This window comes from Paenibacillus sp. EKM206P, assembly GCF_011066155.1.
GTDB lineage: Bacteria > Bacillota > Bacilli > Paenibacillales > Paenibacillaceae > Paenibacillus > Paenibacillus polymyxa_D.
On the sequence record NZ_JAAMNQ010000008.1, the window covers coordinates 115,344 to 173,014 of the forward strand.

The following is a 57,671-nucleotide window of genomic DNA, read 5'->3' on the forward strand; positions in this document are numbered from 1 at the left end:
ACAGCTCCAACTCAACTGCAACCCCAAAATGATCCGATACAACTGGTCCTGTTTTTCCGTTCAGTACAACGGTTGAGGATTGTACCTGTGCAGCCTTGTTGGAGAAGATAAAGTCAATGCGGAGCGGCTCCGCATTACTTTCCCAGCCAGCAATAGCTTTAATCACCGTGTGGCCATCATCACGTACTGCTGCAATCGGATAGGTGTCCGACCAGCCGGATTGCAGTACATAGTCATACCCTTCTCCGCGCACTTCAGCCGCGTTGTTGAAATCACCCATCATAAACACAAGCGTCGAAGCAAAAGAATTTAGCACTTTGGTTGTACGATCCCATAGTCCACGGAAGGATTCTTCATCATTCCACCAGTTAAAATGTCCACTTACAAACCAAGCCTGCACTCCGTCCACCTCAGTTTGAATACCGACAATTTTACGTGAGCGGTAGTTGTCATAATCCTGTAGCGAGGAAATATATTCGTTCACCGTAGCTGTAATCGGTGTTTTCGACAGAATCGCCAACCCCTCGTCGTATTTGGCAAAACCAACATGCGCGGGAGCCCACGTCCAATGATAGCTATCAGACAATAGCCCGTTCAGCACATAAGCATAGTTATCACGCTTAATGACAACTTCAGGATCTGCGCTATGGTAAGTGCCCAAATCGTCCGCTGACAAAGGAGCCTCTTCCATAGACTGGTTCACTTCCTGTAAAGCAATGACATCAAACTGCTGTTCATCAATAAAAGCAGCCAGTTGCTTTAGCTTATCGTGCTGGTTTTCTTCCATCCAAGCATGTGCATTTAAGGTTAACAACTTCAAAGTAATCACCTGTTGAGTATGTCTTGTATATCTGATTTAAGCACATCAGCCTTCGGTCCGTAAACCGCCTGCACCCCATTATCTACTTTTATCAAGCCCAAGGCACCCAGCGCTTTCCACGTCTTTTCATCCCCAACGGCATCTGTATCCTTCACCGTCACACGCAGACGGGTCATGCAAGCGTCCACCTCGACAATGTTCTGCTCACCCCCAAGTGTCTTGATGATATCCGTAGCCAGTTGATTTTGAGTGGAAGTAGCTGCCACACCCTCTGTCTTCGTACTCCCTGCCTCGGAAGTCCCTTGAGGCTCCTCATCCGTATAGTTCCCCAGTCTTCCCGGCGTAGCCATTTGGAATTTACCGATCATAAAATAAGCGATAAAGTAGGTTGCTACCGCAAACACCACGCAAGTCAGCACGAAGTTAATAATATCCTGCACCAACCCCGCATTTATAGACAACGGCATTCGGGTCAGCAGTTCAATCATACCAAATGAATGTAAACGCAAATGTATGATGTCGGCCATTCCGAACGCAATACCGGTAAGAATAGCATAAACCACATACAGCACAGGCGCCACGAACATAAACATGAATTCCAGTGGCTCCGTTACCCCTGTTAAAAAGACAGCTGCGGCTGCCGAAAAGATCATCGACTTGTACTTGCCGCGTTTGTCTTTGTCTACACGGCGATACATAGCCACCGCTAGTCCCATAAGGATACCTGCCCCACCAATCATTTGTCCTACCTTGAAGCGGGCAGGCGTCACGCCTTCCAACAAGCTATTGTAGGCTGTCGGATCGGTACCACGAAGCGCACTCAGGTCACTTGCCCAAGCCAGCCACAGCGGGTCTTGCCCGGCAACGACACTTCCTGCCCCGGAACCTGTAAGCGTTGTGTAAACGCCTCCAAGTTGAGTATAGTTAATAGGGACGGTCAGCATATGATGAAGTCCAAAAGGAATCAGCAGTCTTTCCAGTGTACCATAGACAAATGGTGCTACAAAAGGAGCCGATTCTCCCGAAGTCGCCAACCAAATGCCGAACTGATTAATCCCCCCCTGGACAAATGGCCAGATGGCAGACATGATCAAACTTACGATGACAGACCATAAAATCACGACAAAAGGAACAAAACGTTTACCGTTAAAAAAGGCTAAAGCGTCCGGCAGCTTGCGGTAATTATAGTACTTGTTAAATACCACCGCCCCGACGAATCCGGAGATGATACCGACAAACACGCCCATGTTGAGTGCAGGTGCTCCTAAGACAGAGGTGAAATAACCACTGACCGGAATCGATGCACCGAAGAGTGTATGGGTGGTTGCTCCCTCCTGGGTTAACATCTTCGATGATACGCCCAAAATCGTCCCTGTTGAAATATTGATGAGAACAAAGGCAATTAAAGCCGCAAAAGCCCCGCCCGCCCGTTCCTTAGCCCAGGAACCACCTATCGCTACCGCAAATAGGATGTGTAAGTTATTGATAATACCCCAACCCAAATTCTCCATGACCCCGCCGACGGTCAACCAGAAATGAATATCGCCAGCCAACATCGCCACTACTTTACCAAGCGAAATCATAATCCCGGCCGCCGGCATAACAGCAACAACCACAAGCAGTGCCTTCCCAAGCTTTTGCCAAAAATCAAATGATAGAAGTTTTTTCATGCTCGTTCAGTCTCCATCCCTTATAGTATGTATAGCATGGGTAGTACTCAAAAAATATTATGCAATCGGTTGCACAATTATTATAATGATATCGCTTTCTATTAGCAATACCCTAATTGTAAATATCTTGGTTAATAATGATAGAAACACTCGAAAAAACCGCGAATTTGTTGATTTTCGAGCAATATCGTATGATAGAACATAATATTTCCTGCTTGAGATAGCAAAAGGAGACGAAGACGATGGCAGTAACCATCAAAGATGTCGCAAAACGTGCTAATGTTGCTACCTCCACCGTATCCCGCGTCATTCAAGACAGCCCCAAAATCAGCGAAGCTACCAAGTTACGTGTCCGTAAAGAAATGAAGGCGCTTGGCTATGAACCCAACTATTCAGCTCAGAGTCTGGCTAACCGAGTCACACAGTCGATAGGCATTATTATGCCTGAATCGGATGTGGCGATCTTTCAAAATCCTTTCTTTCCGGAAAGTCTTCGCGGGATCAGCGAATGGGTGAACGAGCACAACTATACACTGTCGATTGTCACAGGCAAAACGAATGATGAATTGCTATCCCGCGTAAAGCTGATGACCCGGACCGGACGCGTTGACGGCTACATTGTCCTGTACTCCAAGCAAAAGGATAGCATCGTGGAGTATCTTCACAAAGAAAAAATTCCCTATACCGTAATCGGCAAACCTCAACAGTTTGTCAGCGAAACCACCCATGTAGACAACGACAACTACCAGGCTGCCAAGGATGTGGTCACTTATTTGACTGGGCTGAATCATCAGCGCATTGCTTATGTTGGCGGTGATCAGGAACACATCGTGAATCTTGAAAGACTCCGAGGCTACCAAGATGCGCTACGAGAGGTTGGCTTGCCTCTACCGAAAGAATACGTGGTCAGAGAACCCTTTAATCTGGAGGACATGCGCGCGTTATTGCAGGCTACCCCGCCGCCTACTGCGATGATCGTTAGCGACGACCTTGTAGCCATGGCCGTACAGAAAATGCTTGCCCAGTTAGGCGTGTCCATGCCAGAGCAGTTATCCATGGTGAGCTTCAATAATCTAATGCTGGCTGAGCTGATGAATCCTCCTCTTACATCCGTGGATATTGATATCTTTACTCTGGGTTATCAGGCTGCCAAAAGCCTGATTGAAAAAATTGAGGATCCCAAGGAACTGACCAAACACATCATTGTGCCCCACCGAATCGTGGAGCGCAAATCCAGCCAGGTACTATGAATCTCTAAGAAATGGACAAGAACTGATTTTGTGGATATCCATAAAATCAGTTTTTTTGCGTTGACAGGGCAAACGGTTGCACTATATACTGAACTCGCTCATATATTGGTCTCGTTAAAACAACGATCTCATTTTCCGAGAGGGGTACGCACTCATGGTTTACAACCGATTATTTGACGTAGATAGTTGGAAGCTGACAACACACGCTCTACATAGCACACACATGCGATTACAGGAAAGCTTAACGTCCATAGGCAACGGTTATATGGGCATGCGCGGCAATTTCGAAGAAACGTATTCAGGGGATCATCATCAGGGAACTTATATCTCCGGTGTATGGTTCCCCGACAAAACAAAGGTCGGCTGGTGGAAAAACGGCTATCCTGAGTATTTTGGTAAGGTCATCAATGCCATGAACTTCATCGGCATCAATCTGATCGTAAACCAAGAGGAAGTAGACTTATTTACGGCACACATCAGCGATTTCGTGCAGGAGTTGGACATGAAACAGGGGATCCTGCGACGCACCTGCACCGTGAACGATCAGGTTCGTATCACTACGGAGCGTTTTCTGAGCATCACCACTCGTGAGCTATGCCTGATTGATTACCAAGCAACGAATATAAGTGAGCAACCTCTAACTATAGAGCTTGTCCCCTATTTGGACGGCAATACGAAGAATGAAGACACGAACTATGATGAGGTTTTTTGGCTGGAGGAGGCCCGAGAGGTTCAGGAACAATTCATTAGCCTGTCCACAACAACTATAGATAATCCCTTCGGTATTCCGCGCTTTACCGTAAACGCTACCATGGGTATTGTGACCGAGGGACAGGATCAGCAGACGACGGAAGAGGGCTTTTTGTATGCTGCTCGCCACTATCAATACAGCGTCGCTCCGGGCGACAGTATCCAGCTGCAAAAATTTGTGGCTGTTACAACTTCACGGGATATGGAAAAGGACGCACTGATTCCACAAGCTGAACGCATCGCCGTAGAAGCTGTGAACAAAGGCTACACTTCTCTTAAACAGGAGCATGTCGCAGCTTGGGCCCGACGTTGGGACAAAGCAGATGTAGAAATAGAGGGCGATACGGAGGCCCAACAGGGAATACGCTTTAACATTTTCCAGCTGTTCTCTACGTACTACGGTGAAGATGCCCGTCTGAACATTGGTCCCAAGGGTTTTACAGGTGAAAAATATGGCGGTGCCACCTATTGGGACACAGAAGCATATGCCGTACCTATGTACCTGGCGCTCGCAGACCCGGATGTAACCCGAAATCTGCTGTTGTATCGCTATCAACAACTTGAAGGTGCCAAGCATAACGCGACCCAGCAAGGACTTCGGGGTGCACTGTACCCTATGGTCACTTTTACGGGTGTGGAATGCCATAACGAATGGGAAATTACCTTCGAGGAAATTCATCGTAACGGTGCCATTGCCTATGCCATTTACAATTACACCAACTATACGGGTGACTTGACCTATCTGCATGACTACGGCGTAGATGTACTGGTCGAAATTAGCCGCTTCTGGGCCGACCGGGTTCATTTTTCCAAAAGTCAGCAGCAGTATATGATCCACGGGGTTACCGGGCCAAACGAGTACGAAAATAACGTCAATAACAACTGGTATACCAACACGCTGGCTGCATGGGTTTTGAAATATACATTATCGGTCTTGCCTCAAATTTCGACTGAGAAAGCGCAGCGCCTGGCAGTTACGGCTGATGAGCTTGCACATTGGCAGGATATCGTCACTCACATGTATTATCCCTATGATGAGGAGCGGGAAGTCTTCGTACAACACGATACCTTTATGGATAAGGATTTGCAGCCTGTATCCGCCCTTGATCCCAGCAACCTTCCACTAAACCAGAAATGGTCATGGGATAAAATCCTGCGTTCATGCTTCATTAAGCAGGCAGATGTGCTGCAAGGACTGTATTTCTTTGGAGACCAGTTCACACTGGAGGAAAAAGCGCGCAATTTTGCATTTTACGAGCCCATGACTGTTCATGAATCCAGTCTGTCTCCTTCTATACACGCCGTGCTGGCCGCCGAACTCAAAATGGAGGAAAAGGCAGTCGAGATGTATAAGCGGACGGCCCGTCTGGATCTGGATAACTATAATAACGATACCGAAGACGGCCTTCATATCACTTCCATGACGGGAAGCTGGCTGGCGATTGTACAGGGATTTGCCGGGATGAGAACCTATAATGAAACATTAAGCTTCTCCCCCTTCTTGCCTCAAGACTGGACCAAATATACGTTTAAAATCAACTATCGCGGTCGCTTGCTAAGTATTCTCGTACAGGAAAATGAAGTGAACATAACCCTGTTGGACGGAGAACCGCTGACGCTGGAGCTGTATGGACAGCCAACGCACATTACCAGTGGGCAGACGTTAATGACAAACAGCATTTCATAAATCGGGCAGACAGGGGGGAAAGCAAATGAAGGCAGTCATTTTCGACTTGGACGGAGTCATTACAGATACCGCCGAATATCATTTTCAGGCATGGGCCAGCTTGGCGGCAGCGCTCAGCATCCCTTTTGATCGGGAATTCAATGAACAGTTAAAAGGAATCAGCCGTACGGAATCGCTCGACAAAATACTGGCGCGCGGTAACCTGTCCGATACGTTTTCAGAAGAAGGCAAGCAAGAACTAGCCACACGGAAAAATACGGAGTATCAGCGGCTCATCTCAGCTGTAACTCCCTCGGACATTCTTCCAGGCATTAAAGCGCTTCTGACAGAACTTCGTGAAGCCCGAATCGGCATCGCTCTGGCCTCTGCAAGTAAAAATGCAGCGTTTATCCTGGAGCGACTGGAGCTAGCGTACTATTTTGACAGTGTGGTGGATGTTACCGCCATTCGGCATGGCAAACCTGACCCGGAAATTTTCCTCACCGGAGCTGCAAATCTGGGCGTTCAGCCTGCCGATTGTATCGGTATAGAGGACGCACAGGCTGGCATACAGGCGATCAAGGGCGCCGGGATGTTTGCGGTCGGTGTAGGGACACCTTCGCAAATGCAAGGTGCGGATATCGTGGTAGCCACGACTGCCGAGCTTTCTCTGAGCATGTTGGAGGCACATTTCTACGAGTTCAAAAAGTGACCTCCACTCGGAGTAGTTTATATGGCGTTATCACGGGGATAAAGCACCCTCGCCTCATATGTATGACCAACGACGGACACCACTGGTGTTCGTTTTTGTTTACATATACTCAAAAAAACTCCCTCTGTCTCTCGCGTCTTCAGCTCCTCTATCGTTGAACACATTAGATTACCATTCCATGAATATTTATTACCATTTTACACATATTACATGCATAACTTTTGAAGGAGGAGGAGTCATGGCAAGATCACTCGAGGCGAAATTGGACCATCTACAAAAGACCCTGGGTCATCTTCCTGATGTCGTCTTCAAGAAAATGAATGTGGGTCAAACGGGAATTCATGTAATTATGATCTATCTCTCTGGTATTGCGGATACGAGCATCATTAACGAACAAATCGTCAAGCCGCTCATTTTGACTGGAATCCGTGAAAATCACTCCCAAGTTAATCCGCAAAAACTGAAGGAAGAACTGGTACAGCAGACGGCTTTTACGATCGATATGAAAGAAGGAACAGACCTTGAGGCGTGCGTAATTGAAGTATTATCGGGAAATACTTGTCTGCTGATCGAAGGAACCGATGAAGCCTTCTTTGCTGCTACAGGCAAGTTTCCTCAGCGAAGTGTCAAGGAACCAAGCACCGAGATTTTGGTGAGGGGACCGAGGGAAGGTTTCATCGAAGATTTGGAAAGCAACCTGGCAATGGTAAGGCGGCATATCAAAGATATCAGTTTTAAAATAGATAAAATAACTATAGGAAGAAGATCTTCCCGAAAATTAGCGATCTTGTACATATCGGATATCGCAAATCCGGAGCTGGTTCAGGAAGTGAAGCGAAGAGTCGAAACGATTGATGTGGACGATGCTTCCGATACCGGGATTATTGAACAATGGATCGAGGAACATTCGTGGTCTCCGTTCCCTCAGGTTCAAGCCTCTGAACGCTCGGATAAAGCTATAGCTGCTTTAATGTCTGGAAGAGTTGTCATTATGCTTGATGGCACGCCTTTTGTTTTGATCGCTCCCATGACCTTCTGGATGCTGGCCCAATCCCCAGAGGATTATTACGAGCGATTTCCTTTAGGAACATTCTTTCGTATACTTCGTTTAATAGCTCTGTTCATTGCAACATTCCTGCCTTCGCTGTACGTTGCACTTATTTCTTTCCATCCTGGATTAATCCCGCCTGAGCTGGTGATGTCTATCGTTGCCTCAAGGGATGGAATTCCTTTTCCCGTTTTTGTGGAAGCTCTAATTATGGAAGTGGCATTGGAAATATTGCGCGAGGCCAGCCTGCGGCTACCCAAAGGGATAGGACAGGTCATCGGTATTGTAGGCGGTCTTGTTATTGGACAAGCAGCTGTTGAGGCAGCGGTCGTAAGTGCTTTCCTGATTATTATCGTGGGTCTCACCGCAATTGCATCCTTTGCGAGCCCGCAGTACAGCGGAAGTATTGGAATTCGCCTTCTTCGTTTCCCCATTATGATGATTGCAGGGATTTATGGGCTGTATGGCGTGATTTTAGCCTTTATTTGTTTAGGTGTGCACATGGTCCAGATCAAAAGTTTTGGAGTTTCTTACATGTCACCTCTAGCCCCAATTCGGCTAAGAGATCAACAAGATACTTTAATTCGGGCTCCTTTTAAATACCTCAAAAAGCGTCCTATGATGCTAAAGACACAGGACGAAACACAATCTAACAAGAAAAGGAAGTAAGCCTATGATCGCTTTCATCTATCTGTCTCGTCGAATCCTATGGTTGCAAAAATGCGTTGCCGTATGGATCGCATGTGCTCTCCTCACCGGTTGTTGGGACAGCAGAGAAATCGATAACTTGAGTATCATCCAGGGCGTCGCCATTGATACGGATCAGGAGGATATGCTGGAACTTACCTACCAGCATTTAATAGCGCAGAAATCCAAAAAAAATATGTATAGCAACGTAACAACCTTTAACAAAAATTCCATTCAGACTGCTTCCAGGGAACAGGCAAAGCTAGTGTCCCGTGCTCCCTTATATAGTTTTATTCGCTTAATTTTGATTAGTGACCAAGCTTTACAAAAAACAAGAATCGACCAATTGTTAGATACGTTTACCCGTTCCTATAAACCGAGTCGAAAATCACTTGTTATGATCGTAAAGGGCAGTGCGAAAGAAGCGCTCAATAAGATCGGCAAACATAAAGAGATACCTTCCATTGACCTTGAAGCATTGGCTAAAAATAGCGATTTCAACTCCAAAATACCTCATAAAATAACATTAGGAGAAATTTCCACCCATATTTCACAAGGAGCTGACTTCGTCATTCAATGCCTAGAAACCAATGAGGGCAACCACTTCTCAGGCGCAGCCTTGGTCAGTGGCAAAACGAAGAAATTGGCTAATTGGCTAGATGAAGAGGAAGTCATCGGGATCAACTGGATGCTGGGAAAAACGCGGGGTTCAATTATTAAAACAGAGGACCCGAAGTCGGAACAATCCATGGTCTTTGAAGTTGAGGATGCCCACAGCAAACTTATCCCCCACCTCAACGGACAGGATCTTTCCTTTACGGTTCGTATTAAAACAAACATCAAATTAAATGAAAACTTGGATATTTATACTGATTTCTTGAAGGAACCGTTCATTCGAACCGCTAAAGAAGCGACGCAAGAAGAAATCAAACAGACCATATCCCAATCGTTAAACACGCTTCAAAAAAAAATGAGATCAGATGTAGTCGGTTTCGGCACAAAGGTAAAAGTGAACTATCCCGCTTACTGGGATCGGGTAAAGGAAAATTGGCAAGATACATTCAGTCAAATACCGATCGACGTTCAGGCTGAAGTACAGATTGACCGAACAGGTGCTTATACAAAAGGAGAGGGAGCGTAATGTCCAACATACCTTCCATGAAACAGGAAAAAATCTCTACCCTTCAAGCCTTACTTACAGTCACTTCGACCGTGTATGCTGTGGGAATTGTCAGTTTACCAAGAACCATCGCGGAGAAGACTCAAACGCCCGACGTGTGGCAGGGACTCTTGCTGGCAAGTCTGCTTGGGGTAGGCGTCGTTTTTATCAACGTTAAATTGTGCCAGAGATTTCCAGGGAAGACGTTCTATGAGCTCAATCCTGTGATCGCAGGTAAATTTATCGGCCTGCTCATCAATATTGCATTTATTGTACACTGCACGATGATCTGCTCTCTTGTATGCAGAATGATGGCGGAATTCCTCAAAGGCCTTGCATTGGAAAGAACGCCATTAAGCATGATTCTCTTGCCGTTTCTTCTGCTTATTGGGTATTTGACCTGGGGCGGTCTCCATGCAATGGTTCGATTGGTCGAGCTTTTTTTTCCTTTAACCCTTATTGTTTTTTTATTGTTGATCATCCTCAATATCAATCATTTTAATCTTGATAATTTGCGCCCTGTTTTCCATAAAGGATGGCATCCGATCTTCGAATCTCTTAAGGTTATACCTTTCTCGACAATAGGTTTTGAATCCCTCCTTATATTAACTAATGTGATGGTCAATCCACAAAAAGCATGGAAGGCAGGGTGGATTGGCTACTCGATTGCAATGGGTTTGTATCTCTTGATGGTAACGATGGTCGTTGGCTGTATGTCGGTTGAGGAAGTTTCCCGATTGCAATGGCCGGTCGTTTCTTTTGCACAGCAAATTGAATTCCCCGGCTCGTTCCTGGAACGGTTTGAAATATTATTTATCATTTTGTGGACGATCAAAATTTTTATGACCGCCGCAAATTATTATTTCTATATGGTAGCCGGAATCAGCCAACTCACCCAAAAGTGGAACAGGTTTATCTGCTTTCTCCCGTTAATTTTAATATTTTCCCTGAGCATGTATCCCCAAAGCTTTATTGAGATAGGAAATTTCGATACAATATCGGGTTATTTTGGAATTATTATGGGCGCAGCAGTACCCTTGGTGCTTCTTATTATCTCCATGGTCTTCCACCGAAAAGGCAATCCGGATGGCAAACAGTAAGGGGATCCCCCCCAAATTTGCTGATAATTCAGGCCCCCTTACGTTATAACGTAAGGGACTTTTTACTTTCCCCAACATGTTATTCTTTTGAAACTTCCCATCTGCTCCCTCCACCTCAATTTACGTGCGCGAACTGTTATAATAGAAGAGTTAAGCAGTCATCGGATTAACTATTTTCTCTTAGGAGACTAATGCATATGAAACCAACCTATCTTATGGATGATATACAGTGGCAACAGCTTATTCAAAACGTGGCTGACCATTTTAATGATGTGACGATCAAACGAGGTTTCCAATATTTTAAGCAAGGAAAGGTAAAAGAATTCGTTATGCCTGATGCCGACCATATCGCAGCTGTCGTGGATGGAAGCGAGCTATACGAGGTGGATCTCCACTTGAGCGCTTTTGCTGCCAGCAGATGTACATGCCCTGTCCACACCAACTGCAAGCATATGATCGCCGTACTACTGAATTACGCGAATGAACAGGAACGTTCTGTACATGCTTTAGTGAACGCTCATTCGGCGGGATTCACTCGATTGGCGACAAAAGCTGACACGCGTAATACACCTCCTTCCCGGTCGAATCTTTCACCGGATCACAAGGAAACAACAAGAAACGCCCTCAGTAAAACTGCAAGTAAAATACCGGACATGCCCATTTCAGAGTGGCATGATCTGTTCGATCAGTGTATCGCCCTTAATCGTGTGAACACACAAAACTCCCAATTTGTCCAAAGCGCTTTAGCCTCGATCCATGCTGTGAAGCCACCGCTTTCACCTGGCATGCAACAGCTATACGGACTGCTTGCTCATCTGCGTGTGCTGGAAAAGCTGGTACCTCAGTCTTCCATGCCAGGCTATTCCTCTCATACCTATATGGGGTATTACACGCAAATTGCTGCCGATGAGCTTAAAGAAGCGATCGAGCGTGATTTTGAGAGTCCACTGGAGCTGACCGATGAACCGATGCAAGAAGCCCGTATGGCAGAAACCTTAGCCTATTTACGCCGAAAAATGCTGACAGAATCGCGTAACGGTACTTATTTTTCAGACGCGTATTATCAGTTTTGGCTGTACTGGGTGCATCCCGCAAGACAGGACTCCAGCATATATACGGAGGAATTACAGCATTTGCAGGCGGCTGAGGAGGATCTCGGCACTACTTTAGCAAGGCTTCCGTGGATGTTGGCTCGCAGCTGGATGCATATTTTCCAATCGCAGGATAATGAAGCCTGGGTACTTCTTCAGGAAGCGGAACGAGCTTTTCCACTAAAAATCTCTTCCAACCAATTGATTTTGTTCTTACAGGCGTTGCGTAAAGCTGAGAATTGGGCACGCCTCAAGGACGGACTGCGGCATATCGGTCCCCTGCTTCACAGTCATCGGGATGACCATTTACAGGATTATATGCATAATTGGGATCTGGTTTTGCAGCACCTTCCAGAAGCGGAGCAGGACATGTGGGACACGCTGGTGGGTATGCTTCCATTTGCCGGGGGAATGTATGAAGAGGCACTGCTTGCTCACGAGAAATGGCGGTCATGGATCGACTATCAGCTAAGCATACGCAGTGAACCATTGAGTTTTCGAGTGAGCGTGTTACAGCCCATTGAAAAGAACGCGCCTGAGTTACTACTCCCCTTTTACCATCAGGCGGTAGAACGCTATGTGCTAGAAAAAAACAGATCCAGCTATAAAGCAGCAGTCAAGCTGTTAAAGCGGCTGTTCAAGCTGTACAAGAAAATGAAGCAAGAATCACGCTGGGAGCTGTTCTTCACGACCTTCACCAGCCGTCATAGCCGCCTGCGGGCGCTACAGGAGGAATTGCGGAAAGGGAAATTGTTATCATGAGTCAATATACCGAAACGATTACCGTGCATATCCAATTAACTACCTATGGAGACGCGCTGATCTATGGCGATTCCTCCATGAACTATAGCATTTCCGGTCAAATTCTGAAGCAGCGTTTGTTTGCTTGGCATGAGGCTTCGTTTTATGGCACCGAGCTGGAGATTCAACATGTTCAAGACACGGATATTATCCTGCTGCCTTCGGAGCAGGTGATTCCTTTTCTGGCAGAGCGCGAGCTTCTAAAGCATATCGAATGGATCTGGGACGAGGCCCATGCCCCATGGCTTCAGCTGATCCCTTCGCTTGCTCACTGTATTGAAGCGAAAGCCTATGTACCCAGCTTCACGGCGTTCCAGGCGGGGAAGCTGCAATGGGAATGGGATGCGGAAGCACTGGAAAACATCCAGCCGGCAGAGCTTGCTTTGCTCGATCGCTTGGAGAAGGACGAGCAGGATGGGCTGATAGCGGCGTTCTCGGCTGCCGTATTTCAACGCTGGTACGGCACCGAAGCGGAAGCCGCCGATTTGCGAAGAGAATATCCGATTCTCTTCGCCTCCAACCGCCCAGCCGCGGCGGGTCTAGACGCGCGGGCCTGGCTCATCGCCATCGGCTGGAAAGCCGATACCGCGCCCTTTCGGCCGCTTCTGCAACTGCTGGAGCCAGAGCTGGAGGACGACGAGCCGTCCTGGCAGCTCAAGCTTGTGTTGCAGGACAAGCAAGACCCGGCGTTGCTGGTGTCTGTACAGCTCGCCGATGATGGGTACGCATCCGGCTCATGGCCCGATGCCTGGACAGCACATGTCCGTGAGCGCTCAGCCGGGTGGCTAGAAGGCTTGACCTCGATTTTGCCTGCCGGGCAGCGTGCCGGAAGCCGCGATGACGTGCTGAATCGCCCGCTCTCCGACGAAGCGGCGTGGCAATTCCTGACGACCGACAGCCAGCGTCTGCTGGAAAGCGGTTGGCAAGTGCTGCTCCCGGCTTGGTGGGAGGCAGCTACCCGCAAGAAGCCGAAGCTGCGGGCCAAGGTACGCCCGGGCGAAGGGGCGGGAGAGCGCACGAAGGGCAGCTCGCTGTTCGGACTGGACTCGATTGTCCAGTTCGATTGGCGCGTTGCCATCGGTGATGCCGATCTGAGCGAGTCGGAATTCGCCGAGCTGGTCGCTCGCAACGAGCGCTTGGTGCGCTTCCGCGGGCAATGGATCGCGCTCGACCCTGCGCTGCTGGCGCAGATCCGCCGGGCCATGGCCGGGATCGACAGCGCCCAGGGATTGTCCTTTCAGGACATCCTGCAGCTGCACCTGCTCGGCAACGCCGACGATCCTGAAGGCGACGCCTCGGGTGAGCAGCCGGAGGATGCGGCACGCTTCCGGCTGGAAGTCGAGCTGAATGCCCATCTGCTGAAGCTGATTAGCCAGCTCGGACGGCAGTCGGAATGGCCTGCATTGGACGTGCCGGACGGGCTGCAAGCCGAGCTGCGGACGTATCAGAGGGACGGGTACGCATGGCTTGCCTTTTTACGGCGTTTTGGACTGGGTGCCTGTCTGGCCGATGACATGGGACTTGGTAAAACGGTGCAGTTTATTACTTATTTACTGCACTTACAGGAAATTGCCGCTGAGACGGGTGTCCGCTCCAGTTCGCTGCTGATTTGCCCGACGTCGGTGCTGGGCAACTGGCAGAAAGAGCTCAGCCGCTTCGCTCCTTCATTAAGGGTCATGCTGCACTATGGAAGCAAGCGGGAGCAGGGAGACTTGTTCCGCGAAAAAGTCGAGCAGGCCGATGTCATCCTGACCTCCTTCGCTACGGCAACCCTGGATCAAGAGCTACTACAAAGCATGACCTGGGATTCGGTCTGCCTGGATGAAGCGCAAAACATTAAAAATGCGCAAACCAAGCAATCCGCAGCCGTGCGCAGCTTTCCTGCACGTCACCGGATTGCGTTGACCGGGACACCTATTGAAAATCGGTTGTCCGAGCTATGGTCCATTTATGACTTTATCAATCCAGGTTATCTGGGCAGCTCACGCGCCTTTAGCAATCGTTTTATGAATGCTATTGAGAAGGAACATAACGAGCAGCGCACGTTAGATTTGCAAAAGCTGGTTCAGCCTTTCATGCTGCGGCGCAAGAAGAAGGACCCTGCTATACAGCTTGATTTGCCTGACAAGAATGAGATGAAAACCTACATTCATCTGACCTCTGAGCAGGGCGCGCTCTATGACCAGATTGTCAAAGAGTTGATGGAACGGATGCAGAAGCTGGAAGGGATTGAACGGAAAGGAGCCATTTTATCCGCCCTTACCCAGTTGAAGCAGCTTTGCGACCACCCAGCCCTCTTAACCAAGGAGGCTCTCCCGGATGCAGCGGCTTCCGGTTATAGTCCGTCCGATCTTGAGACGGTCATTAGCCGTTCATCCAAGCTAGAGCGCATTCTGGCTATGGTCAAGGAACTGCGGGAGGAGGGTGAGCGCTGCCTTATTTTTACACAGTATATTGGTATGGGGCAGATGCTCCAGCGGGTACTCGCTCAGGAGCTGCAGGAGCCTGTGCTCTATCTGAACGGTAGCACGTCCAAAACGGCGCGTGACCGAATGATTGATCAATTCCAATCTCACACCCTCCCCCCTGCCGAGCAGCCATCCGTGTTTATTTTGTCGCTCAAAGCCGGGGGAGTGGGCCTAAATCTGACGGCCGCCAACCACGTCTTTCACTTTGATCGCTGGTGGAATCCGGCTGTTGAAAATCAGGCCACAGACCGAGCCTATCGGATGGGACAAACGAAGGATGTACAGGTGCACAAATTTATCTCGCTGGGCACGCTCGAGGAACGCATTGATGAAATGCTGGAGAGCAAGCAGCAGCTTAGCGACCAAATCATAACCAGTACCGAAGGCTGGATTACTGAGCTGTCTACAGACGCGTTAAAAGACCTCTTTACGCTACGACGCGAGTGGGCATAATGATGTCCCAAGTTCAATATATACCTATTTTTAAGAAGCAGTAGTTTATAGCACGGTCCAAAACTCCTTTGTGTGCATTTACTATCACATCACAACAAAGGAGTTGATTTGAAGTGGCCATTCGTCCTCCACAAACGCTGAAATCTACGGGCAGAAAGGTTCCTGTTACGAGATATCGCAATGTGAGTCCAACACAAACCCTTCGTAGATTTACAGTTATCTGGGCTAACAATGATGGTGTACCCTTTAACACGTCTGGATTTTTTGCAACACTCCGGCGTTTAGATGGAACCTTTGTCCAAGCTGCAGGCTTCGACCGCTTTGGTACTGCCCGATTCAGCAGAGTCCGCACGCCTACGAACCAGCCTTATATTCTGCGCACTTTTAGAGATGATGGAGTATTATACCGCGTTAGATCCGTACCTGCTGGCGTATCCTCATTTGTCGTTATTGGTTAAGTTCGTACCGAACGCAGCCTAGACGTGTTTAACCAAAAAAGCAGCCAGAAACAGAGCATATCTGTCCTGGTTGCTTTTTTATATGGCCTACCTATTCGGAATCTTCTTCTACTATTGCATTTTTTGTAACGGACGTATTGTACACCGTTTTGAGCCAGTTTTCACTCGACCAGTTCAGCTTGCCTGCACCCGCACCATCCTTGGCCTGCAATTGAGCAACCAGGTTAGCAGGGTCTTCGGCTGTATAGCTGTATGGCAACGTTGTGAACCCATTCCAAGAGAAGCTCTTGGCCTTCGCAGGATAAGGGGCTAACGGGCTATTCGCCTCGTCACTGCCTCCTCTGAATACGGTACCGTTATCCGAAAGGATAACGTCCTCGGCTTTGATTTTACCTGTGTAATCGGCTTTGTTAGGATCTTTTTGATTATTACGCACTGGAGAAAACACATCAATTAAATAAGACTTTTCTAGCAATACCGCGCCGTTTTCTGTTGAAATTGCACCATTACCCACGACATCAAAATGGTATCCCTTTGCGGCAATTGCTTTAGCCATGTCAGAAGTAATTCTTTTTTTGGCTCTGGCCAATCCGACATCGTCCATAACGATGTTATATGCATGAGCATTACCACCACGCAGACGAGGCATGCGATCCTGAATATCCAGGTAGTAATTATGATGCAGCGTCACTTCCAGATCTGCATTGTCGGAAGCCATTTCCGTAGCACCGATCAAATGCGCTTTCTTTTGTCCGGCAGCAATATCAATGATATCTTCTTTACTCATGCCTACTGCGCTGCTTCTCAGATAAGCGTACATAGGATAGGAAGACTTGTCTGCTTCCATCGCGTTGACTTGTTGGGTTACCCAGCTGTTGGAGCTGCGGTCATCTCCTTTGAACAAAGACCAGGAAATCGTAACTCCGTTACTACCTTTTTTCACATCTATCAGACCATCATAGGCTTTGTTAAATGTGCAATGGTCGATCCATACTTTGGAACTTGTACCTTCGATGGTAACATAATCCCAGTCATTCTTATCATAGTTCCCTTTGGTTGCTTCATCCCACTCCCAAAGTTCATCAAATTCGAGGTTACGGAAAATCAAATTAGAGCTTCTTTTGATGACAAAACCGGCATGTTTGATTTTCGCACCATTGGCAGAGAAAATCGTAACCCCATTCATATTTTCGATATAGACTTTGCTCACACCTGTCTTTTTCAGAACAGGATGCGTCTGTACAGGATTGTTGGCACTAAAAGGCATTACTTTGGCAGCACTAGGAATTTCATTCCAACCGAGATCAAGATCGTTCATAATCTCAATCACTTTAACTTTGCTGCCTTTCTTCAGTGCTTCGTTGAGATCTACAGCGTTGTAAACCTTTTTGTAGTTGGCATCTGTATCTGCAATGTTGCCACCACCTGTATTCCCATACGAAAAGCCAGTCAAATTATAGTTATTTTTAGAGGTTACATCAGTGTCCACTCCAGGAGTCGGTTTTTCTGTACCTGGTGTTGGATTCACAGGCGGTGTTCCTGGATCTACCTCAGAAGAAGCACCGGATACAATCACATTATCGAATTCGGCAGCTGCTTTGGAGGTCACCAAACCAATGGCTCCAGCAGTGAGGCTGGTGTCTGTTGCGGACAGCTCCAGTTGATCATTGACATACATTTTGATTTCCGAACCGGATAGTTCCAGCTTAACTCTGTACCATGTATTCGTGTCCAGTTTGTATTTTTTATTGGTAGCCAGTGTCTTCATAGAGCCTTTGACTTTTTTTCGAATCTCAAGCGCTCCGTCATTCTTGCTGTACAACGATGCTGCGTAGAAGTTGTTGGAATCTGTGTATCTACCTGCAACGTAGACTCGATTGGAGCCATTAAAATCATTTACATATACATCTGCTTGCACGCTATAGTTCGTCCATGAGGCATTACCCTTAACGGAATGGCTTTCGCTTCGACTAGATTGCTGGTATGTAGAGCCATTCCCATCCTTGACCACAGACCAGTTCCCCGAATCCGCGGTCCAGCCTTGAGCTTTTCCTTGTTCGAAATCATCACTTATCTGTAAATTCCCATCCGCATGTGCATGACCTAGCAACGGTAATGATAAAGACAGTACCAACGTACTGCTTAACATTACACTTGCACATTTTCTTAGCAAACTCGATTTCATATAACAATCCCCTTCTTGGTTAGATTCATGAATACTAAAGCAAAGGTTGCACCGTTCATCGGACATGACCTGCCCCAACGGTATATAACGTACTGATGAAGAGAATAATATCCCAACACCAATGAGGGCCCTCAAGCGCTATACTCCAATAATTATAGGCATTTAAATATATATTAAAATATGTCTAATTACTTATCTTTTGTCTTAATCTTTCAATTAATTTTGCATCCTGTTTCGTGAACACGCCAAATTCTGTTTCATAAAATCACAAAAAACGATATTTTTTTATTTTTGAATAAGACATACAGTTGTCATATTGGGAATGGTACATATAAAGGGGTGAGTATCATCCATATCATTTAAAGGAGCGATGAGATGTCCAGCTACGACTACGCTTCCAAATCGGAGTTAAAGGAAGCCATTCATGCCTCCTACTTACGATTTGACGGTGAGTTTCAGGAGATCGACGAGAGCCAAAAAGATATTCGTATCCCTGAAGTAGATAAAACACCCGCAGAGATGATTGCCTACCAGCTCGGATGGCTTCATCTTGTCATGACATGGGACAGAGACGAACGGGAAGGAAAAACCGTCATCATGCCCGCCCCCAATTATAAATGGAACAGACTAGGCGAACTATATCAATCATTTTACAAGACTTACTCCCACCAATCTTTACGCGAATTACGCGATATGTTCAAGTTGACTGAGCAAAAGTGGCTGGATTGGATCGACACACTTAGCCACGAAGAGCTCTTCACTCAAGGCGTTCACAATTGGACGGGTACGAATCCAAACTGGCCCATGGCAAGATGGATTCACATCAACTCGGTGGCACCGTTTAAAACATTCAGAGCCAAGATACGGAAATGGAAGAAATACAAAGTTCAATAGTGATGAAAAAAAGTGTGCATTGTGCTACAATACTTGAGTTGTATCGGGATACATTTAGGGAAGGGTAAGTGAAACGCCATGCTTATTATTGGTATTGCCGGCGGTACAGGTTCCGGTAAATCGACGGTAGCACGCGCCGTCGTTGAGCGTCTGGGATCTAATAAAGTGACTTTCATATCTCAGGATAACTATTATAAAGACCATTCACATCTGAGTTATGATGAACGTGCTTTGGTCAATTATGATCATCCGTTTGCCTTTGACAACGAATTGCTTATTGAGCATCTCCAATGTCTGAAAAAAGGACAAGCGACACAAGCGCCCGTGTATGATTTTACGGTTCATGCCCGCTCCACGGACGAGACGGTAGAGCTTCTGCCAAATCATATCGTTATGTTGGAGGGTCTGCACGTACTGTCAGACGAAAAGCTCCGCAGTCTGCTTGACATCAAAGTATTTGTGGATACGGACCCTGATGTGCGTATTCTCCGTCGGGTTCTTCGCGATATTGAGGAACGCGGCCGCACCATCCATTCGATCCACGATCACTATCTGACTACGGTTAAGCCGATGCATGAGGCATTTATTGAGCCTTCCAAGAAATACGCTGACCTGATCCTTCCTGAGGGAGGACACAATGAGGTTGGCATTCAACTGCTGTCTATTTTGACTGAAAAATATTTGGCAGGAGATCGGACTTGGGGTACTGTATAAGGTAATCCCGGTTGTTTAAGGCTGTCGAGGTTTTCTCGGCTGCCTTTTTTGTGTTTTATATGCCATTCGGACTATTTTTTTTTGGAATCCCCGTGTGGTTTATGTTAGCATGTAAAGGTTAAATGCTTTAGATTCAAGCTAAGTTGGAAGCGTTATCAAATATGTGCCTCAGATGATATGACGTCCACGTGATGGAGGTCTTTTTTGAATCAGGATTTTTGCAAAATCCTCGAATAGGTATAATTACGGAGAGTGCTGCCATGAATGAGCTATGCAACATTTTGATTGTGGATGATGAGATATTGGTACGGCAAGGAATTAAACACCATTTATCGTGGGAACAGTATGGATTTCGAATTGTAGGTGAAGCTTCTAACGGGAAAGAAGCATTGGAGCTGATTGAAACCTTGCGCCCTCATATTGTCATTACAGATATCGTAATGCCGATCATGGATGGCGAGGAGCTGACGCGCATAGTCAGACAGAACTATCCAGATATCGAAGTCATTGTACTTAGCAGTTACGGTGAATTTAATTACGTGCGATCCACCTTTCAGCAAGGGGTTGCTGACTATATTTTAAAGCCCAAGCTGGACACGGATGAGCTGCTCCAAGTGCTCCAGAGAACCGCTCGCAAAATTCCATCCATTCAATATCAGGCGGATGCTGGGAATAGTCAAATTACGATAGATCATGTGATCGAAAAGCTGATCTCCGGGTATAGCATGGACTATGACGCCGAGCTGCTGAAGCAAGCATTCCCTTATGCCCGTTTTGCGCTCATAGGTATAGAACAGTCGGTACAGCAGGATAAAGGGCGCTCCATCTCTGCCTCGGACCTATTTTCCAAGCTTACAGATCGAGTATCCTCTGCCTGTGAGCGCATCGTACTGCGACAACTGCCGTCTGATGCCTATGCGGCTGTGTTTTTAGCCAATCTTGATCCACGGGAAGTAGACGCCTGGATGGCTGCGGTTAGGGAAGTTGCTCAGGAGACAAAGCGAGTCGATCCACAGACAGGCTGGGCAGTTAGCCATTTATTTGATGAGTTCAATCAGATTAGTGTCGTCTATCAGGATGAACTGCCAAAACTGCTGAGTTACCGCTTTTATTTCCCAGGAACAGCGCTGCTCATAGAAGACGAACTTCCTCAGCCTGTACAGGTGAACAGCTCGTTCAACTTAAAACAGTTTACAGAAGAGATGAAGCGTGAGCATTTTGATACAGCTTTTCAGGATTTGAGATCCTATGTAGCCGCCATGTCCGGTAACTATACCTCTACCGCTTTTGAATTCAAATCGCTTCTCGGAAATATCGTGTTCAACATTACGATTTTGCTCGGGAACCAGGGGTATGATATGAAGGAGTTGGATGCGGCGAAATATTCCTATTTCAAAACAATTAATGATGCCCCTCATGTACATGAAGCCGTGCGCCTTCTGGAGACTTTTTTGGAGGAAGCGAACAGACAGATCATGGCTAAAACGCAGCAAGGAAGCAGCGCAAGCATGAAAAAACTGCTGGAGTATATTGAGGAGCATCATGCTGAAACGCTCAATTTGACGACACTTGGGCAATATTTCCACTTTAACCCTTCCTACTTGTCCAGTTATTTTACGGCACACCATACAGAAGGTTTTAGCGAGTATCTGAACAAAATTCGGGTTGAAAAAGCAGCAGAGTTACTACGGTCGGGGACGATGCCCATTTCGGATATTAGCAGCACGGTAGGCTATTCGGACCCCAGCTATTTTACCAAAGTGTTCAAAAAAGTGAAGGGTTGCTCGCCCAGTCAGTACCGCCGGGAGCATCTCTATTAGAGAGTAAGCCACATCTGCCAGCAGAAAAGAGATTGAATATGAAAAGATATATCCATAAGATCAAATATCAAGGTCTGTTCTTCAAAATCTTTATTGTTATGGTGGTCAGCATCACTGCGGTGTCCTTGCTGACCTCTTTGGTGACGATTCGAATGTCTGAACGACTTTTTGCGGAGACATTCAGTATTACAAATGCCAAGGTACTCAGCCAGATTCAATCCAGCTTTGAATCCTTCAATGATTCCATCGTGAATGCCGTAACCCATGCTTCGGAAAATGGAACGGTCAAGAACTATCTGACTGGCGGTCAATCTGACTCGATTAACTCGGCGAGGACTTACTTCGGAATGGCACAGCAAATGAAGCAAATTAAATCGAACGTCGATGCCTATGATGTTGGTGTCGCTGTAACTGGTCTGAACGGTCGGAGCTTTTACTCTGACTCATCCTATTGGCCTGTAACTGCGGAAGAGCTTAAAAGCAGTGCGATTACAGCCCAAAGTGTAGCACGACCGGCACAGCTTATGTATCAATTGGATACTGAATTATTTCAGCAACAAATGAATACCACCGCGCAAAAGCCAACACCCTATATCATCGCCTCCAAACCATTTATGGAGCGGACCAGTGGCACCCTGTACGGCATGATCTACATCGCTATCCGAGAGCCTGAATTTCGCCGTTTCTACAACAATTTCACGAGCAACGGCAATGATGTGCTTATTTTGGACAAGTCGGGATTAATTGTATCAAGCAACCGCCAGGACCTGATCGGACAACGCTCCAGTGAGCTGCTAGGCTATGCCACAAAAATCAATGAACAGGGATTGAACTACATTAATGCGGATGTGATGAATAAGGAGAGTATCCTCCTTTCCAACTATATCCCTTCATTTGATTTTTATCTGGTGAACATGATCGACAGACAAGCCGCGATTGGGCAAATTATTGACGTTAAATCCGTTGTCTGGATCTGCATTGCCATCGTACTGATTGCTTTGGTGATCGTTTTTCTGATATCCCGTCGACTAATTCGTTCCCTGACTCGACTGGTGAAGCAAATGTCGACCATACGTGAGAAAAATTTTGATAATTATATCCCGGTAACAGGCAGCTATGAGGTTAGACAATTAAGTCATGCTTACAACTACATGTTGGATGAACTAAATGACTATATCCGTAAGCTTTTAGAGACGCAAAAAGGCCAACGAAACGCAGAGCTTGCTGCACTACAACGGCAGATCAATCCGCATTTTCTGTACAATACACTGGCTTCGATCAAAATGCTGGTACTCAAAGGAAACAAGGAAACAGCCGCCGAAACGATCAATGCGCTCATTTCCTTACTGCAAAATACAATCAGCAATGTGAGTGAAACAATCACCATCGAGCAGGAAATGGCCAACATGCAAAATTATGTGTTCATTAACCATGTGCGCTACGGGCAACGGGTACAAGTGAATTATTTTGTATCACCCGATTGTCTGGAGTACCATGTGCCCAAGCTCATCATTCAGCCTTTTATCGAAAACTCCTTTTTCCATGCGTTTAATGAAAAAAATGTAGGCCACATCTATATATTGGTGTCCAAAACGGAGGATACATTGATCTGTGAGGTGGTCGATGATGGAGACGGTATGGATTTGGACGGGCATACAGCGCAAGACGGACTACCAAATCCCAAGAGCAAGCGCCAACTGTTCACAGGCATCGGCATCCAGAATGTGCACAACCGCATTACCCTTTTATATGGAGAAGAATACGGCGTGACCATCTCCAGTAAAAAAGGCGAGGGCACCAAAGTAAGAATGACGTTGCCACTGATCGTGAGATCAAACGACTCCAAATAGATGTACACGAAGCGCCACTACGCGGTCGGATGGTGCTTCCCATCGCTGTTGTACCCAGATTTCTTTAGTCAAGTTATAAAGGTTGAAATCCGGGTACAAAGGCGACCGCTACGCTTGTACAGCACCATTCCGCCCACTCCGTTCTTGTTCCACCTTCTTTGTCTTTAGTTCATGATCATAAAAAAATACCTAAATCAAAAGAAAATACTAATGTAAGCGGTACCTTTTTTCATAAATCATAATAATAAGACCAATCCGTATAAAGATATTCCTAACACCGACAAAGTATGGATGGTACACTAGATTTACAAACAAGGTAACCGCTTTCATTCAAGAGATTTAGAACTAGCAAGCAACATATAAAAAAAGAGTAGGGGTTGAACAAAATGAAAAAAATGACTTTCCTTCTGCTGATTGCAAGCTTGATCTTGCTATCCGCATGCTCCAGCAATTCCGAGAAAGCAGCTACTACAACAGATTCAGGCAAAAAAGAAATCACCGTCTGGGCTTGGGACCCGAACTTTAATATCGCAGCCCTGAAGCTGGCAAAAGATCGCTACGTTGCGAAACATCCAGATGTAACCGTAAACATTGTTGAATATGCTCAAAACGATATCGTACAAAAAATGAATGCCGGCCTTAACTCCGGATCTACCAAAGGATTGCCGAACGTGGTTCTGATCGAGGATTATCGGGCACAGAACTTCCTGCAAGCCTATCCTGATTCTTTCCATGATATGAGCAGCACGATCAAAGCATCCGACTTCGCTGATTATAAAATCGGACCGACTAGCTACAATGGCAAGCAGTACGGTGTTCCATTTGACTCCGGTGTTATGGGACTGTATGTAAGAACAGATTATCTGGAACAAGCTGGCTACAAAGTAGCGGACCTGACCAATATTGATTGGGACAAATTTATTGAAATTGGTAAAGCCGTAAAACAAAAAACAGGCAAAGAAATGCTGACTCAAGATCCGAATGACCTCGGTCTGATCCGCGGTATGATCCAAACTGCAGGTTCATGGTACCTGAAAGAAGACGGTAAAACACCAAACCTGGCTGGTAATCCAGCTCTGAAAGAAGCGCTCTTGACGTACAAATCCTTGTTCGACGCCAACATTGTTAAAATGAATGCCGACTGGAGTCAGTTCTTGGCTGCATTCAACAGCGGTGCAGTTGCTTCCGTACCTACAGGTAACTGGATTACACCTTCGATCAAAGCTGAAGCTTCACAATCCGGTAAATGGGCCGTTGTTCCTTTCCCTAAGCTGAAAAATATACCTGAATCCGTGAATGCTTCCAGCCTCGGCGGCAGCTCCTGGTATGTCCTCAACTCGGACGGTCAAGATACCGCTGCTGATTTCTTGAAAGAGACATTCGGAACAGATCCAGAGCTGTATCAAGATATGCTGAGCAAAATTGGAATTGTCGGTTCATTGAACGCAGCTTCCAGCGGTAAAGCTTATGACGTGGAGGATCCGTACTTCGGAGGCGACAAAGTATATAAGAAATTTGCAGAATGGACTAAACAAGTTCCAAAAGTCAATTATGGTCTGCACACGTATGCCATTGAGGATATCATGACCGTTGAAATTCAAAACTATCTGAACGGAAAAGATGTAGACGCAGTTCTGAAAGATGCTCAAGGACAAGCGGAAGCACAGCTTAAATAAGACAGTCCATCTAGCCAAGGCTAAATAATAAAACGAAAAGCACTTAAAACCTTGGGCTTGCGAGTTCAAGGTTTTATTGCTGCACAGGGAGTTGACATGGTATGAAGACAGCCGCGCCCAAAATAACTACAACACGTCTCAAAGCAGGTATGACAGGATGGTTGTTCATATCCATCGCAGTGATCATGATCGCCGCTTTTTATTTCTATCCGATGATTCAGGCGCTTATCTTGTCCTTTAAGACAGGTACAGGGTCTAATCTGAGCTTTAACGGCATTGATAACTACAAGCGACTCTTCACCGATAAAATGTTTATAACCGCCGTGAAGAATACGTTTATCTATTTAATTTTCCAGGTGCCTTTGATGGTCATTCTGGCTCTGTTCATTTCGGTATTGTTGAATGATAAAAACCTGAAATTCAAGGGCTTTTTCCGCACCGCTATCTTCTTGCCGTGTATCACATCCCTTGTAGCCTATTCCGTTGTCTTCAAGTACCTGTTCTCGTCCGACGGTCTGGTAAACTCCTTATTGCTGAATCTGCACGTGATTGGCACGCCCATCCAATGGATTACAGATCCTTTCTGGGCCAAGGTTACGATTATTATCGCGATCACATGGCGCTGGACTGGTTATAATATGATCTTTTACCTGTCCGGTCTTCAGAACATTGACAGTTCCATCTACGAAGCGGCCCGTATTGACGGAGCTTCCCCGATCCGACAGTTCTTCAGCATTACGGTTCCACTGCTTAAGCCGATTATCCTGTTCACTTCGATTACATCAACGATTGGTACACTCCAACTCTTCGATGAAATTATGAATATTACCAAAGGTGGGCCAGGGAACGCGACATCTTCAATTTCGCAATATATTTACAATCTGTCCTTCAAGTATTCATCCGACTTTGGTTATGCGGCGACCGTATCTTATTCCATCGTCATTATGATCATTATCTTGTCGATTATCCAGTTCAAAGTGGCAGGTGAGAAAAAATGATGAAAACAAAAAGAGCATTTACGTACGCCTTTCTGATCCTTGTGTCGTTCGTTTCGATTTTCCCGTTCCTGTGGATGCTATCCAGCGCCACGAACCTGTCGGTCGATGTGACCAAGGGCAAGCTGCTGCCTGGCTCCCATCTGATGGATAACATGCACAATTTGCTTGAAAAAGTGGACATCGTTACCGCACTCAGTAACTCTGCAAAAGTCTCCATCTCAACTACGCTGCTGGCTATGCTAATCGCGTCATTGGCTGGTTATGGCTTTGAAATTTACAGAAGTAAAGCGAAAGACGTTGTCTTCAATATCCTGCTGATGTCTATGATGATTCCGTTTGCGGCGATCATGATCCCGCTCTACCGGATGTTCGGCAGCATTTCTAATGTCATACCGTGGATCGGTATTGATACGCTCTCTTCTGTCGTCATTCCGACCGTAACTACGGCGTTCCTGATCTTCTTTTTCCGTCAAAGCACCAAGATGTTTCCCAAAGATCTACTGGAGGCAGGTCGTATGGATGGATTGTCCGAGCTGGGTCTGTTCTTCCGGGTATACATGCCTACAATGAAAACAACCTATGCCGCTGCCGCGATCATCACATTCATGTCCAGTTGGAACAACTACCTCTGGCCTCTGATTGTGCTGCAAACGCCGGAAAATCAAACGATTCCGCTGTTGATCTCGAACCTCGGCTCCAGCTATGCACCGGATTACGGTGTCATCATGATCGCCATTGTCCTGTCCACACTTCCGACTGCACTGGTATTTTTCCTGATGCAGAAACACTTTGTAGCGGGCATGGTGGGTTCGGTAAAATAACAGATTTCTGTGTCCGTTCTTCATTTCAATTTTAAAAATAAGGAGTGTTCGCCTTGACCATCCAACCCCCTAGTCTGGACTGGCTGACCGACGTAACCAAATTTGCTGTACATCGGCTGCCCGCCTATTCCGATCACAAATATTACGCTACGCTTCAGGAAGCGGAGCAGCAAGCTGATATGGCTTGGCGTCATAGCCTGAATGGGAGCTGGAAGTTTAACTATGCAACAAATCCAGCCAGCCGTCCGGTAGAGTTCTATACTCCTGGCTTTGAGTACGGCGGCTGGAGTGATATTCAGGTGCCGGGTCACATTCAGACGCAAGGCTTTGGCCAAATGCAGTACGTGAATACGATGTATCCGTGGGACGGACATTCGGACGTTCGCCCACCCCATATTCCGGAGGATCACAACCCGGTCGGGAGCTATATCAAAAGCTTCGTTTTGCCGGAAAATATGGCTTCCGACGCGCAGCCTGTGTTCATTTCTTTCCAAGGCGTCGAGTCGGCTTTCTATGTATGGTTGAACGGACAATTTGTCGGTTATAGCGAGGACAGCTTCACGCCGTCTGACTTTGAACTGACACCGTTCTTGCAAGCTGGCGAAAACAAGCTGGCGGTAGAGGTATATCAAAGAAGTACAGGGGCATGGCTGGAGGATCAAGACTTTTGGCGTTTTTCCGGTATTTTCAGAGACGTATATCTCTATACCATCCCTACGGTTCACGTACGTGACCTGCATGCCAAGGCAGATCTGGATGCTTCCTACACACAGGGCCTTCTGGAGCTGAAATTGACCTTGGAAAAACCAGCAACTGCCTATGCAACTGTCGATGTGAAAAATGCTGTCGGCCATGTTGTAGCTTCTTTGAAAGCTGACTTTACGGATGGCACCGCTTCGCTATCAGCCACCTTGGAGCAAGTGCAGCGCTGGAGCGCGGAGAAACCCTATTTGTACACGTTGTTCATTCAAATTTATGATGCCAGTGGATCGCTCGTGGAAGTTATTCCACAAAAAATCGGCTTCCGTAAATTTGAGTTGATCAACAAGGTCATGCATTTGAACGGCAAACGTATCGTCTTTAAAGGTGTGAACCGCCATGAATTTAACGCTCGCACCGGACGTGCGATTTCCCGTGAAGATATGCTGTGGGATATTCGGACGCTCAAGCAGAACAATATGAATGCTGTCCGCACCTCTCATTATCCAAACCAGACTCTGTGGTATGAGCTATGCGATGAGTACGGAGTCTATGTAATTGATGAAATGAACTTGGAAACACACGGTTCCTGGCAAAAACTCGGTGCCGTCGAGCCATCGTGGAATATTCCTGCCAATCTGCCTGAGTGGCAAGATATCGTCATGGATCGCGCCATTTCCATGCTGGAACGGGACAAAAACCACGCGTCCATTCTGATCTGGTCCTGCGGCAATGAGTCGTATGCAGGCGAAGTGCTGCGCAATGTAGCTAACTATTTCCGAACCACCGATCCGAGCCGTCTAGTGCATTACGAAGGCGTGTTTCATAACCGTACGTACGATGATACTAGCGATATGGAGAGCCGGATGTACGCCAAGCCTGCAGATATCGAGCAATACTTAAACGATAATCCACAAAAGCCGTATATCAGTTGCGAATATATGCATGCGATGGGCAATTCCGTAGGCGGCATGCACAAGTATACCGAGCTGGAAAACAAATACGAGCTATATCAGGGCGGTTTTATTTGGGATTATATTGATCAGGCTGTTATGAAAAAAGATCGCTATGGACGCGAGTACCTCGCGATCGGCGGCGACTTTGACGACCGTGCTACAGACTATGGCTTCTGTACGGACGGAATTGTCTATGCAGATCGGAAGGTTTCGCCGAAGATGCAGGAGGTCAAATTCCTGTATCAAAATCTGAAGCTCACCCCGGATCGCAGCGGTGTAACCATTCGCAATGAAAACCTGTTCGAAGGAACGGGGGACTACGAGCTTGTATACAGCCTGCTGCATGAGGGCCAAGAGATCGCACGTAATGCCATTCATGTGGATGTGGCGGCTCAGACCGAAGCGTATATTCCACTGACGTTCCCAAGCACAGACGAGAAGCCCGGTGAGTACGTCATTCACACCGCTCTGGTTTTGAAGGAAGCGACGCTCTGGGCTGAGGCTGGACACGAAGTGGCCTTCGGACAGCATATTTTCATCGTGGAAGATCCAAATCCGCTGCAGCTCCCTACGGTCGGTGCCTTACGAGTGGTGCATGGCGATGTAAATATTGGCGTTCACGGTGCAGATTTCAGTATCATGTTCTCCAAAGGAGCAGGTAGCCTGACTTCACTTCGCTACGCCGGACGTGAGATGATCGCTACACCTCCTGCTCCATTGTTCTGGCGGGCGACCACAGACAATGATCGGGGAACCGCACTGGGCTTTGAAGCCGGTGGCTGGTTCGCTGCAAGTCTGACACGTAAATGCGTGGGCATCGAGGTCACGGAAGAGCAGACAGACCGTGTAACTGTTGCATTCCGCTACACGCTGAGCATTCATACGGACGCACAGGTAACGGTAGCCTACACCGTCTTGGCAGATGGCAGTCTGAACGTAAAATCGACTTATGAAGGCGTCTCAGGACTGCCTAACCTGCCGATCTTTGCCCTTTCGTTCAAGGTTCCGGCAGACTACCGCCATCTGGACTGGTACGCGATGGGACCGGAAGAGAATTACATCGACCGTGCCTTTGGCGCGAGACTAGGCGTATTCCGCAACGAAGCTGCGGATAACGTATCCGGGTATGTCGTGCCGCAGGAATCCGGCAATCGTACAGGCGTGCGCCGTGTCGATATTACCGACGATTCCCAGCGAGGCATTCGCATTACTGCACCTGCCACCGCGCCTGTGGAATGTAATATTTCGCCGTATACAGCGTTTGAGCTGGAAAGTGCCTACCATCTATATGAGCTACCCAACGTGTACTATACCGTTGTCACCGTAGCTGGCAAGCAAATGGGCGTAGGCGGCGACGATAGCTGGGGAGCCCCGGTACATGAAGAATACCAAATTACAGCCGATCAAATGCTGGAATTCGAGTTCACCGTGCAGCGGATATAAATAAACTCCCCGTATAGGCAAGTATATATAACAAAAGCCCTTCCGCTGCTTCCCTGATGGAAAGCCAGAAGGGCCTTTGCATTTTATCATTCCAATCATACTGTCAGCAGAAAATAAAGTCCTAGGTTTTCGTTGTTTCATTGAATCAACGTTTCCCGTTAGTTCATGGATTAATATACAACTAAAATCCAAACTCTGTTACTCTTTCAAGCCACTCACGCATAAGTGACTCAAATAATAGAACCTGTTCAATCTGAAGATTATGCCCTGCTCGATCTAAAACGGCGAAGGTTGCTCTAGGATAATTATCTAAAATTCTAAAAGCATCTATGTAACCAACGACTGCATCTTGTCGCCCAAGAGTAAATACTGTTGGTTTATCAAAAACTAATTTATCTATATTGGTGGAAAACCCATAGTTTTTTTGAATCTTGCTAAGAAAATCGTAGTCAGCGATCTTACAACCTGCCACTATCTCTTCAGAATACCTTTTCCAATTATATTCATTGAGAACGACTTGATTTGCGCTAAAATCACTTATTTGCTCTTCACTTAAGGTGCCCATAAACTCGCGATCACAATGAACAACAAAATGCTCGGGCAGTATTCTTCTTTTGTGTTCAGGAATAATTAATGGACAAATCAGAGCAGCTCCACCAATACGATCTTTATGTCTATTAATTATTCCCCTTGTAATATATCCACCGTACGATTCGCCTGCTATGAGATAATCCTCGTTTGGGACAAGAGTTTCAATAAAATTTATAACTGCTTCTAGCATATCATCTGAATTACATATTTGATCGTAATCCTTTGTTTGTCCCATTCCAGGCAGGTCAAGATAGATACGACGCCAATCGGAATTACCTTCAAATATCGGTTCCATGCACCCACTCATTAACCGATGGTCTGGTGTAAAACCATGAATCATTATAATCGGTTTGCCTGTACCAATTTCCTCGTAATATATATTGGCATTCTTGACTTTACAATATGGCATACAGACCCTCCAAAATTGAGTTATTTATAAAATTCTTACACCAAAGAAGAATCTACATTGTTTTATCAAAAAAAACAGATCTCCGGTTCGTTTTGATTATATACTCATATATAACACATGTAAAGAACGCTTGTTCCCTTTTCTTATTTCTAGAGTTAAACTAACCTGCCCGTAAGCTGAATGAAACACCGTCCGTTTAATACTTTATTTTCCCAGTCTAGAACTTTAGCTAGCTCGTAGCTAGATTGACATATGTTCGCGTGAAGTCAAGGTTTTGCAAGTCTCTTTGATCTATAAAAAATTCCAAATACCCTGCGTCCCACCAGCACATACCAACCTCGTCCAAAGAAGAGACCGAGAGCAGAACATGCCAATTTTCCGAAGCCTGATCGTGCTTTTCCCGATTCGTTTGATATTCTTGTAGCTGAGGCAGCACTTCGGATCGTAAATGCTCCGCATAATCCGTACTTCCCCTATGCGTAGCTTGCTCGATTTCCTTATGAATCTGACTCTCACTCTTATGCCAGTTAAACAGAAGACCCTCAAGCCCGTTTCGGCGTAGATAAGCATCCCGCCGGGTGTTCCCTGCAAAAGATTGATGCTGCCCCCACACCGTGTCACTTTGTTCACATACAAGCTCATACAGCTCTTCGTACTGATCTACAAGAATATCTCCTAGCTCACCCTCCGACCGAAGGGTAATAATCGGCTGAAAGGAAATCGCATAGGCGGTGAAATCTCGTTGCTCTGCCGAAACCTCTACGCACCCAGCGGGCGGTAATGTTTTCTGCAAAGCGCTGCTGTCACCGTTATAGTAAAAGATTTTATGGTCAATATCATAGGCGGGCTCATCCAGCCCAAGAAAAAAGTATAGTATGCCCTGATGAGGCAATCCCTCAAATGGTGAAAAAGGCAGCTCACTCAAATTAATTTGAGCAATAAACGTATAATATTCCCCGTCTAAATTACAAGGCCACTCTATCGTGGGTGGCAGATCTGGATAGCCGGCGATCCGACTATTTCCAATGTGTTCGTAGTTTTCCTCATGCTCCACATGAAATTGTATAGCAGCTTGTGCTTCCTGATGAATCTCTTCTTTTAAATCTTCATCCAGTGAATACCCTTCCAGTATTCGAGTCAGTTCATCCTTTAATGGTGGTTGTAGCATCTCGCTCGCCCCTTTTTCATCAAGTAATAACATAGCCTGCAACCATTTAAACCCTTCCCTCAGATTACCATATTAAGTGACTCCGTCAATTGACCAAATACTGCACCAGTTGCCTCCTATGGACGGTGGCACCCAACTTTTAGTAGAAATGCGCTAGACATTGTTCATAAATGTTTTGTGATAGGCATTCCGGTATTGGGAAGGAGTCATGTGGGCTCTCTTTTTGAACAAACGCATAAAATACTTCTCATCGGTATAGCCTGCCTCTTCGGCAACCTGCTTAATGCTCATATCTGTACGGGAAATCAACTCTTTGGCTTTGTTGATACGAATACTGTGAATGAACTCCAAGGGGCGCATACCTGTGTTTTGCTTGAACAAACGAGAGATATAATCCTTGTTATAATTGAATTTTCGAGCTAAATCCGTCACGGTCAGCGGCTCTTCGGCATGAATTCGGGTCCACTCAATAATTTTGTTAAAACTCACATTCCCCTGTGAATGAGCAGGATTGGAAAGCAAGCGGCTAAGCGCCAGTTCTGATATCTCGATCAGCAGCGAGGTGAACAAATAATTGGCACTGTGATACGTAAGATAATGTGAGTTGGCTACATGCAAAATCTGATTGACGATAATATGAATCCGATCCCCGTTGTCTGCCTGTACACTTTGCGGTAAATAGATATCACGCATCACACCGTGACGCTGCAAAAGCCCATCCAAAGCACTTGTTTCCTGCTTCATTTCCTCATTAGATAGTACATTCGGGATCATGGGAACATCGAAATGAAACCAATAAAATTTCACGCCCGGCAACGATTCCCGGTATCCTTTATGCGTACGACCGGGGTAAAGCAATAGAATATCTCCCTCGCCTACTTCAAAGTCATCCCGTTCCTCTCGTATATATACCGTCTCTTGGACACCCAGGATCAGCTCAAAATTATCAATGGAGCGACTCATATGCTTCCAAGGCACCTCGGAAACAAACTCGCCTGCCGAGATCAGTTGGATCGGAGCATCTACATTTACTTTTAGATAGGTCATGTTATCGCCTCTTTAGATTCATGTTCGGATTTGTCCACCCATTGTATGGTTAAGCTACTGACATACCGCGATTCCAATGCTAATGTAGTGGAGAAATATACACTTTCATCTTAGCTAAGGAGCGATGATTTTGAAAGCTAAAGCTTTTGACTTGCATAAAGTAAGAATTGATTCCGGCCCACTTTTACATGCGATGGAATTGAATACGGCCTACCTGCTGAGTTTGGAACCCGATCGTTTATTATCGCGCTTTCGTGAATATGCGGGACTGGAGCCCAAAGCGGCTCACTATGAAGGCTGGGAAGCGCGTGGCATCAGCGGACATACACTCGGTCACTACCTGTCCGGCTGTGCACTGATGTTTGCCTCCACAGGCGACGAAAGACTGTTGGAACGCGTGAACTATGTAGTCGACGAACTGGAGATATGCCAAAACAGTCATGGAAACGGATACATTTCCGGCATTCCACGTGGGAAAGAGATTTTTGAGGAAGTAAAAGCCGGAGATATCCGCTCCCAGGGCTTTGATCTGAACGGTGGCTGGGTGCCGCTATATACCATGCACAAACTTTTTGCGGGCTTGCGTGATGCCCATCTGCTGGCGCATCATCCCAAGGCCCTGTCTATAGAAATCAAACTCGGCAACTGGCTGGAGGATGTACTTCAAGGACTGGACGATGATCAGGTGCAGCAGGTGCTGCATTGCGAGTTTGGCGGTATGAATGAGGTTCTAACGGATCTGGCGGAACATTCGGGAGAAGAACGCTTTTTGAGTCTGGCGGAACGCTTTTATCACGGAGAGGTGTTAAATGATCTCGCAGATAGCCAAGATACGTTGGCAGGGCGACATGCCAATACGCAAATCCCCAAAATCATTGGCGCTGCACGGCAATTTGAAATGACGGGGAAACCGCAATATGCGGACCTATCTCGCTTTTTCTGGGATCGGGTGGTTCACAAGCATTCCTACGTGATCGGCGGCAATAGTTATAATGAACATTTTGGTGAACCTGGGAAGCTGAATGACCGTTTGGGCGAAGGTACCTGTGAAACTTGTAACACCTACAATATGCTGAAATTAACAAGACATATGTTCGAGTGGGACGCCTATGCAGCCTATGCCGACTACTATGAACGAGCGATGTTCAATCATATTCTAGCTTCACAGCAGCCTGTAGATGGACGTGTGTGCTATTTTGTATCGCTGGAAATGGGAGGACACAAGTCCTTTAATTCTCAATATGAGGATTTCACATGCTGTGTCGGGTCCGGTATGGAAAGTCACTCCATGTACGGCACTGCAATTTATTTTCACACGCCAGAAGCGATCTATGTCAATCAATATGTCCCTTCTACCGTGACATGGGACGAGATGGGCGTACAGCTCAAACAAGACACTCTCTTTCCGCAAAATGGACGGGGAACGCTGCGCGTTATCAGCAAGCAGCCCAAATCCTTCGCGATCAAGCTAAGATGCCCGCATTGGGCGGAGCAAGGGATGCTGATTAAAATCAACGGGGAAGAGTACGTCACAGAGGCCTGTCCTACCAGCTACGTTGTAATGGAACGGGAATGGAGCAATGGGGATACGATCGAGTACGATATTCCTATGACCGTGAGAGTCGAGGAAATGCCGGATAATCCACACCGAATTGCTTTTATGTACGGCCCGCTTGTACTGGCTGGGGACCTTGGCCCTGTTGAACAGGAGTCCAACGAGGAACGTCTGCTTGCGTCTGTTCTGATCGGATCGACCGATTCCCTGACAACGAAGCTGATTGCTGACGGGAACGAGCCTAATACATTCCATATGACCGACTTAGGCTATATCGGAGACTTGCAGCTTCGTCCGTTTTATCAGATGTATGATCGTTCATATACCGTTTATTGGGATCTCTTTTCCAAGGACGAATGGACAGCAACCGAGGCAGAATATCGTACCGCGTTAGCGTATCAGCTAGAGCTGGAACGACTTACAGTGGACGTTGTGCAGCCTGCCGAAATGCAGCCTGAACGGGATCATGCCTTTACTGGAGAGCATGTAGGTCTAGGGTCCATCTATAACCGCAAATATCGCGATACCTGGCCTGGGGGCTGGTTCTCTTTTGTCATGAAGGTGCTTCCGGATGAGCCTGTCCAATTGGCGGTTACTTATTTGAAGGACTTGAGCCGTCCCCATAGTGAGTTTGACATCACTGCGGATGGCCTGATTTTAGGGGAAGGCAAGCTGGAGTCTGAGGAAATGAATAAATTCGAAACGTTCGTCTATGAGCTTCCTCTATCTGTGACGAACCACAAGAATGAAGTTACGATTCAATTCAAGGCCCATCCACAAGGCAAAGTGGCGAAAGTAGCTGGATTACGAGTGATTAGACACTCTATTGTATGATCAAATTATCTATATAAATCTACTATTCCGCCTACTGCGTTTTGATGTTCGTTTTTTTAAAGGAAGCTTATAAAACAACAAGCAGACGCTCCTATAAGCTGTCTGCTTGTTCCACTTACTTCCTTATAACTTCGATTCATTGTTATTGCTACATATTCACTTCACAGCATGTTCATTTCGCGGAAACTGTCTCTAATCTTGCGCAGCTCTTGCTGTGCCCTGCTGTATCGCGAGGCGTAGGTCCAAGCAAGCACTTGATGATAATGCGAAGGTGTTTCAATCGTGGTCACGTTATACATGGCCAAATTCCCATCTATTTTTCCTTTTAGGGTAAACTCAATGGCAGGATATCCGTTCACCACCATATCTGAAGCGGTCCCCAATTCAGGGTCCGTAATTCCTGACACCAAATGATCCTCAATGATTCCTTTATATTCTTGAAGAGTCATACTGCTGTCAAAATCGCTTTTCGGTTCAGACAATACAATCAGATATCTTTCGGTCAATTCATTTTTAATGGCGATGTCCGCATCCTCATTAATCCTATTATCTCGTGACCAATTCCAGGGAGCCGTAACCGCAAACTGGCTATCCTTACTGGTAAATACCTCAGGCTTCATGATTTGCGTAATGAGCGTAGAAATCAAAGATACAGCAAAGACAATTGAAATGATCGTCGTCAGGATGATTGCTCCTGCAATAATTCCGGTTTTCTTTCTGCCCACCTTTCCCAAATCCCTTACCTTAACCACATATGTATTCGCAGCCATATCTCCAATCCGTTGTTTCCGAGGTGTCACCAGCACACATATACCGGCGGGCAGTCCCATGAAAAGCAGCGGATTCGTATCCACCAGATGTATGAGAGTGCGGATCAAGGATTTAACCATGCCTGGCGGCCTTCCTTCTCCATTCACAACCTGAATACGAAGTACAAACTTGCCCAGCGTATAGCCTGTAAGTCCTTCCAGTAACAGATAATAGCAGAAGGAGCCGATCAGGAAGAGCATCACTACCATACCCATATTTGGGGTTTCCGCTTCAGCTACTTTTTCCGCTGTAAAATATACCAGCCCTCCGTACCCAAAGACGATAAGAATGAAGTCAATCATCCAAGCCGCCCATCTTCTGAAAAAGATAGAGGCACCGTATGTTTCTGATAATACTGCCATCTTATCCGGTTCTCGTCGCTGATAACCGCCATTCCTCACAAATTCTCCCGGAGCTACTGTAGATGGATTTTTCAATAAATTAGGTTCTTCCAAATGATACACCCCTGATGTCAATTTAATCCTAGTTAAGTATAGCATCCTTTTTCATCCAATGGAGCAAGCCTGACAGTGCACTGGAGTAAACCGAATCCCGCCGATGAACAAACCACACCTCTAATTTACGATATTCCTCAGGTAAACGATGAGAAGCAATACTTCCCGCCTCCTCTGCCTTTGCAATCGACGATTGTGGCAACATGGACACTCCCAGGCCAGAAGCTACACCACCCAAAATGACTTCCAATGTCCCAAACTCCATAACCTGATACGCATCCACACCTGCTTCGCTCAGAAAGCTTTCCGCTCTTGTACGATGCGTGCAGCCTACGTCGAAGAACAGCATAGGCTTGGCAAGCAACTTGCTCATATCACTTTCTCCCGGTTCCGAGATGAGTACCAACTCCTCTTCAAACGCCGCAACATGCTCTATATGCGGATCATCGACAGGGCCATAGACGAACGCTCCATCTAATTCGTAATTTAATACCTTTTGTACGAGATCATGGGTGCTGCCTGTCATAAGCGATAGATGGACATCAGGATATTGAGCGTGATATTCCATCAATAAAGAGGTCAGATGCGTAACCGCCGCCGTCTCAATCGAGCCCAGTCGCAAAGGTCCCGCGGGCTGGTCTGAATATTGAGTGGACTTTACAGCCTCGTCCAGCAAGGTCAGTATGGTATCCGCATATTTCAGCAGATTCTCTCCTGCTGGCGTTAACGTCATTCCCCGGTTAGATCGGCGAAATAGCGGTACGTTCAATTGTGCCTCAAGCTGCTGAATCCGCGAGGTCACATTGGACTGTACATAATTCAAAACTTGCGCAGCCTTCGTGATACTGCCCTCGCGAGCGACGGCCCGAAAAATTTTCAAATCACTGCTTTCCATGTATACGTCACCTGCTTGGTATGATCATTTGTGATACTCACGTTCGATTTTGTTCATTTTACCGGATGCTTGCCGCTCTGTACAATTCAATATATATGCAATTGCATCTAAATTCGCACCACGGGAGGTTTTAAAATGAAAGCCGTGATACATGCCAGCAAAAACGGCCCTGAGGGTCTGATGTATACAGACGTTACGGACAGACAGCCAGGGAACGATGAGGTGAGGGTAAAACTCAAAGCCGCAGGCTTGAACCATCGGGACTTATTCCTCATGGCAGATCGAGCTGCCAACGATGCTCCACTCATTCTCGGATCCGATGGAGCAGGTGTGATCGAGGCTGTGGGTGCTGGCGTCCCAACCTCGCTGGTAGGCACCGATGTAATGATCAATCCATGTATCGGATGGGAGAATACGCATCATGTTCCCTTAGTTCCAGCCATTCTGGGCGGACCTTCGGACGGGACATTCGCTGAATCGGTTATCATCCCCGTCCAAAACGCCGTCAGCAAGCCAGCATACCTTTCATGGGAAGAAGCAGGGGTACTGCCTTTGTCTGCTTTGACCGCTTACCGCGCGCTCTTCACAAGAGGCCAATTACAGCAGAGTGAGCACGTCCTCATTCCCGGTATTGGCGGTGGTGTAGCCACGTATGCCATGCTTATGGCTTTAGCGGTAGGTGCACGGGTAAGCGTCACATCACGCAGCGAAGCAAAGAGGCAGGCTGCCCTCGCCCATGGCGCTAATCATGCATTCGACAGCCATAGCGGATGGAAAGAAAATATGAACGGAGACACCGTGGATCTGGTCCTTGACAGTATCGGTCCTGCTACGTTCGATAAATATTTGGATGTCCTCAAGCCAAACGGTCGGATTGTTACATTTGGCGCAAGCTCAGGAGATCAAGTAGAGATTCCACTGCGGTCTATATTTTTTCCTCAAATCAGCATCATCGGCACCTCTATGGGCAGTGGCGAGGAATTCGCAGCTATGCTTCAGTTCATGGAGCGCCATGCACTCCATCCGATTATAGATAGCGTATTTCCTCTACAAGACACAGCAAAAGCCTTCCACCGTATGCAGCAGGGAGCGCAGTTAGGCAATATAGGAATCAGGATAGAGTAAGGAGTCTGAACGGAGTATAGGAATGGAAAAAAATCCACTACCGTAAAATGCCTTCATCCAGAAGTCAATTTTATAGTAGTGGACCTATTCAGTCGATCAAACGATGCTGGACCCATTTGTTGCCGCGGAAGCGCCAAAGGAAGACGAGTCCCCGCACGCCCCATTCAATATCCATAGCCAACCAGACACCAACAATCCCCAGGTTGAACACAATGCCCAAAATGTACCCGAGCACCACCCGGCACAACCACATAGACAGCATTGAGGTGAGGGACGTAAATTTTGAATCCCCTGCTGCCCTTAGCGCAGAGGGCGTAATAAAGGCAATGGACCAGAGCGGAATCTGGGCCAACGTATTAATCAGTATGACAACAAATATGTCATCTACAATTTCGGCAGGCGGATGAAACAGCCCCACCATCGGCTCAAATAAAGGCATCAGAATGAGACCCATGACAATAAACGAACAAGACGACAGCCAAATAAACGATTTGGTAAACTTGCGGGCATCCTCAACATTTCGACGTCCCATGCATTGACCGACCACGGTTACAATCGTAAGAGCCAAAGCATTCGCAGGGATTTGGAACACGTTAGCTAGGGATGAGCAAATGGCATTCGTCGCCAACGCATTGGTCCCCAGGCTCACAATGAAAATTTGGGTTAAAATTTTCCCCCCATTAAAAAACATCTGCTCCGCTGCAAAGGGAAGCCCGATAAACAAAATCTTTTTAAGCATGGCCAGATTAAAGTAAAGCATATCTCTAAGCTGAACACGCAAGTCATCATCTACCCTGACCAAATAGATCAGCGCGCACACTGCTCCTGCATATCTGGACACATTGACGGCAATCGTCATGCCCAGCACACCCATATCCAATACATTAATGAATACCACATTGAGGAGCACGTACGAGAGGTTCATGATGAGAGAAAGAGCCAGCGATGCCCTCGTCTTCCCGATCCCCCTCAGCGCTCCACACACCGCCTCAACGATTGCAATCCCCACAAAAGACATACAACTTCCCAGTAGATATACCTTACCGTTAGCTAATACATCAGGCGAGGCGGAACCAAACAGAACACTCAAAATCGGATTGTACAACACGATCATAAACAAACTGATACATAAGGCCAGCAAGGAAACGGAGGAAATGGTACCGGATGCGGCTTTAGAAACCATGAGGTCGTTACCGCTCCCCTTATACTGTGCCACGACAACCGTTCCCCCGGTAGACACTGCGACAAACACATTAATCAGAAAAATATTCAAAGAATCAATCATATTTACGGCACTGACTGCCGCCATCCCCGACGAGCTAATCATGGCCGTGTTCACCAAATTAAGACCCACGATAAAAGCCTGATCAATCAGCAGCGGGATAAACAGCGCAATCATCTGTCGATAATCAATAGACTCTCCTGAAAAATGCTTATTCAGAAAGCCATGTGTTCTCATCCTTACACTCAGTTGACTCATATCATCACATTCTTTTTCTCAAATTGAAAAAAACCCTTCAACAGAAGAGCCTTCATGGCGAAAAAATGTATAAAGTTGCAAGGCTAGATGTGTCTAGTTCTTGATTCTGTACACTTTTCTCTACATAGAAGTATTGCTCCAAAAGAAAATCCTGTCAATGGTCTTGCTCACATTTGAATAGAAAATAACAGAAAAACCTGCTCAGCTCAGTGAACAGGTTTTGCAGCAGTATTATAATGCCTTAATATGTCATTAAAACCTTGTTAAAAGAATGTCTATGATCTTCTCGCAATCAAATCTTGTTGAATAGAAGCTTCATTCTTTTCGAATTTTTTATAAAAAAACATAGGAATGATCCCGATCAAGAAGATGATAAATGGCAGCCAGATAAAGCTGAACTGAATGCCAGACAACGCCGTAGGGGTTTGAACTTGCCCAGCGATGTAACCGGTGCTGCCCATAATCCATGCTGGCAATAATCCGCCAATTCCGCTACCCGCTTTAATACAGAATGCGCTTCCAATAGAGGTCAGGAAGCCACTTGCCCGAATACCATTTTTCCATTCCCCATAATCGACTGTATCTGACAACATCGCAAACGGCATAGAACATGCAAAGCCTGATCCTAACGCACCAATAATCCAGCCGATAATAATGAGAGTTAAGTCTGTACTTCCCATTAAAATCACGACTTGACCCAGCGCAGCTAATATCAATCCGATAATCATAATCGCATTTTTACTTAATTTTCTGGCGAAAAACGGAATCAGAACCATCGAGATCAACTGTAAGGAGGTCAGTCCATTGATTAAAGGTACTAAATCCTTACTGTCCAGATTGTATTGCAGATAAAAGATTAGCGTAGCTGAACGAATATTCAAACCGATCCAGTAACACAAGTTGGCAGCTACAACGAGCATCCAGGGCCAGTTTCGTTTGATGGCTGTGAAGCTTTTGGCAATGGGAACGGATTTCGTTTTCACTGCTGCATTTTCTCGCAAATCGGCAAACGCTATGAAAAACATAATAATCGCCATGATTCCAAATAAAACGAGCGTTAAGGAAAATCCTTTTTGATCATTCCCCTGTCCAAAGAAAGCAACCAAAGGTAACGTAAACGTCGTGGCGATGAAGAAGCCCACATTCCCCCCTACCATGCGGAAGGAGTTCAAGACGACGCGTTCATTAGAATTGGTGCTCAGGTTAGGCAGAATAGACGTAATCGGCGTACTAATTCCTGTGTACAGGATGCCGGCTATGATATACGTAATGGCGGCATATGCAATTTTGCCCGACTCACTCCAATTGGGCGTCGTAAACGTAAGGACCATGAACACAGCGAACGGGATTGCTAACCATAGAAAATAGGGTCTGCTCTGGCCGTATTTTGACTTCGTTCGATCAATCAGGATGCCCCAAATCGGGGCATCAATAGCATCAATAAAACGGGTGATAAATAGTAATGTCCCGGCAATCCCGATAGAAAGACCGAATACATCTGTATAAAAATATAATAGATAACTGGAAATGACACAGTACAACAGATTGCCGGCCGTATCCGTTAATGAATAGCTGATTTTACGATGAAAAGGAACGGTACTGGTTGCCTTTTCCGGTGGTTCTGTACTCACAATTCTCGTACTCATGATCTTTCCTCTCCCCATGCGAATGAATTATGATTCATAAACCCATACACGCATTTCCCCTTTAGCCCGATTGCACCAGGCGTAGTAAGGAATGGCGGTAATTTGTTGAGGAACAAATTCAGGGGGCTCCGAGCTGTATAATGCATTCGAATTTTTTACCCGGTGTCCCTCTATGGTCAGCTTTACAATGCCACCCAGCAGGTTTCCGCTGAACTCTTCCGTAATAAGACTATCCTTCGTCAATCTTAATCCTGCCAAATTCGCTCCATTATCCACTTCTTCCAGGCAAAACACGACTGGTCCGCGTTGGAGAGCAATTTGCTGCTGGTTCATGGAGACCAGCGGATTGCTCCGAATGCGCTCAACTGGCATAGCCAAATGCAGAGTTACCACATCTCCGTCCTTCCAAGTACGCTGAATCTCGATATAGCCTTTTTCCAAATGGTCTAATGATATGGCTTCCCCATTCACCTTTACCTCTGCCTGCTTGCACCAACCCGGAATCCGAAATGCCCATTTGAAGGAAGTCGACTCTGTTACGTGGATCGAAAAGGTTAGATCCGCATCCCATGGATAATGATGAGTTTGTGTAATTTCAACCTCATGACCAGATAAAGTCATGTTCACCTTGCTGGCAATGTACAGATGCGTATACAACGTATCATCCGTTTGGGTGTACATATTGTCCTCAACCGATGCAATCATTCGTGCCAAATTGGGCGGACAGCAGGCGCAGAAAAACCATTTTTGCCGTTCTGTTTTTACATGCTCTTGATCTTTTCTGGATTTTTGAAAGGGATTAACCTCCAACGGATTCACGTAGAAAAATCGTTTCCCGTCCAGGTCCATCCCACTAATCGTCCCGTTGTATAGCGCACGCTCCAGCACATCGGCATATTTCCGGTTCGGCGCTAAGCGCAACATACGATTGGCCCAAAAGGCCAGCCCTACAGAGGCGCAAGTCTCACAGTACATGCTGTCATTAGGAAGATCGTGATGGCAAGTGAACGCTTCCGCGTTTACAGTAGAACCGATCCCTGCGGTGATGTACATTTTGTGATTCGTGACATCATCCCACAGTGTTTCACAGGCTTGTAACAGGGAAGCATCCCCTGTTTTCGCGGCCAAGTCCGCCATCGCAATATACAGGTACACCGCTCTTACTGCATGGCCGACTGCCTCTTTTTGTTCCCGCACAGGTTGGTGTGCTTGCTGGTATTCGAAGCCTAAACCAAAATTAATGTTGTTCTCATCATTCCAGGTGGGCTCTGTTTGAATATGTTTTCTCTGTTCTTGTTCCTCTGCAAAGTAAATAGGATGCTGTCCCCGCTGTTCAATAAAATATTGCGCTAATTTGAGATATTGATCCTTTGCAGTTACGTCGTATAATTTGATCAAGGCCAACTCAATTTCTTCATGTCCCGGGTAGCCTTTCCGTTTCCCTTCTTCCGTACCAAAAACCTGCTGAATCAGGTCTACGTATTTCTCCATAATGTGAAGAAACTTCGTTTTGCCCGTCGTTTCATAATAAGCAACAGCCGCTTCTATAAAATGCCCTGCACAATACAGCTCATGATTGTCTCTTAGGTTCGTCCAGCGATTATTGGGTTCCTTAAGCAGATAGTACGTATTCAGATACCCATCCTCAGCTTGAGCTCTGCCCAACAATTCAATCACTTCATCAGCCCGCTCTTCAAGCGCAGGATTCGGATGATCCCTTAAGCTGAAGGCAACCGTCTCCAGCCATTTGGCAAGATCACTGTCCTGGAAAACGGTTCCATAATACTCCCCACTGGATTCCCCGGCTGCAATCCTAAAGTTTTCAATCGCATGACTGGGTTCTGTATCTGGTAATTCATCATTTAATGCTTTCCACTGATAAGGAATAACCTCTTCCGCCACAACCTGCTTATACTTTTTCCAAAATAAATCGTCAACGATGACATGCTTAACTGGCTTTGCCGTTTTCATTGGATAAACATCCCTTCCTGTAAATAGAACGCTTTCATTTTTTGAAAAATAAGGATAAAGTATTGATAATATCGTACAAGCTAACCTGAGTTCCCCTTGCTACAGTCCTTATTTTATCAACCTGAATTTATAAAAAAAATCGCGATCTTTAACTAAAACTTATACGATTTCACACACAAAGGAGCTGGCTTCCATGAGCAAAACAGACTTTCTATCATTCCTTGTTCCTCCACTGCCTTATTTCATTGAGGGGAATTTTACTACATATCAAAAAGGGGATTGGCACCCGAATAGGTATAATCTGGGTTATTTTGACGTAATAATCATTAAAGAAGGATTGCTGCACATTGGTGAAGAGGACGAAGTGTGGAAGGTAACTGAAAATTACGCTCTCATTCTTGAACCGGATAAACATCATTTTCCCATTGAGGCATGTACAGAACAAACCTCCTTTTACTGGTTCCATTTTCAAACCAATAGCATGTGGTGCGCACAATCCTCGTCCAATCCTATTATACCCAGCACTCCCATTCCCGAGCTGCATTTTCATTCAGAACATACGACCATTCATTTGCCTAAAATTCAAAAAGTGGTGAATCCACATGAGCTATTTTCGAAATTAGACTATTTACTAGCCTCTACTTTAAAACCTAGAAAACTGGCACTCTGGGAGGCCCAACAGACGTTTGTGAATGTTTTTCAGAGTTTGGAGTATGATCAGAATAATAAAGACAGCTCCTCTAAGTTGGCGGAACAGATCGAAATATACCTAAAACAGAATTACAAAAATACAATCACCAATAAAGATTTGGAGACCCATTTTCACGTACATCAGAACTATCTCGCTAGATGTATGAAGGTCGCCTTCCAGCGCACACCGCTTGAATATTTAATGGATTATCGACTGGATCAAGGGCGTAGTCTTTTGCTGCAAACTGACTGGTCCGTTCAACAAATTACGGAGGAAACGGGATTCTCCCAAGCAAGCTATTTCTCCAAATGCTTTAAAGAAAAATTCGGAATGTCTCCAAAGAATTATAGACAACAATACTGGAAACCAGTTCATTGAATGCTTACACCTCCTTTACACTCTCTTTACATTTTCATTGTATCCTTTTGATATTCTCGCTTTATACTGAGTCGGTTATATCATTTTCACTTCAGCAAAGGGGCATACATATGAAGTCAACTAAACTCGCATTATTAGCCATGTTAACAGGGGTTCTGGTATCACCAGAACTGACCCATGCGGCAGACATTCAGCCATCCGGGTATGCATCACTACGAACACAGGCAGATAAAATGGGGGCGACTATTACATGGGATAGTGATGACCAGTCTGTTTTGGTCAAGCTGAAAAATGGCATTGTCGGAACCTTTACAGTGGGTGAGAAGCAATATCGTCTAGCTGGACTAAGCGGAAAAGCGGACCGGGAAATTAAGATGATGAATGGAAATGTATATCTTCCTACAAAACTTCTTACAGCGCTTGAAGCAGAGAACAGCAAATATGCAGATCCTAAGGACGCAGTCCCCACCTATAAAGTGATCCCTTCTGCTGAAACAGAAGCTGTGGAGGATGGAGAAGACGCAGCCGACGACCCTGCCATCTGGCTCAACCCGGCCGATCCAGAGAAAAGTAGAATTTTAGCAACCAATAAAGGCGGCGGGATTTTAGTCTATGATCTGGAAGGCAAGCAACTGCAAAACATGAAGGTTGGAAAAATGAATAACGTGGATCTTCGTTACGGTTTCACCTTGGGCGGAAAAAAAATAGATATCGCAGGGGCGACCAATCGAACCAACAACACGATCGATATCTTTGCCATTGACGGTGCATCAGGAAAGCTGACCAACGTGGTTGGCAAACCTATTAAAGCATCTATGAAAGAAGTATACGGATTCAGCCTATACCATAGCCTCAAGACAGATAAATTTTACGCGCTCGTTTTGGGCAAAGAGGGTGAATTTGAACAATATGAGCTGACTGATGACGGAAGCGGCAAAATTGCAGGTAAGCTTGTCCGCCAGTTCAAGCTGAGTACGCAATCTGAAGGCATGGTTGCTGATGATGAATATGGCACGGTCTACATCGCTGAAGAGGATTACGCTATTTGGAAGTATAGTGCCGAGCCAGACGGTTCAACCGAGCCGCTGCGACGTGTGGATATTGCAGATGGGCGCAGACTTCACGATGATATAGAAGGACTTACATTGTATTACGGTAAAGATGGCAAAGGATATCTCATGGCCTCCAGCCAAGGAAACAGTAGCTATGCGATCTATGAACGACAAGGCGACAATGCATATATAAGCAACTTTACGATCAGCGCAAGCCCAACCGTTGACGGTACGTCTGTCACAGACGGTATTGATGTTCTTGGCTACGGGTTAGGTAGGAATTTCCCTCATGGTATCTTCGTTGCACAAGATGACGAAAATCTCCAAAATGGGAAAAAGTTGAATCAGAATTTTAAAATGGTACCCTGGGAGCGAATCGCTACGGGAGCCCCTACCCCGCTAACGATAGACGATGGCATTAACCCACGTGAATTGGTGAACAGAAGCACGCAGTAATGCCTGTCGGGGAAATCAACTCAACATTCCGGCTCTATTCATAAAAAAAGAGGTGTTCCAAAAGCCATAAAACGGCTACTTGGGACACCCCTTTTTGTTTTTAAGCGGAAAAAGGTTTAAGATCCAGCACCAACACATTTACCGAGTTGGCTGGTAAGTCTAAGAGAACAGAATCCGTCTGAAGCGTGATCTGCTGTTCGGTAGGCACTACCTTCTCATCATTCTTCTTGTTCACGTTAGGTACATGAACAAGCGAGGAATCGCCGGTTAGTGTAACCAGCTTAGCGATGGACTCAACACTCAAATCTTGTAGATTCAGCTGTATTACCTTATCCACGTTGTCGGCATTCACCAGCTTCACATATACATGCTCAGCATCTTGGGTTACCGAGTTGAACACGTCTCTGTTGTAAGCCTCCAGCTTATAATCCAGCACTTTACTGTTTGTCACGCCGTCGGTATATGAGCAAATCAGGTTGCTGCCTGTTTCACCGCCATAGTTCACTGTTATGGTGTAGTCCGTGTTGTCGGCCAACTCTTCATAGCTGGCCGCTCTCAAGTTACCTGCGGCTATACTGGAAGAGTAGTCACCCAATGTGTAGCCTTCTATGCCTTGCTTGTAAACCTTCACGCCGGTAGCCTTGCCGCCATAGCCGATCGCGTATTCGACAACGTCCTTTTTCTCCGCAGAAATATCCGTGAGACCCGCACCCACATAAAAACCGTCCGTGCCGGAAATGCGGGAGGCGATCACCTCTACCTTGTAATTGCTCCAGCTGTCGTTCAAGATGTACAGACCATTCAGACCGCTATCCTGAGCTTTGAGCACAAGCCCCTTGCCTTCCTCCACTGTGTAGCCCACGGAACCAGGAATGACCTGCCAGGCCGAATTTAATTCCTGGGCGAAATCTTGATCCAGCAGCACACTGCCGTCCTGGTTAGAGGTAACGGTGACACGCTTAATCATAACGTCGGCATTGCCTGTCGCGATTTCAATGCCACCCTGAGGAATGAGATCCGTTGGCTTGCCATGTTTGTAAGTAGAGAAAGAAGTGCGCAATACTTTATTTCCCAAATATTTAGCATACATTTGCTGTACATAGTAGTTCGGCGTAAACCACACCGTTTCGTCATCGAACCAGATGCAGTCTGGAGTCCATCTGTAGGTTCCATCTGTCAGCACCTTGTTAAACAGCGGTGCATAGGCAGCCAACCGAACGACATCGGCATTATTTTCGAAGCCCGTCATCACCGCTGCCTCTGCTACAGCGCCTGCCAATGTATTTTTATCGGTTGAGGCGTACTCCCCGACAAAAACCTTTGATGTCGCTTTCCAATTGATACTACCGTCCGCGTTATAAGCTCTGTAGTAGTAGTTATAGCGGTCCACGTTATTCAGCAGATATTCGTTAGAACGATAGTAGTGCTCGTCTGCAATGGTGTCCATATAGTCCTTTTGCTTCTCATACCAGGTAACAGTCTCTTCCGTCACCTGGTTACCATCAGCAAAAGCAACCTTAGCCGAGCCCTTCATATTACCGCTCAGGAACTTCCAGCCCTGCTGATAGGCATCGTCGTCCGCTTGAGCGCCAACCGTAGAGATGATATGCAGCTCATAACCCGGATAGTTTTTCTCCATGTACTCATCAATCGATGTCTTGAACACTTCAAAGTTGGCAAAGAACTCTGTGCCCCAGTTCTCGTTACCCACACCCAAATAACGCAGATCGAACGGTGCTTCATGGCCCATTTTTTTACGCATAGCAGCCCATTCATTATGTTCAAAATCCACACTAATCGCAAAGTCGATCAGATCCGTAAAGTTCTTAATATAGTATTCTCTTAATGCGCCTCCAGCCGGATGAGCGTAATCGGAACGGGCTTGACAGAGAACGCCACAGGCCATAACCGGAAGCGGTACTGCATTCAGGTCTTCTGCCAACTGGAAATATTCCATATAACCAAGGCCCATGGTCATCATATAGCCCCATACATTAAAGTTTTCCTTGCGTAGCTCGATATCCCCAATCGATTCCTTCCAATCGTATACGTTTTCCCATATAAACGAACCCTCGGAAATACAACCACCTGGAAAACGCAGAAACTTCGGATGCATGCCGACCAGTGCGTTCACCAAATCTTTTCTCAATCGGTAGTTAGGATTTCCCTGGAAGTTAGCATGTGCCGATGGGGATTGCTCTTCCTCTCCTGCGCCCCATACATCTTGTGGGAATAAAGAAACCATATCAACCGAAATGTCCCCTTCAAATGTAAGCGCCAGCTGCCCGAGAACCGTAGCTGAGCCTGTCAGCACAAGCTTGGAATCGATGCCGTACTTCTTCCACGTGTTACCGCCTTCCACCTGTATCGTAACCGAATCACTAATAGCCTTTTCATTCGAGTCTTGCAGTTGCAATGTGATTGTGCCCGCTGAATCGGCCTTCGCCCAAATGGTAAACTCATACTTGGCACCCTCTTGGATGGACATGGCGCAATTCTGGTTAGAGTCGGAAAAACCCTTGTTCCGAATCGTTGCACCATCCGCTACCGTCACATAATAAGAGTTCACTTCTTTGTCTTTTGCGCCTAAAAACTCATTTAATCCACCGCTATGTTGTGGAGTCATCTTGTCCGTATCACCAGACCAAGCGAACAACGGGTTGCGGTTCCGTCCTGTAGAACAGCCGCATTCACCGGAAGCATGGGAATACGTATCGAACTCGAAAGATTCGAAGGAGCGATTCTGAACGAGTTCTGCATAAATCCCGCCATCTGCTGCGTTATTGATATCTTCATAGAACAAGCCGTACATCACTTCGCTGACATCCACTACTTCCTTATCTCCATGAATGGTCAGCGTGTACGGAGGTAGCTGTTCAGGAAGAACGGATACTTCAAAGCTTTCTTCAATCTGGCTTAGGCCCTTCGTCAATAAAGCTGTGACGGTAACCCCTTGTGCGGAGGTAATCGCCTGCACCTGACCATTGTCAGAGAGTATACTAGGCTCGCTGGACTTCCAGGTCACTTCTACTCTACCGCCCATCAGAACGGTTGGCAGAGATAAGTCCTTGGTCACAATCGCCGTTGGAAAGGACAAATATTTATCTCTGGCAAGCTTCACGATCTCTTCATCTGTCAACGAATCGCACATGACCTCAATGACTTTATCTGCCGACAAGCCTGCTTTATAAATTCGAAAGTCTGAAACGGAGCCGGCAAAGTCTACATCCGCCGCATGCTGAGAGCGACCAATAAAATTGTTGCTGTAGTTGGACGAGTCTGTAAACGTTTCGAACCATTTACGCAGCTTGGCATAGTTACCACTAGAGGTTTGGCTGATGGAACCGTCCGCTACCACCTCACCATTGACATATACCACCGGACCTGCACTGCTTAATGTGCCGCCTTCCGTGCCGATCACAGACAGGGCTATGTGCATCCACTCATCCCTGACAAAACCTCTTCCCGGGTCTACGGACAAATCCGCCTCGGTGAAAAGGGTTCCGCGCAGATTCCGTGTCATGAACATATATGGCCCTGTATGGGCTTTACCAAAATCAAAAACACGTTCCCACATATCTGTGAATCTGCCGAAGTTGACCCAAGCAGTAACCGTCACACCGGTGTTATCGCTTACATCTTTGAATAGATCGGAAGGAAGCTGGATATACGAGGTACCGTTGGGGCCTCCCTCAAGCGTCAATGCCGCTCTACCGGTAGCATGGGAAATTGTGGGTGTTACTGTGCCTGAAGCAACCCCATCGTTACCTTGCCCTGAGCTATCTTTGCCGACGTTCTCTGCATCATCAAACTTGTAACGCGCAATGATTTGATCTTGGAATTTGGTCATATTCGTTGCTCCTATACCTATAGTTTATTAACGTAATGACTAATTAGTTAATATAAATACATACTATATAGCTATAGTACCTTATCCTGAGTACCTTTTTCAATCCAATAAATCGGATTTATGAAGAAATTCCTTGAACGAGCTACATAAAAAGGCAGCCATCACAGAAGATACTCTGCGATAACTGCCCTTATGCTTATAAAGAAGCTTGACCGTAGCTATGTTACCCGTTCAGTTTTTGTCCACAATTCGGACAGAAGTTAGCCCCTTCGTTTTTTGTACCGCAATTCGGACAAAAATTGGGCTTATTCCCGTCTCCAGATGGAGAGGGGGCAGCAGGTGTAGGCTGAGTCTCAGCCGAAGGCTTTGGATTCGGGTTCAAATTCTTCATCATTTCATTTGCTATATTCATCCCCATCATCATACTCGCCATATCTGAAGCAGCACCGCCGCCTTTTACATTACCCGATGCAATCCCGTCCGTCATCGTCACTTGTTGGTACTTTTGCAGATTACCGATCATTTCATGAGAGGCTGTCTTCGTAATCATATCTTGAATCTCTTGAGGATAATTGAAACTCATCACATGAAAGCCAGTAATCGTCATACCGTTGTCCATCACTTGCATATCCAGATCTTCTTGAATACCTTTTGAAATGTCAGAAGCATTCGCCTGCAGATTGAACATGTCCTTTCCTTCTCTGCTGATCCACTTCATCAATAACTGATCCAATACTGAAGTAATGCGTATTTTAACATCCTCAACGAGATAACTGTCCTTCACTCCGGCAATCTTATCGATGAGCGTAACATAATCGTTCACTTTAAAATTAAATGTGCCATTGGCACGGATCGGCATCCCGCCTGGCAGCTGGGGAGTCGGGATCAGCACTGGATTCTGCGTCCCCCATTTGACAGTAAACTCCTTCGTATTAACGAATAAGACCTCTACCCTCATGCCACTGTTAAAACCAAATTTAAACCCTTTTAAGGTGGATAGAAATGGAATAATGTCAGAGTCCATGTTATATGACCCTTCATTCTCAAAAACACCCTCTATTTTGCCGTTATTTACAAAAATCGCGTCTTGACCGGAGCGGATAATTAACTTACTTCCTTTTTTAATTTCACAATTACTCCACTTCCAGAAAATCATATCATCTCTAAATTCTTCCCATTCTACAACATTTGCAAATTGATTTCTGAAGAATCCCATACTGTATCCATCCTTTCCGTTTAGGATTTTTGCAAAATCCTCAGTTAAAATGATCCTCTGCTGCCGCTATGCGAATGACCGCCGCTGGTAGTTCCGCCACCACCGCCTGAGCTACTGCTACTGCTGCTCTTTTCAATCTTCCGTTTCGTTGTCGTTGTGTGAAGATACTGATCTCGATGCTCCAGAACTCCTGAAGCGTTCGCATCCTCGTAGGTCTGTCGATTTACCGTAACCCGACCGCCAGAATTGGAAACCATCTTGCCCACGATCATCGCCGCCAATCCCAGTGCAATCGCCAAATGAAGCCAGCCTTTAAAAAATATACTGTCTGGGTTCACCCCTGGACGGATCGCCAAATATTTGTGCGCGCCTAGAATATACTTTTGAAATGCCAGCCCATAGTTGCCGTTCGTCAGATCCGGGCTAATCTCATGGCGTATTTTAGTAAGCCTGTCATCATCCAGATACCGCTCTGCCTTATAAAATCCGGCCAAGTACACCTCTCTATTTCTCATATCCATCGTTAAAATAACCGCGTTCCCATGAGATCTGTCATACCCCGGACCATGGTCATCATAAAAATCCTGCGTCATTTTCATAACATCCATATTGTCGGGATTGAGGGTAGTATAAATAATAATGTCCGTTTCTCTTTCCGCTCCGTATTGATTAGCCATCGTGTTCAACACATTATACTCTTCTTGATTAAGCAAACCCGCTTCATCATAAATCAATGGCTTCATTTCTGTCGTAGCTGGTTCGCCCTTCATTTCCATAGGAACCGCCAGAAAAACAGCAAAGAACAACAAAACGGCTACAATGGCTCTATGTCTTTTCAATAGAATTCTCCTCCCATCATCAACCAAGTGATTAACCTTAATGAAAAGAGAGTAATTCCGAAAATGCCTGCAAACCAAGCCGTCACCTTGAACTTGCTAATCGGAGGCTTACCGACTACCTTGCCCGTCTGTCCGTTCATAGCAAACGTATGCTCCAATTGATTATAGTCATAGTGTATGACCCACACGGGGAGCAGGACATAATCCGCTTGTTTTAATGTAGTATCAATTTGCTTTTCCGTATAACTCACGGCCGTATACTCTGACACCGTAGAATGAATATAAGCATCAATATATTCCTTCACTTTTTCTTTCACTCGCGGGAAAAGCTCTTCTTCGTTATAACTGTACTTCTCCGCAATATAACCTGCTAGATATGGCGTTTTAAAGGGTTTTAGCTGATCGTATGGAAATGGCTCCAATTTATCCATCAACTCGTCGTTCATTTTCTCCGCAGCATCAATCGGAACCTTTACATAATTCAAACGGATTTTCCGATATACATCAAAATGCTTCGTTTCCGTATATTCGTAGTCTCCACTCGTATAGGTTCGCACTTGGGTACCTTCACCTTGAACCTCAATTTTATTATGTAATTCATATAACCAGAAAGGCACATACATCCCGGTTATTCCCTTGATTCGGTCTGCTATCATGAACCGATTCGGCGTCAGACGGCCATTCTTACACCATTTTTTGAAAGCAGCTATGGCTTCTTCCTTACTGATTGAAAAAGGAATAACCTGCGCTGGAGCCAGCTTCCCAGTCAGTCGATCCCCGAGAACCACGGCAGAACCACAAAAGCTGCACACCGTTGCACTCGTCTCCACTTCGGTCATAATCACCGCTCCGCAGTTATTACAATGATACTCATGAGCCTCATCTTCTGAAAAAATACGATTTATCAGAGGATCAGGAATAGATTCGATATTGTCCTCTCTTCCGCAACTATGACAGGATAACCTCCCTGTCTCACTGTCAAAGACCATACCGCTGCCGCAGTTGGGGCATTTGTATTCGATAACCGGCATCTGCTCACCTCTTCATGTAGATACTGTTATGATTCCTTAGGGTTGATTTTTTCTTTGATTGCAGCCAATTCATCTTCTGTATTCGTACTCTTCTCGTATTGTGCAAATAAGGCATCCAGGTCGTCCTTCGTTCCTGCCCGAAGCTCGGCTATAGCCATCGCTTCATCATACGCTCTGTTCACCTGCTCTTCCATAACCTCAAAAGCAGAATTCCCGTTGCCTATAGAATTCAAGGTTTGCTGTGCTTTGGCAACCGCCAGCTTCCCTTTAAGTTCAGCGCTACGCGCTTCTAGCTGCCCCATATCGGACACTAACTTCTCCTGCATTTGTTTCATATTCACGGCGTTTACTGAAGCTAAGTCATAGGACGTTTGTAATTGTTCCAATTTCTCCGTTTGCAAACCCTTCCTCTCCAGAAACTTTCGAGCTTCCTCTTCATTACCAGCTTCCACAGACTTACTGGCATAATACTGGAGCTTTTTGATCTCGGCTTTGCATTCATCCAGTGCTCTTTTCGCCCTTCTCTCATCAGCCAATACCGATACCGTCTCCGCTTTCACCTTGCCTAGATCACTGTTCAAATTTCGCATATAATCGTCAATGGTTTTCTCCGGATCTCCCACCTTATCCATTAAGGCGTTAACATTCATTTTCATAATATCCCTAAACCTCGACAAAATTCCCATGATGACCTCCTTCGAAAGGACTACATTCCACCATATCATACATCAAATCCGGTAAAAAATGTTCATTATAGCTCTATATACTGACCCACTGATCACTTTCGGATGTGTGTTCGTTTTATGATAAAAGCAAAGGGTCCAAAAACCCGCGACAGATTTTTGAACCCTTCTATTTTATTGTCTTGATTATAGTTCTTCATAGGACTTGGGGTCCTGCTCCCATATCCGTCCATCCTCACTGCTAAATGCCGAAATCATGTTCATTTCCTCTGGAGACAACTCAAAATCAAAAATATCCAAATTCTCCGTTTGGTGATTTAAAGAAGAGGCCTTCGGGATCGGGATTGCTCCAAGTTGGATATGCCAACGTAAAATCGCTTGTGTAGTCGTTTTACCATGAGCAGCAGCAATTTTCCCAATCTCTTCATTCTCCAGCATACTGTGACCACGACCCAAGGGGCTCCACGATTCCGTCACGATGCCCTGTTCAGCATCTTTTGCACGCTGATGTTCCTGATTAAATAATGGGTGCAATTCAACTTGATTTAAGCTCGGCGTGACACCTGTTTCCCGAATTAAACGTTCATTATGCTCGGGCAAGAAATTGCACACCCCAATGGAACGGATATAGCCCCTTTTCTTCGCCTCAATTAACGCCTGCCATGCTTCAACATATCGATCAATTTGGGGATTCGGCCAATGGATTAGGTACAGATCATAATAGTCCAGACCTCCTCTATATAATGACTCTTCGATCGTTACAATGGCTTCTTGGTAAGCATGTCGGCGACCTGGTAGTTTGGAGCAAATCAACAATTCTTCTCTGGGCACAGAGCTCTGCTGGACCGCTTTCCCGACAGCACCCTCATTTTCATAGTTGAACGCTGTGTCGATCAGACGGTAACCTGCATCAATCGCGCTGGTAATTGCCTTGACTCCATCTGCACCCTTCAATCCAGCAGTCCCAAATCCAATCACGGGCACCTTAGTGCCATCATTCAATACCTTCTCCGGAATTGGATCGTTCATATTAACAGCCTCCTTTACTATTCTCTTATACCGCAGCACCTTTAATGCTCAGAAAAATACAGCAAATGACTCGGTTCCTCCTATACTTATTACCCACCAGTTCGTGACTTTCCTATTAAATTCTCTGTATGCTACATCAAAAAGTGCCTGATCCCCGTTGAAATCATACTTGAATTCAAGGAGTCAGGCACTCGTATACCGCTACCAAATCATATATTCCACTTCATGCTGAATTGCTTGGTTGTCCAACACAAAGTTGAAGCGTCTTAATTTTTATTTCAAGGTCAAGCCTTTCCATACCCAGTTCTCTACCTCTGGCAAGTCAATGCCCTCTTCGCGAATGAATTGATGATGTTTCTTAACCGTAGCATCCATTTCATCCACAATGTTGGTGTACTTCCCAGCGTCAGGTAAGTTGAGAACAGCTTCCTTCACTAAGTCAAAACGATCCATTTGATTCAATACACGCATATCAAATGGTGTCGTAATATCGCCGTTCTCACGGTAACCATGTACATGCAAGTTATGATTGTGACGATCAAAGAACAGATCTTTGATCAGACCTTCGTAACCATGGAAAGCGAAAACTACTGGTTTATCCTTTGTGAAAAAGTGATCAAACTCGGCGTCAGATAATCCACGCGGGTCTAGTTTTTGACTTCTCAGTTTCAGCAAATCTACCACGTTGATGTACCGAATCTTCAATTCAGGCAGTTTTTCATGCAAAATGGAAATCGCAGCTAAACTTTCAATCGTTGGCTCTGTACCAGCAGAAGCAATGACAAGATCAGGTTCTCCACCTTGATCTGTACTTGCCCAGTCAATGATCTTCAACCCTTTATCCACCAATTCCTTCGCTTCATCAGCAGTAAACCATTGTGGACGTGGGTGTTTGGACGAAACAATCAAATTGATCTTTTGACGGTCGTTTAAAATGGTGTCGAAAACAGCCAACAAGGAATTGGCATCCGCTGGCAGATACTCCCGAATAAATTCCGGTTTTTTATCAGCCAAATGACCCAACAAACCTGGATCTTGGTGTGTATACCCATTATGATCCTGTTGGAACACTGTTGAAGTTGCTACGACATTCAATGATGGGATATCTGCACGCCATCCTTGATCCGTTGCTTTACGCAGCCACTTAAAGTGCTGGGTGATCATCGAGTCAACCACGCGCAGGAAGGCTTCGTAACTTGCAAAGAAACCATGACGACCTGTTAACACATAACCTTCCAGCAGTCCTTCAGCTTGGTGTTCGGATAATTGAGAATCAATTACACGACCATAGGATGATAAGAATTCATCATTAGGTTCAATAATTTGGTCCATCCATTGGCGTTTGGTTACTTCAAAAACAGGAGCCAAGCGATTAGACATTGTTTCATCCGGTCCGAAGATTCTGAAATTACGATTTTGTTCATTTAAGACAACCACATCTTTAACGTATTTCCCTAAAACCGACATATCTTGCGCAATCACTTTACCAGGTACGGAATTATCCAGCGCATAGTTACGGAAATCCGGCAATTTCAAGTCTTTAATGAGGTTCCCCGCATTCGCAACAGGGTTCATTCCCATACGTTTATCGCCTGTGGGCAGAATTTCAGCAAGCTCAGAGTTTAAACGACCGTTTTCGTCGAACAATTCCTCTGGTCTGTAGCTATTCAACCATTCTAACAAAGCAGGTGCGTGCTGCATATTTTTTTGATCAACCGGAATTGGAACCTGATGGGCACGGAATGAATTTGTATTCGGCACGTTGTCCCATTCCTTTGGACCCGTCCAGCCTTTAGGTGAACGGAATACAATCATCGGCCACGCTGGACGAGTAAGATCATTATTTTCACGCGCATTCTTTTGAATAGCTTCAATTTTCTCGATGGCCGTATCCAATACTTTCGCCATTTCTGGATGCATGTGATCCGGATTTTCACCTTCAACAAAGAATGGCTCCCAGCCCAAACCTTTAAAGTATGAGGTCAATTCTTCTTTCGATTGACGAGACATAATCGTTGGGTTACTAATCTTAAAGCCATTCAAGTGCAAGATTGGCAGCACTGCACCATCCGTGATCGGGTTGATAAATCTGTTAGAGAACCACGAAGCGGCTAATGGACCCGTTTCAGCTTCGCCATCACCAATAACAACAGCCGAAATCAGATCAGGATTATCCAGAATGGCACCTACACCATGAGAAAGGGAGTAGCCTAATTCTCCACCTTCATGGATAGATCCAGGTGTTTCAGGAGCAGCATGTGAAGCAATACC

39 protein-coding genes (2 of these 39 cut by a window edge) are annotated in these 57,671 nt (G+C 46.0%); 21 read left to right on the plus strand and 18 right to left on the minus strand.

Going from position 1 to position 57,671, the window contains the following annotated elements; all coding sequences use genetic code 11:
- Positions 1 to 820, minus strand: the 5' portion of a protein-coding gene (locus G9G53_RS17250; protein WP_165149288.1) for an endonuclease/exonuclease/phosphatase family protein. The gene continues 2 nt to the left of window position 1, outside the view; 820 of the gene's 822 nt are visible here — the first part of the coding sequence; the start codon lies at positions 818 to 820; its stop codon straddles the left edge of the window (only 1 of its three bases is visible, at position 1).
- 5 nt (positions 821 to 825) lie between these two features.
- Positions 826 to 2,490: a PTS transporter subunit IIBC gene (locus G9G53_RS17255; RefSeq protein ID WP_029516898.1), complete on the minus strand. Its 1,665-nt coding sequence runs from the start codon at positions 2,488 to 2,490 to the stop codon at positions 826 to 828.
- A 242-nt stretch (positions 2,491 to 2,732) separates the two neighbouring features.
- On the opposite strand from G9G53_RS17255, the gene G9G53_RS17260 reads away from it, so the two are divergent.
- The 9 genes from G9G53_RS17260 (at position 2,733) to G9G53_RS17300 (ending at position 16,133) form a co-directional block, all read left to right on the plus strand.
- Positions 2,733 to 3,740: a LacI family DNA-binding transcriptional regulator gene (locus tag G9G53_RS17260; protein WP_029516899.1), complete on the plus strand. Its 1,008-nt coding sequence runs from the start codon at positions 2,733 to 2,735 to the stop codon at positions 3,738 to 3,740.
- Positions 3,741 to 3,894: 154 nt separating this feature from the next.
- The gene (locus G9G53_RS17265; protein WP_165149290.1) at positions 3,895 to 6,177 is read left to right on the plus strand and encodes a glycoside hydrolase family 65 protein; all 2,283 of its coding nucleotides are present in this window, start codon (positions 3,895 to 3,897) and stop codon (positions 6,175 to 6,177) included.
- A gap of 25 nt (positions 6,178 to 6,202) precedes the next feature.
- Positions 6,203 to 6,868, plus strand: coding sequence for a beta-phosphoglucomutase (pgmB, locus tag G9G53_RS17270; protein ID WP_165149292.1), 666 nt, complete (start codon positions 6,203 to 6,205; stop codon positions 6,866 to 6,868).
- Between the two features lie 238 nt (positions 6,869 to 7,106).
- Complete coding sequence (locus G9G53_RS17275; RefSeq protein WP_165149294.1) at positions 7,107 to 8,585, plus strand: spore germination protein; 1,479 nt, start codon at positions 7,107 to 7,109, stop codon at positions 8,583 to 8,585.
- 4 nt (positions 8,586 to 8,589) lie between these two features.
- Positions 8,590 to 9,744 (plus strand): Ger(x)C family spore germination protein, encoded by a 1,155-nt coding sequence (locus G9G53_RS17280; protein ID WP_165149296.1) that lies wholly within the window; start codon positions 8,590 to 8,592, stop codon positions 9,742 to 9,744.
- Between the two features lie 17 nt (positions 9,745 to 9,761).
- On the plus strand, positions 9,762 to 10,862 hold the full coding sequence (locus G9G53_RS17285; protein WP_223821988.1) for a GerAB/ArcD/ProY family transporter: 1,101 nt from the start codon (positions 9,762 to 9,764) through the stop codon (positions 10,860 to 10,862).
- 197 nt (positions 10,863 to 11,059) lie between these two features.
- The gene (locus G9G53_RS17290) at positions 11,060 to 12,715 is read left to right on the plus strand and encodes an SWIM zinc finger family protein (RefSeq protein ID WP_165149300.1); all 1,656 of its coding nucleotides are present in this window, start codon (positions 11,060 to 11,062) and stop codon (positions 12,713 to 12,715) included.
- Positions 12,712 to 15,675 carry a DEAD/DEAH box helicase gene (locus G9G53_RS17295; RefSeq protein WP_165149302.1) on the plus strand — a complete coding sequence of 988 codons (2,964 nt, stop codon included), beginning with the start codon at positions 12,712 to 12,714 and terminating at the stop codon, positions 15,673 to 15,675. The genes G9G53_RS17290 and G9G53_RS17295 overlap by 4 nt, the downstream gene beginning before the upstream one ends.
- 113 nt (positions 15,676 to 15,788) lie before the next feature.
- Positions 15,789 to 16,133 carry a hypothetical protein gene (locus tag G9G53_RS17300; RefSeq protein WP_063206759.1) on the plus strand — a complete coding sequence of 115 codons (345 nt, stop codon included), beginning with the start codon at positions 15,789 to 15,791 and terminating at the stop codon, positions 16,131 to 16,133.
- Positions 16,134 to 16,224: 91 nt separating this feature from the next.
- Here G9G53_RS17300 and G9G53_RS17305 read toward each other — a convergent pair whose 3' ends face one another.
- Complete coding sequence (locus G9G53_RS17305; protein WP_165149304.1) at positions 16,225 to 18,318, minus strand: pectate lyase family protein; 2,094 nt, start codon at positions 18,316 to 18,318, stop codon at positions 16,225 to 16,227.
- A 375-nt stretch (positions 18,319 to 18,693) separates the two neighbouring features.
- Between G9G53_RS17305 and G9G53_RS17310 the strand changes: the two genes are divergently transcribed.
- The 8 genes from G9G53_RS17310 (at position 18,694) to G9G53_RS17345 (ending at position 30,189) form a co-directional block, all read left to right on the plus strand.
- Positions 18,694 to 19,212, plus strand: a complete 519-nt coding sequence (locus G9G53_RS17310; RefSeq protein ID WP_165149306.1) for a ClbS/DfsB family four-helix bundle protein — start codon at positions 18,694 to 18,696, stop codon at positions 19,210 to 19,212.
- 78 nt (positions 19,213 to 19,290) lie between these two features.
- Positions 19,291 to 19,926, plus strand: coding sequence for a uridine kinase (udk, locus tag G9G53_RS17315; RefSeq protein WP_013308305.1), 636 nt, complete (start codon positions 19,291 to 19,293; stop codon positions 19,924 to 19,926).
- 260 nt (positions 19,927 to 20,186) lie between these two features.
- Positions 20,187 to 21,746 (plus strand): response regulator transcription factor, encoded by a 1,560-nt coding sequence (locus tag G9G53_RS17320; protein ID WP_165149308.1) that lies wholly within the window; start codon positions 20,187 to 20,189, stop codon positions 21,744 to 21,746.
- Between the two features lie 38 nt (positions 21,747 to 21,784).
- A complete protein-coding gene (locus G9G53_RS17325) occupies positions 21,785 to 23,596 on the plus strand; it encodes a cache domain-containing sensor histidine kinase (protein ID WP_165149310.1) in 1,812 nt (603 codons plus the stop codon).
- A 386-nt stretch (positions 23,597 to 23,982) separates the two neighbouring features.
- Positions 23,983 to 25,272 carry an ABC transporter substrate-binding protein gene (locus G9G53_RS17330; RefSeq protein ID WP_039274127.1) on the plus strand — a complete coding sequence of 430 codons (1,290 nt, stop codon included), beginning with the start codon at positions 23,983 to 23,985 and terminating at the stop codon, positions 25,270 to 25,272.
- Positions 25,273 to 25,373: 101 nt separating this feature from the next.
- Positions 25,374 to 26,270, plus strand: coding sequence for a carbohydrate ABC transporter permease (locus tag G9G53_RS17335; RefSeq protein ID WP_013308301.1), 897 nt, complete (start codon positions 25,374 to 25,376; stop codon positions 26,268 to 26,270).
- A complete protein-coding gene (locus tag G9G53_RS17340; protein ID WP_013308300.1) occupies positions 26,267 to 27,091 on the plus strand; it encodes a carbohydrate ABC transporter permease in 825 nt (274 codons plus the stop codon). The genes G9G53_RS17335 and G9G53_RS17340 overlap by 4 nt, the downstream gene beginning before the upstream one ends.
- A gap of 53 nt (positions 27,092 to 27,144) precedes the next feature.
- Positions 27,145 to 30,189, plus strand: coding sequence for a glycoside hydrolase family 2 TIM barrel-domain containing protein (locus G9G53_RS17345; RefSeq protein WP_165149312.1), 3,045 nt, complete (start codon positions 27,145 to 27,147; stop codon positions 30,187 to 30,189).
- Positions 30,190 to 30,370: 181 nt separating this feature from the next.
- On the opposite strand, the gene G9G53_RS17350 is transcribed toward G9G53_RS17345, so the two are convergent.
- The 3 genes from G9G53_RS17350 to G9G53_RS17360 form a co-directional block, all read right to left on the minus strand.
- Positions 30,371 to 31,189, minus strand: coding sequence for an alpha/beta fold hydrolase (locus G9G53_RS17350; RefSeq protein WP_165149314.1), 819 nt, complete (start codon positions 31,187 to 31,189; stop codon positions 30,371 to 30,373).
- Between the two features lie 229 nt (positions 31,190 to 31,418).
- Positions 31,419 to 32,357: a YwqG family protein gene (locus G9G53_RS17355; protein WP_165149316.1), complete on the minus strand. Its 939-nt coding sequence runs from the start codon at positions 32,355 to 32,357 to the stop codon at positions 31,419 to 31,421.
- Between the two features lie 153 nt (positions 32,358 to 32,510).
- Complete coding sequence (locus G9G53_RS17360) at positions 32,511 to 33,404, minus strand: AraC family transcriptional regulator (protein WP_165149318.1); 894 nt, start codon at positions 33,402 to 33,404, stop codon at positions 32,511 to 32,513.
- Positions 33,405 to 33,534: 130 nt separating this feature from the next.
- Here G9G53_RS17360 and G9G53_RS17365 point away from each other — a divergent pair, with 130 nt between their 5' ends.
- Positions 33,535 to 35,793 carry a glycoside hydrolase family 127 protein gene (locus G9G53_RS17365; RefSeq protein WP_165149320.1) on the plus strand — a complete coding sequence of 753 codons (2,259 nt, stop codon included), beginning with the start codon at positions 33,535 to 33,537 and terminating at the stop codon, positions 35,791 to 35,793.
- Positions 35,794 to 35,954: 161 nt separating this feature from the next.
- Here the strand turns inward: G9G53_RS17365 and G9G53_RS17370 are convergent, their stop codons facing one another.
- Positions 35,955 to 37,103 (minus strand): RDD family protein, encoded by a 1,149-nt coding sequence (locus G9G53_RS17370; protein WP_165149322.1) that lies wholly within the window; start codon positions 37,101 to 37,103, stop codon positions 35,955 to 35,957.
- The gene (locus G9G53_RS17375; protein WP_165149324.1) at positions 37,087 to 37,953 is read right to left on the minus strand and encodes a LysR family transcriptional regulator; all 867 of its coding nucleotides are present in this window, start codon (positions 37,951 to 37,953) and stop codon (positions 37,087 to 37,089) included. Before G9G53_RS17375 ends, G9G53_RS17370 begins: the two co-directional genes overlap by 17 nt.
- A 135-nt stretch (positions 37,954 to 38,088) precedes the next feature.
- On the opposite strand from G9G53_RS17375, the gene G9G53_RS17380 reads away from it, so the two are divergent.
- On the plus strand, positions 38,089 to 39,078 hold the full coding sequence (locus G9G53_RS17380) for a zinc-binding dehydrogenase (protein WP_165149326.1): 990 nt from the start codon (positions 38,089 to 38,091) through the stop codon (positions 39,076 to 39,078).
- Positions 39,079 to 39,166: 88 nt separating this feature from the next.
- Here G9G53_RS17380 and G9G53_RS17385 read toward each other — a convergent pair whose 3' ends face one another.
- From G9G53_RS17385 to G9G53_RS17395, 3 genes are all read right to left on the minus strand, one after another.
- Positions 39,167 to 40,558, minus strand: a complete 1,392-nt coding sequence (locus tag G9G53_RS17385; protein ID WP_069010166.1) for an MATE family efflux transporter — start codon at positions 40,556 to 40,558, stop codon at positions 39,167 to 39,169.
- A 275-nt stretch (positions 40,559 to 40,833) separates the two neighbouring features.
- The gene (locus G9G53_RS17390; protein WP_029516920.1) at positions 40,834 to 42,204 is read right to left on the minus strand and encodes an MFS transporter; all 1,371 of its coding nucleotides are present in this window, start codon (positions 42,202 to 42,204) and stop codon (positions 40,834 to 40,836) included.
- 27 nt (positions 42,205 to 42,231) lie between these two features.
- Complete coding sequence (locus tag G9G53_RS17395; protein ID WP_165149328.1) at positions 42,232 to 44,175, minus strand: glycoside hydrolase family 127 protein; 1,944 nt, start codon at positions 44,173 to 44,175, stop codon at positions 42,232 to 42,234.
- 193 nt (positions 44,176 to 44,368) lie between these two features.
- On the opposite strand from G9G53_RS17395, the gene G9G53_RS17400 reads away from it, so the two are divergent.
- The gene (locus G9G53_RS17400; protein ID WP_069010168.1) at positions 44,369 to 45,244 is read left to right on the plus strand and encodes a helix-turn-helix transcriptional regulator; all 876 of its coding nucleotides are present in this window, start codon (positions 44,369 to 44,371) and stop codon (positions 45,242 to 45,244) included.
- Positions 45,245 to 45,354: 110 nt separating this feature from the next.
- Positions 45,355 to 46,752, plus strand: a complete 1,398-nt coding sequence (locus G9G53_RS17405) for a phytase (protein WP_165149330.1) — start codon at positions 45,355 to 45,357, stop codon at positions 46,750 to 46,752.
- 100 nt (positions 46,753 to 46,852) lie between these two features.
- Here G9G53_RS17405 and G9G53_RS17410 read toward each other — a convergent pair whose 3' ends face one another.
- From G9G53_RS17410 to G9G53_RS17440, 7 genes are all read right to left on the minus strand, one after another.
- On the minus strand, positions 46,853 to 50,602 hold the full coding sequence (locus tag G9G53_RS17410; protein WP_165149332.1) for an alpha-L-arabinofuranosidase C-terminal domain-containing protein: 3,750 nt from the start codon (positions 50,600 to 50,602) through the stop codon (positions 46,853 to 46,855).
- A gap of 223 nt (positions 50,603 to 50,825) precedes the next feature.
- Positions 50,826 to 51,818 (minus strand): SPFH domain-containing protein, encoded by a 993-nt coding sequence (locus tag G9G53_RS17415; protein ID WP_069010171.1) that lies wholly within the window; start codon positions 51,816 to 51,818, stop codon positions 50,826 to 50,828.
- Between the two features lie 44 nt (positions 51,819 to 51,862).
- Complete coding sequence (locus G9G53_RS17420; protein WP_165149334.1) at positions 51,863 to 52,657, minus strand: TPM domain-containing protein; 795 nt, start codon at positions 52,655 to 52,657, stop codon at positions 51,863 to 51,865.
- Positions 52,654 to 53,688: a TFIIB-type zinc ribbon-containing protein gene (locus tag G9G53_RS17425; RefSeq protein ID WP_165149336.1), complete on the minus strand. Its 1,035-nt coding sequence runs from the start codon at positions 53,686 to 53,688 to the stop codon at positions 52,654 to 52,656. Before G9G53_RS17425 ends, G9G53_RS17420 begins: the two co-directional genes overlap by 4 nt.
- 26 nt (positions 53,689 to 53,714) lie before the next feature.
- Positions 53,715 to 54,374: a PspA/IM30 family protein gene (locus tag G9G53_RS17430; protein WP_165149338.1), complete on the minus strand. Its 660-nt coding sequence runs from the start codon at positions 54,372 to 54,374 to the stop codon at positions 53,715 to 53,717.
- A 183-nt stretch (positions 54,375 to 54,557) separates the two neighbouring features.
- Positions 54,558 to 55,400 carry an aldo/keto reductase gene (locus G9G53_RS17435; RefSeq protein ID WP_165149340.1) on the minus strand — a complete coding sequence of 281 codons (843 nt, stop codon included), beginning with the start codon at positions 55,398 to 55,400 and terminating at the stop codon, positions 54,558 to 54,560.
- A 273-nt stretch (positions 55,401 to 55,673) separates the two neighbouring features.
- On the minus strand, positions 55,674 to 57,671 hold the 3' portion of the coding sequence (locus G9G53_RS17440) for a phosphoketolase family protein (protein ID WP_185156370.1). Its footprint extends 393 nt past the window's final position; 1,998 of the gene's 2,391 nt are visible here — the last part of the coding sequence; its start codon lies off the right edge, out of view; its stop codon occupies positions 55,674 to 55,676.

Excerpts from the sequence above, each read along its gene's own strand:
- G9G53_RS17340 (WP_013308300.1), top strand. The coding sequence starts at position 26,267 with ATGATGAAAACAAAAAGAGCATTTACGTACGCCTTTCTGATCCTTGTG.
- G9G53_RS17350 (WP_165149314.1), bottom strand. The coding sequence starts at position 31,189 with ATGCCATATTGTAAAGTCAAGAATGCCAATATATATTACGAGGAAATT.
- G9G53_RS17325 (WP_165149310.1), top strand. The coding sequence starts at position 21,785 with ATGAAAAGATATATCCATAAGATCAAATATCAAGGTCTGTTCTTCAAA.
- G9G53_RS17330 (WP_039274127.1), top strand. The coding sequence starts at position 23,983 with ATGAAAAAAATGACTTTCCTTCTGCTGATTGCAAGCTTGATCTTGCTA.
- G9G53_RS17290 (WP_165149300.1), top strand. The coding sequence starts at position 11,060 with ATGAAACCAACCTATCTTATGGATGATATACAGTGGCAACAGCTTATT.
- G9G53_RS17395 (WP_165149328.1), bottom strand. The coding sequence starts at position 44,175 with ATGAAAACGGCAAAGCCAGTTAAGCATGTCATCGTTGACGATTTATTT.
- G9G53_RS17295 (WP_165149302.1), top strand. The coding sequence starts at position 12,712 with ATGAGTCAATATACCGAAACGATTACCGTGCATATCCAATTAACTACC.
- G9G53_RS17380 (WP_165149326.1), top strand. The coding sequence starts at position 38,089 with ATGAAAGCCGTGATACATGCCAGCAAAAACGGCCCTGAGGGTCTGATG.
- G9G53_RS17410 (WP_165149332.1), bottom strand. The coding sequence starts at position 50,602 with ATGACCAAATTCCAAGATCAAATCATTGCGCGTTACAAGTTTGATGAT.
- G9G53_RS17375 (WP_165149324.1), bottom strand. The coding sequence starts at position 37,953 with ATGGAAAGCAGTGATTTGAAAATTTTTCGGGCCGTCGCTCGCGAGGGC.
- G9G53_RS17335 (WP_013308301.1), top strand. The coding sequence starts at position 25,374 with ATGAAGACAGCCGCGCCCAAAATAACTACAACACGTCTCAAAGCAGGT.
- G9G53_RS17280 (WP_165149296.1), top strand. The coding sequence starts at position 8,590 with ATGATCGCTTTCATCTATCTGTCTCGTCGAATCCTATGGTTGCAAAAA.
- G9G53_RS17285 (WP_223821988.1), top strand. The coding sequence starts at position 9,762 with ATGAAACAGGAAAAAATCTCTACCCTTCAAGCCTTACTTACAGTCACT.
- udk (WP_013308305.1), top strand. The coding sequence starts at position 19,291 with ATGCTTATTATTGGTATTGCCGGCGGTACAGGTTCCGGTAAATCGACG.
- G9G53_RS17255 (WP_029516898.1), bottom strand. The coding sequence starts at position 2,490 with ATGAAAAAACTTCTATCATTTGATTTTTGGCAAAAGCTTGGGAAGGCA.
- G9G53_RS17405 (WP_165149330.1), top strand. The coding sequence starts at position 45,355 with ATGAAGTCAACTAAACTCGCATTATTAGCCATGTTAACAGGGGTTCTG.
- G9G53_RS17305 (WP_165149304.1), bottom strand. The coding sequence starts at position 18,318 with ATGAAATCGAGTTTGCTAAGAAAATGTGCAAGTGTAATGTTAAGCAGT.
- G9G53_RS17390 (WP_029516920.1), bottom strand. The coding sequence starts at position 42,204 with ATGAGTACGAGAATTGTGAGTACAGAACCACCGGAAAAGGCAACCAGT.
- G9G53_RS17415 (WP_069010171.1), bottom strand. The coding sequence starts at position 51,818 with ATGGGATTCTTCAGAAATCAATTTGCAAATGTTGTAGAATGGGAAGAA.
- G9G53_RS17360 (WP_165149318.1), bottom strand. The coding sequence starts at position 33,404 with ATGACCTATCTAAAAGTAAATGTAGATGCTCCGATCCAACTGATCTCG.
- G9G53_RS17260 (WP_029516899.1), top strand. The coding sequence starts at position 2,733 with ATGGCAGTAACCATCAAAGATGTCGCAAAACGTGCTAATGTTGCTACC.
- G9G53_RS17400 (WP_069010168.1), top strand. The coding sequence starts at position 44,369 with ATGAGCAAAACAGACTTTCTATCATTCCTTGTTCCTCCACTGCCTTAT.
- pgmB (WP_165149292.1), top strand. The coding sequence starts at position 6,203 with ATGAAGGCAGTCATTTTCGACTTGGACGGAGTCATTACAGATACCGCC.
- G9G53_RS17370 (WP_165149322.1), bottom strand. The coding sequence starts at position 37,103 with ATGCTATACTTAACTAGGATTAAATTGACATCAGGGGTGTATCATTTG.
- G9G53_RS17310 (WP_165149306.1), top strand. The coding sequence starts at position 18,694 with ATGTCCAGCTACGACTACGCTTCCAAATCGGAGTTAAAGGAAGCCATT.
- G9G53_RS17430 (WP_165149338.1), bottom strand. The coding sequence starts at position 54,374 with ATGGGAATTTTGTCGAGGTTTAGGGATATTATGAAAATGAATGTTAAC.
- G9G53_RS17265 (WP_165149290.1), top strand. The coding sequence starts at position 3,895 with ATGGTTTACAACCGATTATTTGACGTAGATAGTTGGAAGCTGACAACA.
- G9G53_RS17425 (WP_165149336.1), bottom strand. The coding sequence starts at position 53,688 with ATGCCGGTTATCGAATACAAATGCCCCAACTGCGGCAGCGGTATGGTC.
- G9G53_RS17355 (WP_165149316.1), bottom strand. The coding sequence starts at position 32,357 with ATGCTACAACCACCATTAAAGGATGAACTGACTCGAATACTGGAAGGG.
- G9G53_RS17385 (WP_069010166.1), bottom strand. The coding sequence starts at position 40,558 with ATGAGTCAACTGAGTGTAAGGATGAGAACACATGGCTTTCTGAATAAG.
- G9G53_RS17435 (WP_165149340.1), bottom strand. The coding sequence starts at position 55,400 with ATGAACGATCCAATTCCGGAGAAGGTATTGAATGATGGCACTAAGGTG.
- G9G53_RS17320 (WP_165149308.1), top strand. The coding sequence starts at position 20,187 with ATGAATGAGCTATGCAACATTTTGATTGTGGATGATGAGATATTGGTA.
- G9G53_RS17275 (WP_165149294.1), top strand. The coding sequence starts at position 7,107 with ATGGCAAGATCACTCGAGGCGAAATTGGACCATCTACAAAAGACCCTG.